51 protein-coding genes and 1 riboswitch (1 of these 52 only partly in view) are annotated in these 57,294 nt (G+C 71.5%); of the genes, 20 read left to right on the plus strand and 31 right to left on the minus strand.

Going from position 1 to position 57,294, the window contains the following annotated elements:
* Positions 1-1,789, minus strand: a 1,789-nt coding sequence (locus tag IE185_RS21450) for a type I polyketide synthase (RefSeq protein ID WP_229843626.1), incomplete at its 3' end; no start/stop codon positions are given.
* A 514-nt stretch (positions 1,790-2,303) separates the two neighbouring features.
* On the opposite strand from IE185_RS21450, the gene IE185_RS21455 reads away from it, so the two are divergent.
* The 5 genes from IE185_RS21455 to IE185_RS21480 all read left to right on the plus strand — a co-directional run bounded on the left by IE185_RS21455 (position 2,304) and on the right by IE185_RS21480 (position 8,906).
* Positions 2,304-3,548, plus strand: coding sequence for a cytochrome P450 (locus IE185_RS21455; protein WP_138898220.1), 1,245 nt, complete (start codon positions 2,304-2,306; stop codon positions 3,546-3,548).
* 46 nt (positions 3,549-3,594) lie between these two features.
* A complete protein-coding gene (gene rfbA / locus IE185_RS21460) occupies positions 3,595-4,482 on the plus strand; it encodes a glucose-1-phosphate thymidylyltransferase RfbA (RefSeq protein WP_138898223.1) in 888 nt (295 codons plus the stop codon).
* Positions 4,483-4,532: 50 nt separating this feature from the next.
* The gene (gene rfbB, locus IE185_RS21465) at positions 4,533-5,531 is read left to right on the plus strand and encodes a dTDP-glucose 4,6-dehydratase (RefSeq protein ID WP_138898221.1); all 999 of its coding nucleotides are present in this window, start codon (positions 4,533-4,535) and stop codon (positions 5,529-5,531) included.
* Positions 5,532-5,684: 153 nt separating this feature from the next.
* Complete coding sequence (locus IE185_RS33870; RefSeq protein WP_308432793.1) at positions 5,685-7,967, plus strand: NDP-hexose 2,3-dehydratase family protein; 2,283 nt, start codon at positions 5,685-5,687, stop codon at positions 7,965-7,967.
* A 93-nt stretch (positions 7,968-8,060) separates the two neighbouring features.
* Positions 8,061-8,906 (plus strand): putative RNA methyltransferase, encoded by an 846-nt coding sequence (locus IE185_RS21480; RefSeq protein WP_138897619.1) that lies wholly within the window; start codon positions 8,061-8,063, stop codon positions 8,904-8,906.
* Between the two features lie 95 nt (positions 8,907-9,001).
* On the opposite strand, the gene IE185_RS21485 is transcribed toward IE185_RS21480, so the two are convergent.
* The 5 genes from IE185_RS21485 to IE185_RS21505 form a co-directional block, all read right to left on the minus strand.
* Positions 9,002-10,270, minus strand: a complete 1,269-nt coding sequence (locus IE185_RS21485) for a glycosyltransferase (RefSeq protein WP_138897618.1) — start codon at positions 10,268-10,270, stop codon at positions 9,002-9,004.
* Between the two features lie 100 nt (positions 10,271-10,370).
* Entirely contained in the window at positions 10,371-11,558 is a 1,188-nt protein-coding gene (locus IE185_RS21490; RefSeq protein WP_138897617.1) for a class I SAM-dependent methyltransferase, read from the minus strand.
* Between the two features lie 78 nt (positions 11,559-11,636).
* Complete coding sequence (locus tag IE185_RS21495) at positions 11,637-12,632, minus strand: NAD-dependent epimerase/dehydratase family protein (RefSeq protein WP_138897616.1); 996 nt, start codon at positions 12,630-12,632, stop codon at positions 11,637-11,639.
* Entirely contained in the window at positions 12,629-12,856 is a 228-nt protein-coding gene (locus tag IE185_RS21500) for a ferredoxin (protein ID WP_138897615.1), read from the minus strand. Before IE185_RS21500 ends, IE185_RS21495 begins: the two co-directional genes overlap by 4 nt.
* A gap of 39 nt (positions 12,857-12,895) precedes the next feature.
* Positions 12,896-14,110 (minus strand): cytochrome P450, encoded by a 1,215-nt coding sequence (locus tag IE185_RS21505; RefSeq protein ID WP_229843627.1) that lies wholly within the window; start codon positions 14,108-14,110, stop codon positions 12,896-12,898.
* A 351-nt stretch (positions 14,111-14,461) separates the two neighbouring features.
* Here IE185_RS21505 and IE185_RS21510 point away from each other — a divergent pair, with 351 nt between their 5' ends.
* From IE185_RS21510 to IE185_RS21530, 5 genes are read left to right on the plus strand one after another with little or no spacing between them, the layout of a single operon-like run.
* Positions 14,462-15,232 (plus strand): TylF/MycF family methyltransferase, encoded by a 771-nt coding sequence (locus IE185_RS21510; RefSeq protein WP_229843628.1) that lies wholly within the window; start codon positions 14,462-14,464, stop codon positions 15,230-15,232.
* Positions 15,225-15,863 (plus strand): dTDP-4-dehydrorhamnose 3,5-epimerase family protein, encoded by a 639-nt coding sequence (locus tag IE185_RS21515; protein ID WP_138896927.1) that lies wholly within the window; start codon positions 15,225-15,227, stop codon positions 15,861-15,863. Before IE185_RS21510 ends, IE185_RS21515 begins: the two co-directional genes overlap by 8 nt.
* Before the next feature lie 55 nt (positions 15,864-15,918).
* Positions 15,919-17,166, plus strand: a complete 1,248-nt coding sequence (locus tag IE185_RS21520; RefSeq protein ID WP_138896926.1) for a cytochrome P450 — start codon at positions 15,919-15,921, stop codon at positions 17,164-17,166.
* An 8-nt stretch (positions 17,167-17,174) separates the two neighbouring features.
* Positions 17,175-18,206, plus strand: coding sequence for an NAD-dependent epimerase/dehydratase family protein (locus tag IE185_RS21525; protein ID WP_138896925.1), 1,032 nt, complete (start codon positions 17,175-17,177; stop codon positions 18,204-18,206).
* 7 nt (positions 18,207-18,213) lie between these two features.
* Positions 18,214-19,335 (plus strand): DegT/DnrJ/EryC1/StrS family aminotransferase, encoded by a 1,122-nt coding sequence (locus tag IE185_RS21530; protein ID WP_138896924.1) that lies wholly within the window; start codon positions 18,214-18,216, stop codon positions 19,333-19,335.
* Positions 19,336-19,655: 320 nt separating this feature from the next.
* Here IE185_RS21530 and IE185_RS21535 read toward each other — a convergent pair whose 3' ends face one another.
* Both IE185_RS21535 and IE185_RS21540 read right to left on the minus strand, forming a co-directional pair.
* Positions 19,656-21,020 carry a class I SAM-dependent RNA methyltransferase gene (locus IE185_RS21535; RefSeq protein WP_138896923.1) on the minus strand — a complete coding sequence of 455 codons (1,365 nt, stop codon included), beginning with the start codon at positions 21,018-21,020 and terminating at the stop codon, positions 19,656-19,658.
* 102 nt (positions 21,021-21,122) lie between these two features.
* Positions 21,123-23,174, minus strand: a complete 2,052-nt coding sequence (locus tag IE185_RS21540) for an APC family permease (RefSeq protein ID WP_138896922.1) — start codon at positions 23,172-23,174, stop codon at positions 21,123-21,125.
* Between the two features lie 323 nt (positions 23,175-23,497).
* Between IE185_RS21540 and IE185_RS21545 the strand changes: the two genes are divergently transcribed.
* Positions 23,498-24,169: a potassium channel family protein gene (locus IE185_RS21545; RefSeq protein WP_138898799.1), complete on the plus strand. Its 672-nt coding sequence runs from the start codon at positions 23,498-23,500 to the stop codon at positions 24,167-24,169.
* Positions 24,166-24,843 carry a potassium channel family protein gene (locus tag IE185_RS21550; RefSeq protein WP_138898798.1) on the plus strand — a complete coding sequence of 226 codons (678 nt, stop codon included), beginning with the start codon at positions 24,166-24,168 and terminating at the stop codon, positions 24,841-24,843. The genes IE185_RS21545 and IE185_RS21550 overlap by 4 nt, the downstream gene beginning before the upstream one ends.
* Positions 24,844-24,923: 80 nt before the next feature.
* On the opposite strand, the gene IE185_RS21555 is transcribed toward IE185_RS21550, so the two are convergent.
* The 7 genes from IE185_RS21555 to IE185_RS21585 form a co-directional block, all read right to left on the minus strand.
* On the minus strand, positions 24,924-25,688 hold the full coding sequence (locus tag IE185_RS21555; protein WP_138898797.1) for a DUF3159 domain-containing protein: 765 nt from the start codon (positions 25,686-25,688) through the stop codon (positions 24,924-24,926).
* A gap of 3 nt (positions 25,689-25,691) precedes the next feature.
* Positions 25,692-26,090, minus strand: coding sequence for an OB-fold nucleic acid binding domain-containing protein (locus IE185_RS21560; protein ID WP_167518946.1), 399 nt, complete (start codon positions 26,088-26,090; stop codon positions 25,692-25,694).
* A 97-nt stretch (positions 26,091-26,187) separates the two neighbouring features.
* A complete protein-coding gene (locus tag IE185_RS21565) occupies positions 26,188-26,871 on the minus strand; it encodes a response regulator (protein ID WP_138898795.1) in 684 nt (227 codons plus the stop codon).
* 49 nt (positions 26,872-26,920) lie between these two features.
* Positions 26,921-29,464, minus strand: coding sequence for a DUF4118 domain-containing protein (locus tag IE185_RS21570; protein WP_189715773.1), 2,544 nt, complete (start codon positions 29,462-29,464; stop codon positions 26,921-26,923).
* Between the two features lie 270 nt (positions 29,465-29,734).
* Positions 29,735-30,505 (minus strand): DUF3710 domain-containing protein, encoded by a 771-nt coding sequence (locus IE185_RS21575; RefSeq protein WP_138895675.1) that lies wholly within the window; start codon positions 30,503-30,505, stop codon positions 29,735-29,737.
* A 1-nt stretch (position 30,506) separates the two neighbouring features.
* Positions 30,507-31,022, minus strand: a complete 516-nt coding sequence (gene dut / locus IE185_RS21580; RefSeq protein WP_138895676.1) for a dUTP diphosphatase — start codon at positions 31,020-31,022, stop codon at positions 30,507-30,509.
* Complete coding sequence (locus tag IE185_RS21585; protein WP_138895677.1) at positions 31,019-31,627, minus strand: PaaI family thioesterase; 609 nt, start codon at positions 31,625-31,627, stop codon at positions 31,019-31,021. The genes dut and IE185_RS21585 overlap by 4 nt, the downstream gene beginning before the upstream one ends.
* 58 nt (positions 31,628-31,685) lie before the next feature.
* Between IE185_RS21585 and IE185_RS21590 the strand changes: the two genes are divergently transcribed.
* Positions 31,686-32,144: a DUF3093 domain-containing protein gene (locus tag IE185_RS21590; protein WP_138895678.1), complete on the plus strand. Its 459-nt coding sequence runs from the start codon at positions 31,686-31,688 to the stop codon at positions 32,142-32,144.
* Here IE185_RS21590 and IE185_RS21595 read toward each other — a convergent pair.
* The 4 genes from IE185_RS21595 to IE185_RS21610 all read right to left on the minus strand — a co-directional run bounded on the left by IE185_RS21595 (position 32,141) and on the right by IE185_RS21610 (position 35,616).
* Positions 32,141-33,022, minus strand: a complete 882-nt coding sequence (locus IE185_RS21595; RefSeq protein ID WP_138895679.1) for a hypothetical protein — start codon at positions 33,020-33,022, stop codon at positions 32,141-32,143. The genes IE185_RS21590 and IE185_RS21595 overlap by 4 nt on opposite strands.
* Positions 33,023-33,034: 12 nt before the next feature.
* On the minus strand, positions 33,035-33,331 hold the full coding sequence (locus IE185_RS21600; RefSeq protein WP_028814145.1) for a DUF4193 domain-containing protein: 297 nt from the start codon (positions 33,329-33,331) through the stop codon (positions 33,035-33,037).
* Between the two features lie 393 nt (positions 33,332-33,724).
* Positions 33,725-34,957 (minus strand): sensor histidine kinase, encoded by a 1,233-nt coding sequence (locus tag IE185_RS21605; protein WP_138895680.1) that lies wholly within the window; start codon positions 34,955-34,957, stop codon positions 33,725-33,727.
* Positions 34,958-34,962: 5 nt separating this feature from the next.
* Entirely contained in the window at positions 34,963-35,616 is a 654-nt protein-coding gene (locus IE185_RS21610) for a response regulator transcription factor (protein ID WP_138895681.1), read from the minus strand.
* A 299-nt stretch (positions 35,617-35,915) separates the two neighbouring features.
* On the opposite strand from IE185_RS21610, the gene IE185_RS21615 reads away from it, so the two are divergent.
* On the plus strand, positions 35,916-36,089 hold the full coding sequence (locus IE185_RS21615; protein ID WP_167518945.1) for a hypothetical protein: 174 nt from the start codon (positions 35,916-35,918) through the stop codon (positions 36,087-36,089).
* A gap of 148 nt (positions 36,090-36,237) precedes the next feature.
* Here IE185_RS21615 and IE185_RS21620 read toward each other — a convergent pair whose 3' ends face one another.
* Positions 36,238-37,038, minus strand: coding sequence for an inositol monophosphatase family protein (locus IE185_RS21620; RefSeq protein WP_138895682.1), 801 nt, complete (start codon positions 37,036-37,038; stop codon positions 36,238-36,240).
* 30 nt (positions 37,039-37,068) lie between these two features.
* Positions 37,069-38,199, minus strand: coding sequence for a ferrochelatase (locus IE185_RS21625; RefSeq protein ID WP_138895683.1), 1,131 nt, complete (start codon positions 38,197-38,199; stop codon positions 37,069-37,071).
* 108 nt (positions 38,200-38,307) lie between these two features.
* Here IE185_RS21625 and IE185_RS21630 point away from each other — a divergent pair, with 108 nt between their 5' ends.
* The gene (locus IE185_RS21630; protein WP_138895684.1) at positions 38,308-39,564 is read left to right on the plus strand and encodes an MFS transporter; all 1,257 of its coding nucleotides are present in this window, start codon (positions 38,308-38,310) and stop codon (positions 39,562-39,564) included.
* Entirely contained in the window at positions 39,515-40,843 is a 1,329-nt protein-coding gene (locus tag IE185_RS21635) for a D-arabinono-1,4-lactone oxidase (protein WP_189715775.1), read from the plus strand. Before IE185_RS21630 ends, IE185_RS21635 begins: the two co-directional genes overlap by 50 nt.
* Positions 40,844-40,860: 17 nt before the next feature.
* Here the strand turns inward: IE185_RS21635 and IE185_RS21640 are convergent, their stop codons facing one another.
* A complete protein-coding gene (locus IE185_RS21640; RefSeq protein WP_189715777.1) occupies positions 40,861-41,763 on the minus strand; it encodes a hypothetical protein in 903 nt (300 codons plus the stop codon).
* A 427-nt stretch (positions 41,764-42,190) separates the two neighbouring features.
* Between IE185_RS21640 and sepH the strand changes: the two genes are divergently transcribed.
* Entirely contained in the window at positions 42,191-43,252 is a 1,062-nt protein-coding gene (gene sepH / locus IE185_RS21645) for a septation protein SepH (protein WP_138897741.1), read from the plus strand.
* Between the two features lie 74 nt (positions 43,253-43,326).
* On the opposite strand, the gene IE185_RS21650 is transcribed toward sepH, so the two are convergent.
* The gene (locus tag IE185_RS21650) at positions 43,327-44,154 is read right to left on the minus strand and encodes a sulfurtransferase (protein WP_138897740.1); all 828 of its coding nucleotides are present in this window, start codon (positions 44,152-44,154) and stop codon (positions 43,327-43,329) included.
* A 283-nt stretch (positions 44,155-44,437) separates the two neighbouring features.
* Between IE185_RS21650 and IE185_RS21655 the strand changes: the two genes are divergently transcribed.
* Positions 44,438-45,208 carry a VOC family protein gene (locus IE185_RS21655; RefSeq protein WP_138897739.1) on the plus strand — a complete coding sequence of 257 codons (771 nt, stop codon included), beginning with the start codon at positions 44,438-44,440 and terminating at the stop codon, positions 45,206-45,208.
* Here the strand turns inward: IE185_RS21655 and IE185_RS21660 are convergent.
* Genes IE185_RS21660 through IE185_RS21675 form a run of 4 tightly spaced genes read right to left on the minus strand, consistent with a single transcriptional unit; the run spans position 45,180 to position 50,789 of the window.
* Positions 45,180-45,872: a thymidine kinase gene (locus IE185_RS21660; protein ID WP_138897738.1), complete on the minus strand. Its 693-nt coding sequence runs from the start codon at positions 45,870-45,872 to the stop codon at positions 45,180-45,182. The two genes, IE185_RS21655 and IE185_RS21660, sit on opposite strands and share 29 nt — an antisense overlap.
* Positions 45,873-45,916: 44 nt before the next feature.
* A complete protein-coding gene (locus IE185_RS21665) occupies positions 45,917-47,104 on the minus strand; it encodes an alkaline phosphatase family protein (protein WP_138897737.1) in 1,188 nt (395 codons plus the stop codon).
* The gene (locus tag IE185_RS21670; protein WP_069930387.1) at positions 47,104-47,691 is read right to left on the minus strand and encodes a DUF5998 family protein; all 588 of its coding nucleotides are present in this window, start codon (positions 47,689-47,691) and stop codon (positions 47,104-47,106) included. The genes IE185_RS21665 and IE185_RS21670 overlap by 1 nt, the downstream gene beginning before the upstream one ends.
* A gap of 41 nt (positions 47,692-47,732) precedes the next feature.
* Entirely contained in the window at positions 47,733-50,789 is a 3,057-nt protein-coding gene (locus tag IE185_RS21675) for a bifunctional acetate--CoA ligase family protein/GNAT family N-acetyltransferase (protein WP_189715779.1), read from the minus strand.
* A gap of 164 nt (positions 50,790-50,953) precedes the next feature.
* Between IE185_RS21675 and IE185_RS21680 the strand changes: the two genes are divergently transcribed.
* Positions 50,954-51,235, plus strand: coding sequence for an HPr family phosphocarrier protein (locus IE185_RS21680; protein ID WP_138896066.1), 282 nt, complete (start codon positions 50,954-50,956; stop codon positions 51,233-51,235).
* 175 nt (positions 51,236-51,410) lie between these two features.
* On the opposite strand, the gene IE185_RS21685 is transcribed toward IE185_RS21680, so the two are convergent.
* The 4 genes from IE185_RS21685 to IE185_RS21700 form a co-directional block, all read right to left on the minus strand.
* Positions 51,411-52,106, minus strand: a complete 696-nt coding sequence (locus IE185_RS21685) for a GntR family transcriptional regulator (protein ID WP_138896063.1) — start codon at positions 52,104-52,106, stop codon at positions 51,411-51,413.
* Positions 52,107-52,283: 177 nt separating this feature from the next.
* Positions 52,284-53,093, minus strand: coding sequence for a M23 family metallopeptidase (locus IE185_RS21690; protein WP_138896062.1), 810 nt, complete (start codon positions 53,091-53,093; stop codon positions 52,284-52,286).
* A gap of 13 nt (positions 53,094-53,106) precedes the next feature.
* Positions 53,107-53,273: riboswitch (cyclic di-AMP (ydaO/yuaA leader) on the minus strand.
* A 218-nt stretch (positions 53,274-53,491) separates the two neighbouring features.
* On the minus strand, positions 53,492-54,859 hold the full coding sequence (locus tag IE185_RS21695; protein ID WP_138896065.1) for a M16 family metallopeptidase: 1,368 nt from the start codon (positions 54,857-54,859) through the stop codon (positions 53,492-53,494).
* Positions 54,860-54,879: 20 nt separating this feature from the next.
* Positions 54,880-56,250, minus strand: a complete 1,371-nt coding sequence (locus tag IE185_RS21700; protein WP_138896061.1) for a M16 family metallopeptidase — start codon at positions 56,248-56,250, stop codon at positions 54,880-54,882.
* Positions 56,251-56,464: 214 nt separating this feature from the next.
* On the opposite strand from IE185_RS21700, the gene IE185_RS21705 reads away from it, so the two are divergent.
* Positions 56,465-57,294, plus strand: the 5' portion of a protein-coding gene (locus tag IE185_RS21705; protein WP_138896060.1) for a DNA gyrase/topoisomerase IV subunit A. It continues 1,624 nt past the right edge of the window; the window shows 830 of its 2,454 coding nt (coding positions 1-830); its start codon is at positions 56,465-56,467; its stop codon lies off the right edge, out of view.

Genomic DNA, 57,294 nt, shown 5'->3' on the forward strand with positions numbered 1-57,294 from the left:
ACTCCTCCATCCGCGCCGCGAACACCGCGGAGGAATCCAACAGTTCAGCACCCATCCCGGCCCACTGCGCCCCCTGCCCGGGAAACACGAACACCTTCCGACCCACGTCCCCCGCAACCCCGGACACCACCGGGGCCGCCAATCCCGCCAGCAGCTCCTCACGCCCGGAAGCCACCACCACCGCACGATGCCCGAAAACAGACCGGTGCACCGAAGACCAGCCCACCTCCCCCACGCCCAGCCCAGCATCGGACCGAACCCGTTCGGCCAGACGCGCCAGACCCGCGTCCACCGCACCCGCCGACACACCCGACACCACCACCGGAACAGGGGCCCTGACGGACTCAGGCATCGGCCCCGACACCGATCCCGACTCCGGCATCGACCCCGACTCCGGCACCGGCGCCTGCTCCAGCACCACATGCGCGTTCGTTCCACCCATGCCGAAGGCCGACACGCCGGCCGCGCGGCGCCTGCCGGGCTCTTCGGCCCAGGGCTCCAGGGCCGTCTGCACGTCCAAGTGCAGCTGATCCAGGGGGATGTCCGGGTGGGGCGTGCGGTAGTTGAGGCTGGGGGGCAGCATTCCCTCCCGTACGCACAGGGCGGCCTTGAGCAGGCCGACGATGCCGGCGGCGCCCTCCAGATGTCCCACGTTCGTCTTGACCGATCCCACCGCGAGCGGGGCGGCACCGGCCTCGGCACGGGCCGCGCCCAGGACGGAGCCCAGGGCTGCGGCTTCCACCGGGTCGCCGGCCCGGGTGCCGGTTCCGTGCAGCTCGACGTACCGGACGCGCTCGGGGCTCGTCCCGCTGCGGGTGTACGCGGCGTGGAGCAGTTCCTCCTGGGCCTGGCGGTGCGGTGAGGTGAGGCTGTCGCCGCCACCGTCGTTGTTGACCGCGCCGCCCTTGATGACGCAGTGGACGCGGTCGCCGTCCGCTAGAGCCCTGTGCAGCGGCTTCAGTACGAGGGCGGCCCCTCCCTCGCCCCTGACGTACCCGTTGGCCCGGGCGTCGAAGGTGTGGCACTGCCCGTCCGGGGAGAGCGCGCCCATCTTCTCCATGGCTGCGGTGCTCCCGTCCGCCATGACGAGGTGCACACCGGCGACGACGGCGAGCGAACTCTCCCCCCGGCGCAGGCCTTCGCAGGCGAGGTGCACGGCCACGAGCGAGGACGACTGGGCGGTGTCCACCGCGATGCTGGGACCGCGCAGGCCAAGAAAGTAGGACAGCCGGTTGGGTGCGAGGGCCCGGTGCAGGCCGGTCGCGGTGTGCGCGCCGGAGTCCGTGCCGGCGCGGCGCACGAGGTCCGCGTAGTCGTCGGACGCGATACCGACGAAGACGCCGGTGTCGGACCCGGCGAGCCGTCCGGGGGCGACGCCCGCGCTCTCCAATGCCTCCCAGCCGAGTTCGAGCAGAAGACGGTGCTGCGGGTCCGTGGCGGCGGCCTGGTGGGGAGACATGTCGAAGAACGCGGCGTCGAAGCCCGCGTGGTCGGCCAGGGCCGCCCGCCGGGTGCCGTCCGGACGGCGGGTGACCTGATTGCGTCCGGCGCGCAGCAGGTCCCAGAACTCGTCCACCGTGCCGGCACCGGGCAGACGGCACGACATCCCGACGACGGCGATGTCGGTGCCACCGCCCGCACCCGCGTCACCCTTGGCCGACCCGGAACCCGCGTCCGCGTCACCCTTGGCCGACCCGAGGGCCGATCCCCTGGGGGCAGAACCCGAGTCGCGCCGGCCCGTTTCGTCGCTGTCGTCGCCGTTGCGCTTTACACCGAATTCCGCGTTCATCAAATCTCCGTAGCCAAAGTCATAGCGAGGGGCGCGATGTGCCGGAGTCCGCTCGAAGGATCGAAGGAGGGGCAGCAGACAAGGAGCGGGGAAAAGAGCGCGAGGCACCGGGCCTGCTGTCGTTGCTGACTGTCAGTTCTGTCAGTCAACCCTCGTCCGGAACGCTGTACGGAATCTGTCGGGCAACTGTGTCAGGTCACCCGCGTCGCCGCGGCGGCCCCGTATCCGGCCGTATCCACCTGCCCGGAAAGCGACCCGGGCACTATGTCAGGTCCCGTCTTGCGGTCACGGAAGGCCGCAGTCTAGCTTTCTCGACATTGCACGGCATCGCCCGGCATTGCAAGGCATTCACGCAGCGCAGGACATTCATGCGACGCAAACATTCACGCGACGCACGGCATTCACGCAGCAAAGCCTCAATTCAGCAATGACCGAACGGCTGGCGACACGACAAAGGGTACTGAACCGGTTTCCGGGACCAGTGGAACGGATACCGCCCCACGAGAGAGTCGAGATGACGACGCAGACCAGGGACACCTCAACCGGTACGGAACCGGAGCCGCCCGTCCATCCGCTGGCCCAGCCGGCGGACGCCGACGCGCGGCAACTACTGGAGTGGTTCGCCCGCGGCCGGTCGGAAGCACCGGTGTTCTGGGACGAGTCCCGGCAGGCGTGGCAGGTCTTCCGCTACGAGGACTACCTCACCGTTTCCACCCACCCCCAGCTGTTTTCGTCGGACTTCTCACCAGTGTTCCCCGTGCCCGAGGAGCTGGCTCTCCTCATGGGCCCCGGTACCTTCGGCGGCATCGACCCGCCCCGGCACGGGCCGCTGCGCAAGCTGGTCTCGCAGGCGTTCACGCCGCGGCGCATCGCCCGGCTGGAGTCGCGTACCTCGGCCATCGGGCGCGAGTTGCTGGCCGGTCTGCGGGACCGGGACCGGGTGGACGTGGTGGCCGACCTCGCGTATCCGCTGCCGGTGATCGTCATCGCGGAACTGCTGGGCATCCCCGCCGAGGACCGGGACCTGTTCCGCGAGTGGGTGGACGTCATCCTCAACAACGAGGGGCTGCAGTACCCCAATCTGCCCGACGACTTCGCGGAGACGATGGGGCCGGCCATCAAGGAGTGGTCGGAGTACCTGTACGCGCACATCGCGAAGAAGCGGGCCGCACCGGCCGACGACCTGATGAGCGGGCTCGTCGAGGCGGAGGCCGACGGGCAGCGGCTGACGGACGAACAGATCGTCAACATCGTGGCGTTGCTGCTCACCGCGGGCCACATTTCGAGCGCCACTCTGCTCGGGAACCTTTTCCTGGTGCTGGACGAGCATCCGGAAGCTCTGAGGGAATTGCGGGCCGACCGTTCGCTGATTCCCGGAGCAATTGAGGAGACACTGCGTTACCGCAGTCCTTTCAACAACATCTTCCGGTTGCTGACGGAGGACACGGATATCCTCGGGCACCCCATGAAAGCCCATCAGATGGTGATTGCCTGGAGTGCCTCGGCCAACCGGGACGCGGACCACTTTCCGGACCCGGACCGGTTCGACATACGCCGGAGCGCCAACAAACACATGGCGTTCGGGCACGGCATCCACCACTGCCTGGGGGCTTTCCTCGCCCGGCAGGAGGCCAAGGTGTTCCTCGACCTCGCCCTGGACGAATTCACCAGTTACCACATCGACCACGACCGGGTGGAGTTCTACGACGCGGATCAGCTCACCGCGCGTCACCTTCCCGTTCGGATAACGCGCTCCTGACCCGGGCGGCTCCTCCATGACGAAGACTCTTGCGGACCGCCGGCCCTTGAAGGGCATCATCCTGGCAGGCGGCAACGGCACGCGCCTGCGCCCCCTGACCGGAGCGCTGTCCAAGCAGTTGCTGCCGGTCTACGACAAGCCCATGATCTACTACCCGCTCTCGGTCCTCATGCTGGCGGGGATCCGGGACATCCAGATCATCACCTCGAAGATGCATCTGGAGATGTTCCGCTCGCTGCTGGGCGACGGCAGCCGCATCGGGATCCGCGTCGACTACGCCGAGCAGGAGGAGCCCCGGGGCATCGCCGAGGCGTTCCTCATCGGTGAGGAGCACATCGGTGACAGTCCGGTGGCGCTCATCCTGGGCGACAACGTCTTCCACGGGCCGGGGTTCTCGTCCGTGCTCGCCGACACGGCGGCGCGGCTGGACGGCTGCGAGCTGTTCGGCTACCCGGTGAAGGACCCCCGGCGCTACGGCGTCGGGGAGATCGACGCCGAGGGCCGGCTGGTCTCCCTGGAGGAGAAGCCGGAGAAGCCCCGCTCTCATCTGGCGGTGACAGGGCTGTACTTCTACGACAACGGCGTGGTGGACATCGCCCGGCGGCTCACCCCGTCCGCGCGGGGCGAGCTGGAGATCACCGACGTCAACAAGGTGTACCTGGCGCAGGGCCGCGCCCGCATGACGGAACTGGGACGCGGCTTCGCCTGGCTGGACATGGGCACGCACAGCTCGCTGCTCCAGGCGGGGCAGTACGTAGAACTCCTGGAGCAGCGGCAGGGCGTGCGGATCTCCTGCATCGAGGAGATCGCCCTGCGGATGGGATACATCAGCCCCCAGCAGTGCCTCGAACTCGGCCGCGAGCTGGAGAGCTCCAGCTACGGCGGGTACCTGCTGAACGTGGCGAAGACCCTCATGTCCGGCCCGGCCGCGTAGCCGTCCCAGGAAATCCGTGACAGAAACCCGTGGCAGAAAGGTCTGTTCCCATGCGCGTGCTGGTCACCGGAGGTGCCGGCTTCATCGGCTCGCACTTCGTCAGACAACTGCTGACCGGTGCGTATCCGGAGCTGGCCGGGGCGCACACGGTGGTGGTCGACAAGCTGACCTACGCCGGCAACCTGGCCAACCTGGAATCAGTCGCGGAGCACCCGTCGCTGGAGTTCGTGCACGCCGACATCAGGGACGCCCAGGCGATGGCCCGGGTCGTGCGCGGGGCGGACGTCGTGGTCCACTTCGCGGCGGAGTCACACGTGGACCGCTCCATCGCCGACGCGTCGGCGTTCGTCGAGACGAACGTCCAGGGGACGCAGGTCCTCCTGCAGACCGCGCTGGAGGCGCGGGTCGGGCGGTTCGTGCACGTGTCCACGGACGAGGTGTACGGCTCGATCGCCGAGGGGTCGTGGCGCGAGGACCAGCCGCTGGCGCCGAACTCCCCCTACGCCGCCTCGAAGGCCGCCTCGGACCTCCTGGCACTGGCCTACCACCGCACGTACGGGCTGCCGGTCGTCGTCACCCGCTGCTCCAACAACTACGGTCCCTACCAACACCCCGAGAAGGTCGTACCGCTCTTCGCCACGAACCTGCTGGACGGCCTGACGGTGCCGCTGTACAGCAACGGCGGCAACCGCCGGGACTGGCTGCACGTGGACGACCACTGCCGCGGGATCAGCCTGGCGGCGGCCCTCGGGCGGCCGGGCGAGGTGTACCACATCGGCGGCGGTACGGAGCTGACCAACCGGGAGCTGACCGAACGGCTGCTCCGGCTGTGCGGCGCCGACGCCTCGTCCGTGCGCCATGTCACCGACCGGCCGGGACACGACCTGCGGTACGCGCTGGACACCCGCAAGATCGCGGACGAGCTGGGCTACGCCCCACGCGCGGACTTCACGACGGGGCTTGCGGACACGGTGCGCTGGTACGAGGAGAACCGCTCCTGGTGGGAGCCGCTGAAGAAGGCCTCGCAGGAAGCCCGGCGCCCCGACTGACCGCACCCGTCGGCCCGGAACACCGCCGGCCCCCGGTTCCCCGACCCGGCCCCGGGCCGCCCCGCCTCCCGCACCGCCCCGCTGCGCTGCGGGCCAGAACCCGACGCGCCGTCCCGAACTGCGGTCCACCGACCGCGAGGAGCTGCATCCGCCGTGAGTACCCGTTCCGTACCGCCCGTACCCGGAGGCCGGTTGCCGGCCGCAGACCAGGACGAGGATCTGTGGCTCCGCCGGTACCGCCCGGTGGCGGATCCGGAACTGCGTCTGGTGTGCTTCCCGCACGCCGGCGGGGCCGCGACCTCCTTCGTCTCCCTGGCCCGTGGCCTGGGCGGGACGGTGGAGGCACTGGCGGTGCAGTACCCGGGCCGCCAGGAACGCCGCCACGAACCGTTCGTCCCGTCCGTACCGGAGTTGGTGGACCAGATCGTCCCGTACCTCCTGCGCCGGGCCGACCGTCCGCTCGCCCTGTTCGGGCACAGCATGGGGGCGACCGTGGCGTACGAGGTCGCGCGCAGGCTCCGCGGCGCGGGCCGGGCGTCCCCCGTCCACCTGCTGGTGTCGGGCCGCCGCGCGCCGACGGTGAACCGGCGGGACGTCGCGCACCTCCTGGACGACGACGATCTGATAGCGGAGATCGCCAAGCTGCAGGGCACCGACGACGCCATCCTCCAGGACGAGGAGCTGCTGCGGCTGGCCCTGCCGGCGATCCGCAACGACTACCGTGCGGCGGGCACCTACCAGTACGTGCCCGGTCCCGCGCTGGACTGTCCCGTCACGGTGCTCACCGGCGCCCAGGACCCCAACGTCCCGCCGGAGGAGGCGAACGCCTGGCGGGACCTGACCACGGGCCCCTTCGCCCTGCACAGCTTCCCCGGCGGCCACTTCTATCTGAACGACCGCACCGACGAGGTGTGCCGCACCATCGGGCGCGCGCTGGCCGGCCCGGCCACCGGGGCGGCACCCGCCCGCGCCACGCCACGCACCTCCCCGGCCCCTCCCGCGCCCGCACCACGCCGTACGAGTGCCGCGCCACTCGGTGACCCGGTGAACACGGCGCGCCGGGTGCTGATCTCCGCGCGGACCCCCGACAGCCCGGTCACGCCGTACGACGGCATCTCCGGCTGGCTGGCCGAGCGCCTCCGGGCCGGGCGCTTCGAGGTGTCCCGCATCCCCTTCGACGCGCTGCGCGGCTGGAGCTTCCAACCCGGTACGGGGAACCTGCGGCACGAGTCGGGTCGCTTCTTCTCCGTGGAGGGGCTGCACGTCCGCACCGACCGGCTGCCCGAACGGGGCTGGACGCAGCCCATCATCGTGCAGCCGGAGGTGGGGCTGCTCGGCATCGTGGCGCGGGAGATCGACGGGGTGCTGCACTTTCTGATGCAGGCCAAGATGGAGCCTGGCAACGTCAACGTCCTTCAGGTGTCGCCGACCGTGCAGGCGACCCGCAGCAACTTCACCGGAGTGCACCGGGGGCGCGACATCCGGTTCCTGGAACTGTTCATGGGGGCGGGGCGGGGGCGGGTCCTGGTGGACTCGGTCCAGTCGGAGCAGGCGGACTGGTTCCTGGCCAAGCGCAACCGGAACATGATCGTCGAGCTGGCGGCCGACGACCGCCTCGACATCGGCGAGGACTTCCGCTGGCTGACCCTGGGGCAGATCCGCAGGCTGCTGACGCGGGACAACGTGGTCAACATGGACGCACGGTCCATCCTGGCCTGCCTGCCCACGGCGGGGGCCGACACGGGCGCCACGTCACCCGTGCTGCGCTCCATCTTCGGTACGCCGGGCGAGGCACGGCACGGTGCCGCCGAGATCCTCTCGTGGTTGAGCGGTGTGCGCGCCCTCCGGGAACTGGTGCAGAACCGGGTGCCGCTCGTCTCGGTGCAGGCGGACGGCTGGTACCGCACGCCGCACGAGATCGCGCACGAGAGCGGGCGGCACTTCCGCGTCATGGCCGCCGAGGTCGGCGCGAGCAGCCGGGAGGTCACCTCCTGGACGCAACCGCTCATCGAGCCGCAGGTGCCGGGGCTGATGGCCCTGCTGGTCAAGCCCGTCGACGGCGTGCTGCACGCGCTCGTACAGGCACGGGTGGACGTCGGGCACCTGAACGTCGCCGAGCTGGCCCCGACGGTCCAGTGCCGGCCGGCGGAGCACACCGGCCCGGAGGGGCCGCCCCGGCCGCCGTACCTGGATCAGGTGCTGTCCGCGCCGGCCGGGCAGCTGCGCCACGACAGCGTCCAGTCCGAGGAGGGCGGGCGCTTCTTCCACGCACAGAACCGCTACGTGATCGTGGAGGTCCCGCCGGACTTTCCCGAAGACGCCCCGGAGGACTTCGCCTGGCTGTCGCTCGCCCAGCTCACCGGCCTGCTGGCGCACGGCAATTACCTCAACATCGAACTGCGCACCCTGGTGGCGTGTGCGCACACGTGGTACTGACCGGCCCGCCCGCCGCACGGGCCGGGGCGGCCTCCCGCGCCGCGTTGCATAAGCTGGGTCCTTGTCAGGACCGGAGCGGCACCAGGGGACACCATGCGAGATGAGGCGGTGCGGCACCTTCGTTGTCCCCACTGTTCCGACACCATGACCAGGGACGGCAGCGCACTGCGCTGCGGCTCGGGGCACAGCTTCGACGTGGCCAGGCAGGGGTACGTGAACCTGCTGCGCGGGGCGGCCAAGTTCCACGCGGACACCGCGGAGATGGTCGCGGCCCGCGACGACTTCCTCGCCGCAGGCCACTACGCGCCGATCGCCGGGTCCCTGGCCGCGCTGGCCCGCGAGACCGCGCCCGAGGACGGGGGCGCCGGCTGCGTCGTCGACATCGGTGGCGGTACGGGCTACTACCACGCGCGCGTGATGTCGGAGTTCGCGGACGCCGAGGGTGTCCTGCTCGACATCTCCAAGTTCGCCACCCGTCGCGCCGCGCGGGCGCACCTTCGTATCAGCGCGGTGGTGGCCGACGCCTGGGACGGCCTGCCGTTCGGCGACCGGGCCGCCTCGGTGGTCCTCAACGTCTTCGCCCCGCGCAACCCGGCCGAACTGCGGCGGATCCTGCGCCCGGAGGGCGTACTCCTGGTGGTCACGCCGCAGTCCGACCACCTGGGCGAGCTGGTGGACGCGCTGGGGCTGCTGCGGGTGGGCGAGCAGAAGGAGGAGCGGCTGGCCGACCGGTTCGCCGCGCACTTCACGGAGGTCGCCAGGGAGCGGGTGCGGTGCACCATGGCGCTGGACCACAAGGCGCTGTCGCAGCTGGTGGGAATGGGTCCGAACGCCTGGCACCAGGAAGGTGACCAGCTGGAGCAGCGCATCGCCCGGCTGCCGGAGCCCTGCGACGTGACGCTGGCGGTCACCCTGACCGCGTACCGGCCGCTGGCCTGATCCGGCTCCCGCGTTCCCGGCGGGCCGGCCCTTGCCGGGAACGGGAGAGGCGGCCGGGGGCTCGGCCCGCGACCGCCTCGACCCTTGGCAGGGGCTCAGCCGGTGGCTGCCGCGACCCCCTTGGCCGTGGCCCACGCTTCGATGGCGTCGCACGCGGTGTCGACCCCACGTTCGGCCGCCACCGCCTCTCCAAGCCGTCGGGCCCGTGCTGCCACGGCCGGGTCGGCCACCGCCTCCCGCACGCTCGCGACGAGTTCCCGGCGGTTCATCCGGCGCATGGGCACCGGCGGGCCGGCCAGTCCCGCCCGGTGCAGCCGGGCCGCCCAGAAGGGGTGGTCCGCGAACACCGGCACGACGACGTGGGGCACACCCGCGCGCAGGACCTCGGCCGTGGTGCCGAACCCGCCGTGGTGGATCACCGCGGCGGTCCTGGGGAACAGCCAGGAGTAGTCCGCACCGTCGAGCCGGAAGACGTCGTCGGGCAGCATCCCGTCCGGGCCGCCGACCACGACGAGGCGGCGGCGGACGCCGCGTGCCGCGGTTATCGCATATTCCAGGGTGGCCTCCTGCCGGTGGACCGGCCAGGTACTGCCGAGTGTGAGGGCCACCGGCGGCGCGCCGTCGGCCAGGAAGGCCTCCAGCCCTGCGGGCGGCTCCCAGCCCGGCTCGTCCCAGAACCAGTATCCGGTGACATGGCAGTCCGCGGGCCAGTCGGCCGGCTTCGGCAGTACGCTCGGGCTGAACGGATAGAGGTGGGGCTGGTCGTGGCCCAGGCGGCGCAGGGGTGATTCAGCGCCGAACGGCGGCAGGCCGCGTCGCGTACGGTACTCGTCGATCTCGGGGCCCCGCCACCTCCAGTCCTCTGTGGCGGCCCGTACGTGGGTGAAGTGATGGTAGAGCGGGGCGAGGGGGCCCATCGCGCGCTGACCGGACTCGATCGCGGGGAACGCGGTGGTCTGCGTGTCGGGCCACCAGCAAGCGGAAAGCCACGGTGTTCGCGAGGTGCCGAACGCCGCCGCGACGGTCAGCGGCGAGTGCACGACGAGGTCCACACCCTCCGCGGCGGTCTCGATGTCGTCGAGCACCTGCTGGTCGTAGCCCTCGGGTGCCTTCGGGAGGGCCTTGATCAGGTTCCTCATCGACGGTTCCCGGCGCAGGGCCTCCACCACCTCCGGCATCGTGAAGAAGCCGTCCGGGTCGCCCGGGGTGGTGCGGTGCTCCAGGTCCGCCCGCTGGACGAGGGGACGCAGGGCCTCGGGCGCGCCGAGCACCACCTGGTGCCCTCGGTCGCGCAGACCGCTGCCCAGGGCGACGAAGGGTTGGACGTCGCCGCGCGAGCCCATGGTGAGCAGTGCTATGCGCATACGGCCCTCCCGGGCGTGCGTCCGGTGCGATGCCCGGGGGCGGTACGGAGGACGTGGGGCGGGACCAGGGACGAGTACGGGTCCGGGGCGGTCCGCGGAGTCATGCGGCGCCCCCGGAGGAGGCCGCCACCAGGGAGTCGAAGTCGCGGGGGATCCAGGGAGGGATGCCCCCCTCGGCGTTGGTGCCCTTCTCGATGAAGGCGAGGTTGTGGTAGACGTGCAGACCCGTCACGTGCCGGTCCGCGTAGCCGACTGTGCGGCCCTGTTCAGGCGGCAGTTCCTCGTGCTGGAGGCTGTCGATGAGGGACTTCACCAGGCCGAGGCTGGTCGCGCCGCTCCGCTCGGGGTCCTCGTTGCCGCCGAAGCCGGGCCAGTAAGCGGTCCACAGGTCCTCGATGACGTACAGACCGCCGCTGCGCACGTGCGGGAACAGGGCGTGGAACGAGGTGCGGACGTGCTCGTTGATGTGGCTGCCGTCGTCGATCACGATGTCGAAGGGGCCGTACTTCGCGGCGATCTCCGCGAGGCAGTCCGGGTCGTTCTGGTTGCCGATGACCGTGGTGATGCGCTGCTCGTCGGCATGCGACTTGTCGACGATGTCGAGGCCGTGGATCAGCCCGCGGTGGAAGTAGTGCTTCCACATGCGCAGGGAGCCGCCGCCCCACTCGGGGTGCTTGTAGCCGCCGATGCCGATCTCCAGAACCCGTACCTCTTCGTTGCGGTAGGGCCGGAAGTGGCGGTCGTAGTGCGGGGTGAACCAATGCAGCGATCCCCACTTGGGGGTGAGGTAGCGGGAGGTCAGGTCGTTGAGGTCGGGCTTGGCGGAGGTGCAGCCGGCCAATACCGTGGCGGTTGCCTGCTGGGCGGCCAGGAAGTAGGGGCCGATCATTTCGGCGGCGTCGGAACCGGCGTAGGGGAACAGCGTGGTCCCGCGGGTGCCGGAGGACTGCTCGCGAGAGGGGCCGAACAGCTCGCGGACCAGGTCGGCCAGGCTGTACTCGATCCGCATGGCCACGAACTCCTCGCCCCGAGGGGCGGAACGGACGGGTGCGCCCTGGACGGCGCGGAGCCAGTGGGACAGTCGCTCGCCTTCCGTACGCACGACGAACTCGACGAGAACCGGTTCGTCGTTCACGGGGGCCGGGCAGCGCGAGCAGATCTCGTCGATGAGCACCCTTGTGACGTCGTCCGCGCGGTGGCGCTCCGTCAATCCACTGAGGGAGGAGGCGTGTCCACCGGCTGCCCGGATGATGTCCTGCACGAGGGAGAGGTCGGTGTTCTCGGCCACGGAGAGCCTTCCAGGTCGTGATTCGGTGAGGGGATCGGTCAAGGGATCGGTGAGGCGATGAGTGACGGAATCAGCGGACTAAAGCGGCGTGCGCGCTTGGTCGCGGTACCAGCGCACGGTGTCCCGCAGCCCCTCGCGCAGCGAGCGGAGCTCGAAGTCGATCACTTCGCACATCCGGGTGAGGTCCAGCTTGCGGACCGCCGCGCCGGCGGGCCTGGCCGGGTCGGTCCTGACGTGGGAGGGCACGTCCAGGGCCGCGGCCACCAGACGGGCCAGTTCCAGGATCGACACCTCCTCCGCGGAACCGACGTTCACGACGTCGTACTTGCCGGTCTCGACCACCCGGAGCGCGCAGCGCACCAGGTCGGCCACGTGGATGAAGGACCGTGTCCCGCTGCCGTCGCCCCAGATCTCGATCTCCTCGCCCGAGGCGGCGCGGGCGATCATGCTGGGGATGACCCGGTTGCGCGGGCCGGCCGCGCCGTCCCGGGGGCCGTAGACGTTGCCCGGCCGGATGCGGAAGACCCGGGTGGCGAATTGCCGCTGGTGGTGGTCGGCGAGGATCTCCCCGAAGATCTTGGACAGTACGTAGCCGTTCTCGGTGTACTGGGGGCTGCGGCGGACGTCCTCGTCCTCGGACGCCGGGGCGGACCGCGGTACGCAGTAGACCTCGGAGGAGCTCAGCAGGAGGACGTTGTCCACCTCGAACTCGCGGGCGCAGTTGAGGAGATGGGCCGTGGTGCGCACGTTGGCGTCGAGGATCTCGGCCGAGTGCTCCCGTTTGTACTGGGCGTTGCCGTCCAGAGCGGCGCAGTGGACTACGGCGTCGATGTGCGGGGCCAGGTAGCGGAAGGCGGCGCGTGTCTCCTGCCCGTCGCCGAGGTCGACGCGGGCGAGCCGGAGCCGGTCCCCGACCCGGGCGGTGAGTTCCTCCCTGATGCCGGGCCGGTCGGTGCGGTGGAGGCCGAGCACGGTGGCGCCCTCGGCGGCGAGCCGTTCGACGAAATGGGAGCCGATGAAGCCCAGCGCGCCGGTGACCATCACGGTCCGTCCGGCCCAGTGCCCGCTCGTCATGACGTCTCCCGCCGGTCGTCCGCAGCGGCCCGGCCCGCGGCCACCAGGACCGCGCCGACCGGGCAGAGGTCGGCGGCCTCGTGGACGGCCGGCCATTGTTCGGCGCCGGGCGCCTGGACGAGGGCCCGGCTCAAGCCGCTGTCGTCCTGGGCGAATACCTCCGGGGCGGAGCGTTCGCACTGGCCCGCGCCGACGCACAGTTCCCTGGCGATACGTACACGCATGTCATGCGTCCTTCGTTCGCTGTGGCTTCCGTGGCTCCGTCACCAGGTGACGGGCAGCTCGTGGAGCCCGAAGATGGCGGAGTCCTCCTTCACCCGGAGCGCGTCGACGTCCGCGGCGAGGCGCAGCCCGGGCAGCCGGCGGAGCACCGCGCTCAGGGTGACCTCCAGTTCGAGGCGGGCCAGGTTCTGGCCGAGGCACTGGTGGGGCCCGTATCCGAAGGCGACGTGTTGCCGGGCCGGGCGGTGGATGTCGAAGGCGTCCGGCGAGGGAAAGACGTCCTCGTCGCGGTTGCCCGAGGCCAGCAGGAAGATCAGCCCGTCACCGGCCCGGATGGTATGGCCGTCGAGCTCGATGTCGGCGGCGGCGGAGCGGCGCAGGCCATCGGCGACGCTGAGGTAGCGCAACAGTTCCTCGACGGCGTTGGGCATCAGGGCGGGGTCCTCGGCGAGTTCCTGCCACGCGTCGGGGTGCTGGAGGAGCGTCAGTACACTGAGCGCGGTCATCGCGGCGCTCGTCTCGTGTCCGGCGGCGAGCAGCAGCACGGCGTTGTCGAGGACGTCCGCGTGCGTCAGCCCGCCGGTGCGCAGGCCCTGGGTGGCGAGCGTGCCGATGACGCCCTCATCGGGTGTGGTGGCCTCGGACTTAGTGGTGATCAGGCGGTCCAGGTAGTCGCGCAGTTCGAGGAGCGCGGTCACCGACTCGTCGTCCCCCATGAGCCTGGTGGCTCGCTCGCTGCGGCTCTGGAAGAAGGCGTGGTCCTCGTAGGGCACTCCGAGCAGATCGCAGATGACCAGGGTGGACATGGGCAGGGCCAGCTCGGCGACCAGGTCCGCGGGACGGTCGAGCGTGCCGAACCGGTCCAGCAGCCCGTCCACGATCCGTTCGACGCCGGGCCGCATCGTGCGAACCCGCCGTACGGTGAACTCGGGGATGAAGACGCGGCGCAGGGTGCCGTGGTCGGGGGCGTCGAGGGTCAGCAGCGAGCGGGTCGCCTCGGCCTCGCCGTCGGCCGGGGAGAGCCGGGGCAGTCTGGCGGGGTTGATCCGGACCCTGGAGTCGGCGAGCAGGGCCCGCGTGTGCTCCTGCTTGGTGATGAGCCAGGTCCGTGAGCCGTCCCAGACGCGGGCGGGGGCTATGGGGGTGGTGGCGCGCAGCTCGGCGTACCGGCCGGGGGGCTGGAAGGGGCAGGTGCGGGCCATCGGCCACGCGACGTCCCCTTGCGACTCGGCGTCGGCAGCACGTGCTGTGGGCAACGGATTCCCCTTAGGTCTTCGGCAACCGGGTACGGCGTGCACAGCCCGCCGCGTCCCGTCAACGAAGCACGGTGCCGTGAAGACCGGCAAGGAAGGTCCGCCGATCTTCGTCAGGTCGGCGCGACGGCGGTCCGGGCAGCGGAAGCGGGCACGGGCGCCGGCCGAACACCAGGGGGACGCCAGGCGGTTCAGCCGGCGCGGGCCATCTCGGCGGGCTTGGTCAGGGCCGACGGCCGACCTGACATACGGCTCCCTGCGGGAGTGGCGTTCCGCCTTCCACTGTCCCTAGCGTCGAAGGCCTCATGGGCACCCATCAGGCACCGGTTGCTCCCGCCTCACTGGAGGATCCTCTTGACAGTCGCCACCGCGGACGGCCGAGATCTGTACCTCGGCCTGCTGAAGAAGGTCGTCACCAACATGATCTACGAGGACCCGACGCACGCCGCGGGCCTCATCGAGGAACCCCGTTTCGACCGGGAGGCCCGCGAGAGCGGTGAGGACTACCCGGTGGTTGCGCACACCATGATCGGCATGAAGCGGTTGGACAACCTGCACCGGTGCGTCGAGGACGTGCTGCGGGACGGTGTGCCAGGTGACATCATCGAGACGGGTGTGTGGCGCGGCGGTGCGTGCATCTTCGCCCGCGGGGTGCTGAAGGCGCACGGCGTGACGGACCGTAGGGTCTGGGTCGCCGACTCCTTCCAGGGGTTCCCCAAGACTGAGGCCGACGACCATCCCATGGACGTCGAGATGGACCTCCACCAGTACAACGAGGCGGTGAGCCTGCCCACCGGCCTGGAGACCGTCCAGGCGAACTTCGCCCGCTACGGCCTGCTGGACGAGCAAGTCCGCTTCCTGCCGGGGTGGTTCAAGGACACCATGCCGACGGCGCCGGTCGAGCGGCTCGCCGTCATGCGCCTGGACGGCGACTCCTACGGCGCCACGATGGATGTCCTGACCCACCTGTACGGAAAACTGTCGCCGGGAGGGTACGTCATCGTCGACGACTACTGCATCCCGGCCTGCCAGCAGGCCGTCCACGACTTCCGTGACCGCATGGGCATCCACGACGAGATCCACCAGGTGGACCGGCAGGGTGCCTACTGGCGCAACGGTGGCTGAGGAGCAGGGCGTTCCGCGCCCGCTCGGCATCGAGGGTGCCTGGGTGGTGGAGCCCGCGGTGCACCCCGACCGGCGCGGCGAGTTCCACGAGTGGTTCCAGAGCGAGAGGTTCCGCCGTGCCACCGGGTACACGATGCCGCTGGTGCAGGCGAACGTCGCGGTGAACCGGCGTGGTGCGCTGCGCGGGATCCACTTCACGCAACTGCCGCCGGGGCAGGCGAAGTACAGCGCGTGCGTCCAGGGGGCAGGGATCGAAGTGGTCGTCGACATCCGGACTGGCTCCCCCACGTTCGGGCGGTGGGAAGCGGTGCCCGTGGACGAGCACAACCGCACCGCCGTGTACGTGGCCGCGGGTCTGGGGAGGGCGTTCTTCGCGTTGACCGACCGCACCACGCTCATCTACCTGTGTTCGAGCGGGTACGCCCCGCAGTTCGACCGCGCGATCAGTCCGCTGGACCCCGGCCTGGCCATCACCTGGCCGGACGGGATCGAACCGGTGCTCTCCGCCCAGGACGCCGACGCGCCGACCCTCACCGAGGCGGAGCGGCTCGGCCATCTCCCCTCCTACGACTCCTACCGGGACCACCACGCGCGGCTGTGCGGTGCGGGCAGCGCACCAGGGCAGGGATGAGGGTGGCGCCCGGGCACGCGCAGGGCATCCGTACCGCCGACGGCAGGAAAGGCTCATGACGTCCGACAGTTCCATCTCCGAGGCGGCCTCCGGGGCCGCTGCCCCGGCCCAGGCCGACGCAGCCGTGCGGCCGTATCCGTTCAGCACCGCCACGGGGCTGGGGCTGGACCCCCTGTACGGGTATCTGCGCGAGCGCGAACCGGTGGCGCGGGTCCTCATGCCGTACGGCGGCGAAGGCTGGATGGTGACCCGGCACGCCGACGCCAAACTGGTGCTCAGCGACCCGCGGTTCAGCATGGCGGCGGGCGCGGGCAGAGACATCCCCCGCCCCACGGAGCAATTGCTGGAGCCGGGCGGGCTGGTCGCGATGGACCCGCCCGAGCACACTCGGCTGCGCCGGCTCGCGGGCGGTGCGTTCACGCACCGGCGGGTGGAGGGCCTGCGTCCCTCGGTCACCGCGCTCGCGCACCGGCTCGTGGACGAGATGGTCGCCGCGGGCCCGACCGCCGACCTGCAGGAGGCGATCGCGCTGCCGGCGTCGATCGGCGTGATCTGCGAGCTGCTCGGGGTGGACTACGAGGACCGGCACATCTTCCAGCAGTTCTCCGACGCCCTGCTGTCGACCGCGCTGCCGCCCGAGGAGGTCAGGCGGGCGGGTGAGGAATTCGTCGCCTATCTGGCGCAGTTGGTCGCGGAGCGGCGCGAGTCGCCGACCGACGACCTGCTGGGGGCGATGGTCCAGGCGCGTGACGACGAGGACCGGCTGTCCGAGAACGAGCTGTACATGCTGGGCGCCGGCCTGCTGGTCGGCGGGTACGAGACGACCGCGACGCAAATCGGGAACTTTGCGTACCTGCTGCTGCGCGACCGCCGGCTCTACGCGTCACTGGTCGAGGACCCGGGGCTGATCCGGGGGGCGGTGGAGGAACTGCTCCGTTTCACGCCGCTGACCACGGTGGACGGTTACGCGCGGATCGCGCTGGAGGACGTCATGGTCGGCGGCACTCTCATCCGCACCGGGGAGGCCGTGTTCACTTCCGTGGCCGCCGCCAATCTGGATCCGGAGGTCTTCCCCGATCCCGAGCGCCTCGACTTCACCCGGGAGCGCAACGCCCACCTGGGCTTCGGTCATGGCATCCACTACTGCATGGGCGCCCCGCTGGCCCGGCTGGAGATCCAGGTGGTGCTGGAGGTCCTCACCCGACGGCTGCCCGGGCTGCGCCTGAGCGTCCCCGCGGCGGACGTGCGGTGGCAGCCGGGCCTGCTGTTGCGGGTGCCGGAGCGGCTGCCCGTCACATGGTGAACGACCCGATGCCGAAGCGTGGGCCCCGTCCCGGAGCACGGGGGCCCGGCGGTACGGCGGAGGCGGGGCGGCGCGGCAGCGTCCTCGTCCTCGGCGGCGCCGGGTACATCGGTCGTCACGTATGCGCGGCGTTCGCCTCACGGAACCGTGACGTGGTGGTGGTGGGCCGTCGCCCGCCCGAGGAGCCCATGCCGTACCGCTGCGTCACCCTGGACCTGGCCGGTGCTGATCCCGCGGCGCTGGCCGCGGCGCTGGACGCGGCGCGTCCGGGCACGATCGTCAACGCCGTCGGGAGCATCTGGGGCCGTACCGACGAGCAGATGTGGTCCGCCACCGCCGTACCCACACTGCGGCTGCTGGAGACGCTGGCGCTGATGACCACGCGGCCGCGGCTGGTGCACCTCGGCTCGGTGCTGGAGTACGGCCCGGTGAGGCCCGGCAGCTCGGTGGGCGCCGACGCCGTACCGCGCCCGGACACGGCGTACGGCAGGAGCAAGCTCGCCGCCAGCGAGGCAGTGCTGCGGGGCACGGCCGGCGGGTGGGTCGACGGCGTGGTGCTGCGGGTGTCCAACGTCTCGGGACCCGGCACACCGCGGATCAGCCTGCTGGGCCAGGTCGCCGAGCGACTGCTGGCGGCCGCCGGACGGAGCACGGAGGCCGTGGTAGAGCTGTCCCGGCTCCGCGCGCACCGGGACTACGTCGATGTCCGGGACGTGGCCGACGCCGTGGTTGCCGCCGCTTACGCACCGGCCGTCCCGGTCGCCGTCGGCATCGGGCGGGGCGAGGCGGTCGCCGTCCGCGATCTGGTCGACCTGTTCATCGAGGCGAGCGGCACCCCGGCGCGGGTGGTGGAGCGCCCGGCCGCCGACCGGGCGTCCGGTCACCGGGACGACTGGCTACGGGTCGACATCGGCGCGGCACGCACCCTGCTGGGCTGGGAGCCGCGCCGTTCGCTGCAGGAGTCGGTCCGCGACTGCTGGAAAGCCCTGGCCCGCGCGCACCGGCTTCCCACCACCCCTTCGAAACCCTCTGGAGGTTGAGCTCTCCGTGAATACCTACGTCTGGGACTACCTGGCGGAATACCAGAATGAACGCGCGGATCTCCTCGACGCAGTCGAGACCGTCTTCGGCTCCGGGCAGTTGGTTCTCGGCCCCAGCGTGGACGGGTTCGAGAAGGAGTTCGCGGACTATCACGGCCTGCGCCACTGCGTCGGCGTCGACAACGGCACCAATGCCGTGAAGCTGGGTCTGCAGGCACTGGGGGTCGGCCCTGGGGACGAGGTCATCACCGTCTCCAACACGGCCGCCCCCACGGTGGTGGCCATCGACGGGGCCGGTGCCACACCCGTCTTCGTCGACGTCCGAGCCGACGACTACCTCATGGACACCGACCAGGTCGCGGAAGCCATCACTCCGCGCACCAAGGCACTCCTGCCGGTGCACCTGTACGGGCAGTGCGTCGACATGGGGCCCTTGCGCGCCCTGGCCGCAGAGCACGGCCTGGTGGTGCTGGAGGACTGCGCCCAGGCGCACGGCGCCCGCCACCACGGCGAACTGGCGGGCACGCTGGGCGACGCCGCCGCCTTCTCGTTCTACCCGACGAAGGTCCTCGGCGCGTACGGCGACGGCGGGGCGGTGGTGACTGACGACGCGGACGTGGACCGTGCGCTGCGCAGTCTGCGCTACTACGGAATGGAGGACGTGTACTACGTCGTGCGGACGCCGGGCCACAACAGCCGGCTCGACGAGGTGCAGGCGGAGATCCTGCGCCGCAAGCTCACCCGCCTCGACCGCTACATCGAGGGCCGGCGCGCGGTCGCCAGGCGGTACGCCGAGGGGCTCGCGGACCTGACGGGGCCCGGCGGGCTGGTGCTGCCGTCCGTCAGGGAGGGCAACGACCACGTGTATTACGTGTACGTCGTCCGCCATCCGCGCCGTGACGAGATCATCGAGGCGCTGAAGTCGTACGGGGTCTTCCTCAACATCAGTTATCCGTGGCCGGTGCACACCATGACGGGCTTCGCACACCTGGGGTACGCCAAGGGCTCGCTGCCGGTCACGGAGCGGCTGGCGGACGAGATCTTCTCGCTGCCGATGTACCCGGCACTCGCCCCTGATGTACAGGACAAGGTGATCGCGGCCGTGCACGAGGTGCTGGGCGCGGCCTGAGGGCTTCGTACCATTGCCGACGCACTTGTTACTGAGCTTGTAAGCGTGGTGTCGTCAGTGGTGGGCGCGTGCGTGACTGTCCTTGGGCGTCTTCGCAGAGAAGAGGCCCTTTTGGTCACAGAACCACGGGCTGAGGGGCGCAAGGTAGAGGACTTCAAGAAGGGGTCTCTCTATGTCGGCGCCGCGACAGACAGCCCCCTACCTGCATCGAGAAGCACCTGATACCCCATCAGAACGAGCGTCAAATGAGCGTCACGAGCGCCGTGATATCGCCCGTAACGCCCACAATGCACATAAATGCGCACTCACAAAACCCCAGGTCAGGAGGACTTTGCGATGGGTTCAAGGATCGCCACGCACTCCACATGGTGCGTCATCGGGAAGAGGTCGAACGCCCGCAGCGTCCGCACCTTGTAGCCGTTGTCCGCGAAGTACGCCAGGTCGCGCGCCAGCGCCGCCGGGTCGCAGGCCACGTACGCGATGCGGCGGGCGCCCAGGGTGGTCAGGTGCTTGACCGTCTGCTTGCCGGCTCCCGCGCGGGGCGGGTCCAGGACGATCAGGTCGACGTCCGTGATGCCGGTGCGCGGCAGGACCTGCTCGACCTTGCCCTGCTCGATGCGGACCCGCTCGAACCCCTGGAGGTTGTGCCGGGCGTCCTCCACCGCTCGCTTGCTCGTCTCGATGCCGAGCACCGCGCCCTGGTCGCCCACCCGGTCCGCGATCGCGCCCGCGAACAGGCCGACCCCGCAGTAGAGGTCGAGAGCCGAGTCGCCCTTGCGGGGCAGCAGGCCCTGCATGACGGCGCGCATCAGGGTGTCCGCGGCCTGCGGATGGACCTGCCAGAAGCCGCCCATGCCGACGCGGTACGTGCGCCCGTCCGCCCGCTCGCGCACGAAGGCGCGGCCGTGCACCCGGTGCACTCCGCCGTCCTTCTCCTCCACGCGCAGGACCGACACCGGCTTGTCGAGCTCCACCAGCGGCAGGCGGCCGCCCGGTCGCGGCGTGAGGACGACCTGGCGGTCGTTCGAGCCGGTGGCCGCGATCGCCTCGACCGACGCCATCTGCGGCCAGTCCTGCTTCTCGATGCCGAGTTCGCTGACGCCCGGTGCGGCGATCATGCAGTGGTCGATGGGCTGTACGTCGTGCGAGCGGTGCTTGCGCAGCCCCGCCCGGCCCTCGGCGTCCACGGCGTACTGCACGCGCGTGCGCCACGCCGGCACCTCGCCCTGCGGGAGCTTGTCGCCGGGCGCCGGCATGACCGTGCCGTCCCAGCCCGCCTCCTCCGGCGTGAGGCCCGCGAGGCGCAGGAGCTGCTCCGCGACGACCTCGCCCTTGAGCCGCCGCTGCGCGCCGGGCTTGGCGTGCTGCCAGTCGCAGCCGCCGCACTTGCCGGGTCCGGCGAACGGGCACGGGGCCTCGACGCGGTCCTTCGACGCCTCGATGACCTCGACCGCGTCCGCGCGCAGGTAGCGGGAGGTCTCGCCGCCGTCCGTCACGCGGGCGCGGACCTTCTCGCCGGGCAGCGTGTGCCGTACGAACAGCACCCGGCCCTCGTCGGTGCGGGCGATGCAGTGGCCGCCGTGGGCGACCGGGCCGACCTCGACCTCGTACTCGGTTCCGACCAGGGAATCGGCCGGCTCGGCCGGCTGCGCCGCTTCCTTCGAGTCCTTGGGTACTGACTGCATGACGGGGTGACTCCAGGGATCAAAGGGGTACGGCCGGACTTCAGCCCACCAGTCTACGTGGGTGTCGTCCGGCCGTTCACCACAGCGAAGTCGGGAGCGAGGTCAGCGCTTGCCGCCGCTGTTCTCCTTCGGGCGGCGGTCCACCGGACCGCGCCGTACGGCGCCGGGCGCGTTCCACTCCTGGCGCTTCTTCGCCCGCTCCTTCGCGAGCTCCGAGGACTGCAGCTGGTACGGCACCGAGGTGACCATCACCCCCGGTGTGAACAGCAGCCGGCCCTTCAGCCGCAGCGCGCTCTGGTTGTGCAGCAGGTGCTCGTACCAGTGGCCGACCACGTACTCCGGGATGTAGACGCTGATCGCGTCCCGCGGGCTCTCCCGCCGCAGCCCCTTCACGTAGTCGATGATCGGCCGCGTGATCTCGCGGTAGGGCGAGTCGAGGATCTTCAACGGCACGTTGATGCCGCGCCGCTCCCACTCCTCCTTGAGCGCCTTCGTCTCGGCCGGGTCGACGCTGATGCTCAGCGCCTCCAGCTTGTCCGAGCGCGTCAGCTTGGCGAAGGCGAGCGCCCGCAGCGTCGGCTTGTGGACCTTGGAGACCAGGACGATGGAGTGCACGCGGGACGGCCGGACGCTGTCGTCCGAGGGGCCCTCGTCGGCGGCGATCTCCTCGGCGACCCGGTCGTAGTGCTTACGGATCGCGCTCATCGTCCCGTAGAAGATCACCATGCCGAGCAGCGCGACCCACGCGCCGTGCGTGAACTTGGTGGCCAGTACGACGACGAGCACCAGGCCCGTGAAGAAGGCGCCGAAGGTGTTGATCGCCCGCGAGCGGACCATGCGGCGGCGGGCGGCCTGGTCCTTCTCGGTGCGCAGGTAGCGGTTCCAGTGCCGGACCATGCCGATCTGGCTGAGCGTGAAGGAGACGAAGACGCCGACGATGTAGAGCTGGATCAGCCGGGTCGAGTCGGCGCCGTACAGCCACACCAGCAGGATGGCCGCGCCGGCGAGCAGGACGATGCCGTTCGAGAAGGCGAGGCGGTCGCCGCGGGTGTGCAGCTGGCGCGGCAGGTAGCGGTCCTGCGCGAGGATCGAGCCGAGCAGCGGGAAGCCGTTGTACGCCGTGTTGGCGGCCAGGAAGAGCACGAGCGCGGTGGCCGCCGCGAGCAGGACGAAGAAGAACGTTCCGTCGCCGAACACGGCGGCCGCGACCTGCGAGATCACCGGGTCCTGCACGTAGTCCTCGCCGACGGCGGTGCCGTTGAGCAGCAGGTCCTTCGCGGGGTTCTCGGCCATCTTGACGTCGGTGGCCATGGCGAGACCGATGATGCCGCAGAACATCGTGACGGCCAGGGCGCCCATCAGGGCGAGCGTCGAGGCGGCGTTCCTGCTCTTGGGCTTGCGGAAGGCAGGTACACCGTTGCTGATCGCCTCGACGCCCGTGAGCGCCGCGCAGCCGGAGGAGAAGGCGCGCAGCAGGAGGAAGACGAGGGCGAAGCCGGCCAGGCCCTGGTGCTCGGGCTTGATCTCGAAGTCCGAGGTCGGCGCGTGCATGGTGTCGCCCATGACGACGGAGCGGTAGGCGCCCCAGGCGATCATGAGGAAGACGCCGGCCACGAAGACGTACGTCGGGATGGCGAAGAGCTTGCCGGACTCCTTCACGCCGCGCAGGTTCATGAGCGTCAGCAGCACGATGATGCCGATCGCGCACAGCACCTTGTGCTCGACGACGAAGGGGATGGCCGAGCCGAGGTTCTCGACGCCCGACGAGATCGACACGGCGACCGTGAGGACGTAGTCGACGAGCAGGGCGCTGGCGACGGTGAGGCCCGCCTTGGGGCCGAGGTTGGTGTTGGCGACCTCGTAGTCACCGCCACCGCTCGGGTAGGCGTGCACGTTCTGGCGGTACGAGGCCACCACGGTGAACATCAGCACCACGACGGCGACCGCGATCCACGGGCTGAAGTGGTACGCCGACACACCCGCGATGGAGAGCACCAGGAGCACTTCGCCCGGTGCGTACGCCACGGAGGAGAGCGGGTCGGAGGCGAAGACGGGAAGTGCGATGCGCTTGGGGAGAAGGGTCTCTCCCAGCTTGTCGCTGCGCAGCGCCCGGCCGATCAGGATCCGTTTGGGCACGTCGGTCAGTTTGGACACGCAGAGGATCGTAAGCGTTCGAAAAGGGCATCGCCCACCCACCACCCCCCACCGTCACCGAATCTCCTGCTGGTGCGTCCGTCTCCCTGCCTTCCCGACACTCCTGGGCGACCCGGATCACTCCGGAGCAACCCGGAATGGACCCCGAGACGTCCTACGTGATCGATGACGCGTTCGGCGTTGCCGCTACGGTGGACGAAGACAGGGGCGAGGCAGCAGTGGGCACGAGTGCCCATGCCTCCCCCGGTGAGCCGGGAAGGACGATGTGAGCAGGGTGTTTGTGCAGGTCAGCGGGGCGACCAGGAGTGCGGGGTAACGGGACGATGCACGTCGTCATCATGGGCTGCGGGCGAGTGGGAGCCGCTCTCGCGCAGAACCTGGAACAACAGGGGCACACGGTCGCCGTGATCGACCGGGACCCCACGGCCTTCCGCCGCCTGGGTTCCGGTTTCGGCGGCCGCAGGGTCACCGGGGTCGGCTTCGACCAGGACACCCTCCGCGAGGCGGGCATCGAGGACGCCGGCGCTTTCGCGGCGGTGAGCAGCGGCGACAACTCCAACATCATCGCGGCCCGGGTGGCCCGCGAGATGTTCGCCATCGAGAACGTCGCGGCCCGCATCTACGACCCGCGCCGCGCCGAGGTCTACCAGCGCCTCGGCATCCCGACCGTGGCCACGGTCCGCTGGACCGCCGACCAGATGCTGCGCCGGCTGCTGCCGTCGGGCGCCGAGCCGCTGTGGCGCGACCCGAGCGGCGTCGTGCAGCTCGCGGAGGTGCACACCTCCCCCGCCTGGATCGGCCACAAGATCAGCCGGCTCCAGGAGGAGACCGGCGTACGCGTCGCGTTCCTCACCCGGCTGGGCGAGGCGGTGCTGCCGACCTCCCAGACCGTGCTCCAGGAAGGCGACCTCGTGCACGTGATGATGCGTACGGACGAGATCGCGAAGGTCGAGGCGGCCTGCTCGCACGGCCCCGAGGAAGGCGGTCACGCATGAGGGTCGCTATTGCCGGAGCCGGCGCGGTGGGGCGTTCCATCGCGGGCGAGCTGCTGGAGAACGGGCACGAGGTCCTGCTCATCGACAAGGCGCCGACCGCCATCTCGGTGGAGCGCGTGCCGCTCGCCGAGTGGCTGCTGGCCGACGCCTGCGAGATCACCTCGCTCGACGAGGCGGCGCTCCAGCGCTGCAACGTGGTGATCGCGGCGACCGGCGACGACAAGGTCAACCTGGTCGTCTCGCTGCTCGCGAAGACCGAGTACGGCGTGCCGCGGGTGGTCGCCCGCGTCAACAATCCCAAGAACGAGTGGCTGTTCACCGAGGCCTGGGGCGTCGACGTCGCGGTCTCCACCCCGCGTCTGATGTCGGCGCTGGTCGAGGAGGCGGTGAGCGTGGGCGATCTCGTACGGCTGCTCCGCTTCAGCCACGGCGACGCCAACCTCGTCGAGCTGACGCTGCCGCCCGAGTCGGCGCTGGCGGGCACGCAGGTCGGGGACGTGGACTGGCCCGAGGACACCTCGCTGGTCACGATCATCCGCGGTACGCGCGTCCTCACGCCGAACCAGGAGGAGACCCTGGAGGCAGGCGACGAGCTGCTGTTCGTGGCCGCGCAGGCGCGCGAGGAGCAGCTGGAGGACCTGCTGTCGGTCCGCAAGGAGGAGGCGGCGGGCTGACGTCCCGGCGTACGCACGAGCGTGTGAGCGGGGCCCGGAACCATGACGGTTCCGGGCCCCGCTCACGTGGGTACGACGAATCAGGCGTCGCGCTGTGCTGCGGCGGCAGCCTTGCGCTCCTTCTCGGCCTTCTCCTGCGCGTCCATCTCGGCGAACACGTCGATGGGCGGCGGAGCCTTCGCGAGGAAGACCCACGTCAGGTAGACGGCGAGCAGGAACGGCGGGATCTTGAGGGCGACCAGCACCCAGCCGAGCTGGGTGGTGTCGGCCCACCAGTACAGCGGGAAGAGGATCGCGCACTTGGCAAGCAGGATCAGGCCCCAGGCCCAGCTGGCCTTGGCGTACGCCTTCTTGCGGCCCGGGTTCCGGGTCCGCCAGGAGAGGTTCTCCTTGAAGATCGGGCCGAGGATCAGGCCGATCAGCGGGACGCCCGCGAGCGTGGTCACGATGTACGCGAAGGCGAGGCCCAGCGTGTAGATCATGCCCGGCAGGTAGAAGTCCTTGGCGTTGCCGGTCATCATCGCGAAGACGACGCCGAAGGCGACGCCGAAGACACCGCTGAAGGCGTGCTTGACCGTGTCCCGGCGGATCAGCCGTACGGCGACGAGCAGCAAGGACACCGCGAGCGCGGCGATGGCCGAGACGTGCAGGTCCTTGTTGATCGTGAAGATCGTCACGAACAGCAGGCCGGGGAGCACGGTCTCCACCATGCCCCGCAGGCCGCCGAAGGCCTCGAACAGCGCGGCCTCCGTCACGGCCTTCGCGTCCTGTGCCTCAGCGGCTCGGGCGCCGTCGGGGCCCGCGCTGTCGTGATCTGTCGCGGTCGGCTTGTCGAGAGACGTCACCGGCTACTCCTGTCCGAGCGGTCGGAGCTCGTATTTGGGATTGAACAGCACCCGGCGGCCGTGGCTCATGGAGATCCGGCCCGAGGCGATGAGCCTGCGGCCCGGTTCTATGCCCACGATGGAACGGCGGCCCAGCCACACGACGTCCAGCGGCGCGGTGCCGTCGAACAGCTCCGCCTCGAGGGCGGGCACACCGGCACGCGGACGCAGGGTGACCGTCCGCAAGGTACCAGTCACCTTCACCACCTGGCGGTCGTCGCAGTCGCAGATGCGGGAGCACCCCGCGGCCTGCGAGTCCTCCTGCAGCTCCGCGGAGTGCAGGTCCTCCTGCGAGGTGGACAGCCGGTCGAGCATCCGGCGGAACCGGCCCGCTGGCTTCTCCGAACGTGGTACGGCACTCATACACGAAGCGTACCGGGCACCGGCCCCGCCCGGATCACCTCGCGGCACCGCGGAATCCGGTCACCCGGAAGCGGTCACGGCGCCCGGCCGGAGCGGCCTACCGCTCGAAGCGGTAGCCCATGCCGGGTTCGGTGACGAAGTGCCTGGGGTGCGAGGGGTCCGCCTCCAGCTTGCGGCGCAGCTGGGCCATGTAGACCCGCAGGTAGTTCGTCTCGGTGCCGTACGAGGGCCCCCAGACCTCCTGGAGGAGCTGCTTCTGGCTGACCAGGCGGCCGGTGTTCCGTACGAGCACTTCCAGGAGGTGCCATTCGGTGGGTGTCAGCCGTACGTCCCTGCCGTCGCGGTGGACCTTCTTCGCGGCCAGGTCGACGGTGAAGTCGCCCGCGTCGACGAGCACGTCGTCCTCGGCGCCTGCGGCCGGCTCGGCCCTGCGGACCGCTGCCCGGAGCCTGGCGAGCAGCTCGTCCATGCCGAAGGGCTTGGTGACGTAGTCGTCGGCCCCGGCGTCCAGCGCCTCGACCTTCTCGTCGGAGGTGTGGCGGGCGGAGAGCACCAGGATCGGCACGCGGGTCCAGCCGCGCAGGCCCTTGATCACCTCCACGCCGTCCATGTCGGGCAGACCGAGGTCGAGGACGACCACGTCGGGGTGGCGTGCGGCGGCGAGCCGGAGCGCGGTGGCGCCGTCGGACGCGGCGTCCACCTCGTACTTGCGCGCCTTCAGGTTGATCACGAGGGCGCGTACGATCTGCGGCTCGTCGTCGACCACGAGCACCCGGGTCATGGAGTGCCTGCCTTTCTGCGGGAGGTGGGGAACAGCCGGCGGGGCCGGCTCACGAGGTGATCCGGGCGGGGAGGTCCTGTCGTACGGGCGGGTGTCCCGGGGCCGCCCTGAGGGTCAGGACCATGGTCATGCCGCCCCCCGGCGTGTCCTCGGCGGTGAGAGTGCCGCCCATGGCCTCGGCGAAGCCGCGGGCGACGGCGAGGCCCAGGCCCACGCCGGCGCCGCGCGGGGCGTCGCCGTAGCGCTGGAACGGCTCGAAGATCCGGTCCTTCTCGTCGTCGGGGACCCCGGTCCCGCGGTCCGCGACGCGCAGCTCGACGCGCGCGCCGAGGGCGCTCGCGGCGACGGAGACGGGGGTGCCGTCGGGGCTGTACTTGACGGCGTTCTCGACGATGTTGGCGACGGCGCGCTCCAGGAGTCCCCGGTCGACGGCCACCATCGGCAGGGTCTCCGGGATGTCGAGGCCGACGCTCCCGTCGGGTACGCCGACGAGCGCCATGGGGACGACCTCGTCGAGGTCCGTCTCGCGGATCAGCGGGGTGACGGTGCCGGTCTGGAGCCGGGACATGTCGAGGAGGTTGCCGACGAGGTGGTCGAGGCGGTCCGCGCCGTCCTCGATGGCGGCGAGCAGCTCGGCCTCGTCGGCGTCCGACCAGGCCACGTCGTCGGAGCGCAGGGAGGAGACGGCGGCCTTGATGGCGGCCAGCGGTGTACGCAGGTCGTGGCTGACGGCGGCGAGCAGGGCGGTGCGGATGCGGTTGCCCTCGGCCAGCTTGCGCGCCCCCTCCGCCTCGCCGACCAGCCGCTGCCGGTCCAGTACGACGGCGGCCTGCGCGGCGAACGCGCCGAGCACCCGGCGGTCCTCGGCGGGCAGGACACGGCCGGCCAGGGCCAGTGCCATGTGGTCGCCGACGGGCATGTCCACGTCGGCGTCCTCGGGGCGGGTCAGCGGCCGGGGGCCGACGCTGCCGGCGCAGGTCCACGGGTCGACGTCACTCTTCCGTTCGAGCAGCGCGACGGATTCCATCGCGAAGGTCTCCCGGACCCGTTCCAGCAGGGCGTCCAGGGCCGTCTCGCCGCGCAGGACACTGCCGGCGAGGAACGAGAGGATCTCGGACTCGGCGCGCAGACGCGCGGCCTGGTGGGTGCGGCGGGCGGCCAGGTCCACCACGGAGGCGACCGACACGGCCACCGCGAAGAAGATCACGATGGCGACGAGGTTCTCCGGATCGGCGACCGTCAGGGTGTGGGTGGGCGGAGTGAAGTAGTAGTTCAGCAGGAGCGAGCCCACGGCGGCCGAGGCCAGCGCCGGAAGCAGCCCGCCGACCAGGGCGGCGAGCACGGTCAGGAAGAGGAAGAGCAGGACGTCGTTGGCGAGCCCCGGGCCGTTCTCCAAGCTGGTGAGCAGCAGCGAGAGCAGGACCGGCGCGGCGACGCCGACCAGCCAGCCGGAGACGATCCGGGCTCGCCCGAGGCGGGCGCCGCGGGCGACCGGCAGGCCGCGGCCCCTGGCGACGTGGTCGTGCGTGACGATGTGGACGTCCAGGTCCGGCCCGGAGTCGCGGGCGACGGTGGCGCCGACGCCCGGCCCGAAGACGTACTGCCAGGCCTTGCGGCGGCTGGAGCCGAGCACGATCTGGGTGGCGTTGACCCCCCGCGCGAACTCCAGCAGCGCGGACGGCACGTCGTCGCCTATGACGTGGTGGAAGGTGCCGCCGAGGTCCTCGACGAGGGTGCGCTGTACGGCGAGTTCCTTGGGCGAGGCCGAGGTGAGGCCGTCGCTGCGGGCGATGTAGACGGCGAGGATCTCACTGCCCGAGCCCTTGGCCGCCATGCGCGAGGCGCGTCGGATGAGCGTTCGGCCCTCGGGTCCGCCGGTGAGGCCGACGACGATGCGCTCGCGCGCCTGCCAGGTGGAGCGGATGTTGTGCTCGCCCCGGTACTGCTGGAGGTACTCGTCGACCCGGTCGGCGACCCACAGGAGCGCCAGCTCGCGCAGGGCGGTGAGGTTGCCGGGGCGGAAGTAGTGGGACAGTGCGGCGTCGAGTTTGTCCGGCTTGTATATGTTGCCGTGGGCCATGCGGCGGCGCAGCGCCTGGGGCGACATGTCGACCAGCTCGATCTGGTCGGCGCGCCGCACGACCTCGTCCGGCACGGTCTCCCGCTGCCGTACGCCGGTGATCGACTCGACGACGTCCCCCAGGGACTCCAGGTGCTGGATGTTGACGGTCGATATGACGTCGACGCCGGCCTGGAGGAGCTCTTCGACGTCCTGCCAGCGCTTCGCGTTGCGCGAGCCGGGGACGTTGGTGTGGGCGAGCTCGTCGACGAGGGCCACGGCGGGGCGGCGTTCGAGGACCGCGTCGACGTCCATCTCGGTGAACGCGGCGCCGCGGTAGGTGATCTCGCGGCGCCGGATCTGCTCCAGACCGCGCAGCATCACTTCGGTGCGCGGCCGGTCGTGGTGCTCGACGAAGGCGACGACGCAGTCGGTGCCGCGCTCCACACGGCGGTGGGCCTCGGAGAGCATCGCGTACGTCTTGCCCACACCCGGCGCCGCACCCAGGTATATGCGTAGCTTGCCGCGTCCCATGGCCCCATTGTCTTCCAGGCGAATGCTGCGGCCCGACGGGGCAGCTCTGGTGAAGCTACAGCCCCGATTCCCGGCAAAACGGACGGGTGGCGCGTCGAGGGGCCGTATTGACGCGACTCTGACGCCCCTCGGCGCTCAGCGGTGCTCGACGAGCCTCCCGACCGGCAACGCCCGGCCCTGCCGCCGAGTCCCCGGCCCCCGGCCACGCACGCCGGTGGGCCGCACCCCCCGGCCCCGGGGAGTGCGGCCCACCGGCCGCGTCGTCGCGTGTCAGCGCACTTCCGTGATCTCCGGACCGCGCTGGAGCTGTCCCATGCCGCCGGAGAAGCGCGAGCCCTCCTGCTCCTCCTGCTGAACGCCCTCGGGCACCATCTGCGCGTCGTCCGGCAGCTTGAGGACGATCGGGTCGCGCGGCGCCATCGGGCCCTCGCCCCGTACGACCACGGTGTCCTTGAAGACGTGCTCCAGCACGCCCGCGGCCTGCGGCTGCACCGCGCCCTGACCGGAGATCACTCCGCGCAGGAACCAGCGCGGCCCGTCGACGCCGACGAAGCGCACCATCTGCACGCCGCCCGTGCCGTCCGGCAGCTGTACGGGAACCTGCGCGCGCAGCTCCCAGCCGAGCGGGCCCTCGATCTCGTCGATGACGCCGCCCTGCTGGGTGATGCCCGACGCGATCTCCTCGCGGACCTCGCCCCAGATGCCTTCCTTCTTCGGAGCCGCGAAGGCCTGGAGCTGTACGGCGCTGTCACGCAGCACGACCGTCGCCGCGACGATCGCGTCGCCCGCGACCTCGACCCGCAGTTCCATGCCCTCGACCCCGGGCACGAACATGCCGCCCAGGTCGACCCGGCCCTCGCCGGGCTCCATCACCTCGGACACGTCCCACGGACCGTCCGGGCGGGGTGCCGGCGGCAGGTTCACCCTGCGTACCGACCCGTCGCCGTCCGCGGCCGCGTCAGGCTCGACATCGTCGACGACCTGCTCGGCCTCGCCCGCCACATCCGCGGCGGATTCGCTCTTCTTGCGACGTCCGAACACGTCACTGTCCTTCCCGGTCGGATACGACCGATGCGTATCGATTCCCACCCGCCCGGCCGTCCACAGCGGCATGCCCGCCGGTGGAACCGAAGCCCCCCTCGGCCCGCGCCGAGCCGGGAAGCTCCGCGACCTCGTGGAAGCGCACCTTCTCGACCTGCTGGACGACCAGTTGGGCAATCCGGTCGAAGCGCTCGAACCGCACGCTCTCGCGCGGGTCGAGATTGACCACGATCACCTTGATTTCCCCACGGTACCCGGCATCCACCGTCCCCGGGGCATTCACGAGGGCGACTCCACAGCGGGCGGCGAGACCGGATCGCGGGTGCACGAAGGCCGCGTACCCGTCGGGCAGCGCGACAGACACCCCGGTGGGAAGCACCGCACGCTCGCCGGGGGCCAGTTCGGCGGCCTCGGTGGTGACGAGGTCCGCCCCGGCGTCACCCGGATGTCCGTACGAAGGAAGGGGTACGTCGGGGTCGACCCGGCGGATCAGCACGTCTACGGGGGTACGGGTCACGGGTTCACCTCGAAGGCGCGGGCGCGCCTGGCCTGATCGGGGTCGGCCATCGCCGCCCGGATCTCCTCCGGGCGTCCGTTGTCGATGAAGTGGTCGACCTTGACTTCGATGAAGAGGGCGTCGGCGCGGACGGCCACGGGCCCCTCGGGGCCTCCGATGCGTCCGGTCGCCGTGGAGTAGATCTTGCGGCCGTGCACCGCGGTCACCTCGGCGTCGAGGTGCAGCACGGTGTCCACCGGTACGGGACGCACGAAATCGGTCTCCAGCCGGCCGGTCACCGCGATCACCCGCAGCAGCCAGTTCAGGGAACCGAGCGTCTCGTCGAGCGCCGTGGCCAGTACGCCGCCGTGCGCGAGGCCGGGAGCGCCCTGGTGGGCGGGCCTGACGGTGAATTCGGCCGAGACGCGCACGCCTTCGCCGGCGCGGGCCTGGAGGTGCAGCCCGTGGGGCTGTTCCCCGCCGCAGCCGAAGCAGTGCGCGTAGTGCGCTCCGAGCAGCTCTCCCGGCGGCGGTGCGTCGGGGTGCCGGACCGGGGCTATGGCGTCGGCCGGGGGCTTGAGGGCCGCGGACCCGGGGGCCGTCTCCCGGGAGTTCTCATTGCTCACAGGCGCAGACCTTACCCGCGCGGGTCCTCGCAGGTCGCGCCGTGCCAAGCTTGGTTTCATGCAGCCTTCCGCCCCGCAGTACACAGAACGTCTGACCGCACCGCGCTCCTGGTGGGTCATCGCCGGACTCATCGGTGTCGCGGGCGGGCTGATGCTGCTGCCCCTGGGCCTCCTGCCGATGCTGGGCGGGATCGTCGGCGCCGGAGCGCTCGCCGCGGCGGGCGTCAGTACGTACGGTTCGCAGCGCATCCGGGTGGTCGGGGACGCGCTGATCGCCGGTGACGCCCGCATCCCGGTCTCCGCGCTGGGCGAGGCCGAGGTACTGGACGCCGAGCAGGCCCGCGCCTGGCGGTCGCACAAGGCCGACACCCGCGCCCACATGCTGCTGCGCAGCTACATCCCGGGGGCGCTGCGGGTCGAGGTCACCGATCCGGCCGACCCGACGCCGTACCTGTACCTCTCGACGCGTGATCCCGAGGGCCTGGCCGCGGCTCTCGCGGCCGTACGGGCGGGCTAGCTCCCCGGCTCCTCGCGGCCGCGCTCCAGCCCGGCCCGGAAGTCCTCGGGCAGCACGGGCTCGTCGGGCTTCGCCAGGGGCGGCAGCTCGGGCAGCGCGTCCCAGGGGATCTGCGTGCTGCGCAGGTCCCGGCGGATGCGTTCGGCGAGCCTTCGGGTGTCGCGGCGGTTCATCACGGCGCCGACGGCGGCGCCGACCATGAACGGCATGAGGTTCGGCAGGTCGCGGACCATGCGTTTCATGATCTGCTGCCGGAGCTGGCGCTTCATCTGCGTGCCGAGCGCCGTGTTGTACGTGGCCGGTTTGGTCACGTCGATCCCCCGCTCCTGGGTCCAGGAGGTGAGGTAGGCGGTGCTGCGCTGGGCCAGCCCGCCGGGGGGCCGTCTTCCGTAGACCTCGTGGAGTTCGGCGATGAGCTTCAGCTCGATCGCGGCCACGCCGGTGATCTCCGCGGCCAGTTCCGCGGGCATCGCGGGGGGTACGGGCAGCATGGCCGCAGCGCCGATGCCCGCCCCCACGGTGGAGGTGCCATGGGCCGCACCGGCCACCAGCTTGTCCGCGAGCTGCTCCGGGCCGAGGCCCGGGAACTGCTTGCGCAGGGTCGGCAGGTCACGCACGGGGAGGCGCGGCGCCAGCTCGACGACCCGGTCGGCGAGATGGCCGATACCGGCCATCGCGCTCTGGCCGCCCTTCCGTACGCCCTGCCTGACAGCCGCCAGGCGCCGGGCCCCCGCGGTGGGCCCTTCCGCCGTTTCGAGCGAGGCCGGCAGGCCCCGCTCGTCGTCACGTGCGCCGACGGCCGCGCTCACGTCTTGCGGCGCCTCCGGCGAATCCTTGCGCCGGAAGCGCTTCTTCCGGGACGGTGTCGCGCCTGCCACGGCCGGCCCGTCCTAGTCGCAGTCGCGGCAGATCGGCTGACCGTTCTTCTCCCTGGCCAGCTGGCTGCGGTGGTGCACCAGGAAGCAGCTCATGCAGGTGAACTCGTCGGCCTGCTTGGGCAGGACACGTACGGCGAGCTCTTCGTTGGACAGGTCGGCGCCGGGCAGTTCAAGCCCTTCCGCCGCCTCGAATTCGTCCACGTCAACGGCCGATGCCGTCTTGTCGCTCCGACGTGCCTTGAGCTCTTCAAGGCTGTCCGAATCGACGTCGTCATCGGTCTTGCGTGGGGTGTCGTAATCCGTTGCCACTGTCGCTCTCCCCCTCTGGGTAGTTGCGGTGTCTCAGCGCACGTAACGCGTGAGAGGCCGGACTTGTGCCCGACCTGAGGCGGAGATTTTGCCTCACATCAAGGTCTGTTACTCAATCGACACCCAACCGATCTCCTGAGGGGTGATCGGTTTTGATGGCGATCGGGACCGTACACGGTCCGAATGTCGCACCTCACGAGCGCCACCTCGTGTACTTCCCGTTATCTCACCCCCAGGAAACCCGGACTTTTCCCGGTTTTCCGGGGAAGTTCGCGATCACGGAGCGTAGATGGCGGGAATTCGGAACCTGTGATCGATCACACACCGACCGACCCTGGCAAGGTCCCGAAAATTCCGCTTAAAGCGAACAGCCGCGTGGCTGCGCGAAACGTCTCAGACCGGAAGCGTGACGCGCATCACAAGGCCGCCGCCCTCGCGGGGCTCCGCGATGATACGGCCTCCGTGAGCCCTCGCGACGCTGCGAGCGATGGAGAGGCCGAGACCGACGCCCTTGTCGCTGCCGGTGCGCTCGGTCCGCAGGCGCCTGAACGGCTCGAAGAGGTTGTCGACCTCGTACGCGGGAACCACGGGACCCGTGTTCGAGACGACCAGGAGGGCCTGGCCGTGGCCGACCTCGGTGGTGACCTCGACCCAGCCGCCCTCCGGCACGTTGTAGCGCACGGCATTCTGCACCAGGTTGAGCGCGATCCGCTCCAGCAGTACGCCGTTGCCCTGCACGACGGCGGGCGCCCGCTCGCCCCGTATCTCCACACCCTTCGCCGCCGCCTCGCCGTGCGCCTGGTCGATGGCGCGCGAGGCGACCTCGGCCAGGTCCACGGGCTTGCGCTCGGTGATCTGGTTCTCGCTGCTGGCGAGGAGCAGCAGACCCTCCACGAGCTGCTCGCTGCGCTCGTTGGTGGCCAGCAGGGTCTTGCCCAGCTGCTGGAGCTCCGGGGGCGCCGCGGGGTCCGACAGGTGCACCTCCAGGAGCGTCCTGTTGATCGCCAGCGGCGTGCGCAGCTCGTGCGACGCGTTGCCCACGAACCGCTGCTGGGCGGTGAACGCCCGTTCCAGCCGGTCGAGCATCTCGTCGAAGGTGTCGGCGAGCTCCTTCAGCTCGTCGTCCGGCCCGTCCAGCTCGATCCGCCGGGTCAGGTCGGTGCCGGCCACCCGGCGGGCCGTACGCGTGATCCTGCCGAGCGGCGACAGGACGCGTCCGGCCATCGCGTAACCGAAGGCGAAGGCGATGACGCTGAGGCCGAGCAGGGCAAGCAGCGAGCGGCTGAGCAGCTCGTCGAGCGCCTGCTGCCGCTGGTGGTTGACGCAGGCGTTCACGGCCGCGTTGAACTGGTCGGGCGTCGCGTTGCCGGGCAGATCGCACACCGTGCTCTTGACCTCGCCGCTCACGATCTTGAACGGCAGGTCGCTGCCGACCGCCAGAGCCTGGGCGGCGAGCAGGTAGATGATCGAGAGCAGCAGGATGCCCGCGATCAGGAACATCCCGCCGTACAGCAGGGTGAGCCGTATCCGGATGGTCGGGCGGAGCCAGGGGAACGAGGGTTCCTGCTCCCTCGGGTCCCAGGTGGGTTTCGGCGGCGCGAGAGGGGGCGCCGGGGTCGCGGCCACGCGCGTCAGATCCGGTAGCCGGAACCGGGCACGGTGACGATCACCGGCGGCTCCCCGAGCTTGCGGCGCAGCGTCATGACGGTGACGCGGACGACGTTGGTGAACGGGTCGGTGTTCTCGTCCCAGGCCTTCTCCAGCAGCTGCTCGGCCGACACGACGGCGCCCTCGCTGCGCATCAGCACCTCAAGCACCGCGAACTCCTTCGGCGCCAGCTGGATCTCCTGGCCGTCGCGGAAGACCTCGCGGCGGTTCGGGTCGAGCTTGATGCCGGCGCGCTCCAGGACGGGCGGCAGCGCGACGGTCGTACGGCGCCCGAGGGCCCGTACCCGCGCGGTCAGCTCGCTGAAGGCGAAGGGCTTCGGCAGGTAGTCGTCGGCGCCGATCTCCAGGCCCTCCACGCGGTCGCTGACGTCACCGGAGGCGGTGAGCATCAGGACGCGGGTGGGCATGCCCAGCTCGACGATCTTCCGGCAGACGTCGTCTCCGTGAACCAGCGGGAGGTCCCGGTCCAGCACGACGACGTCGTAGTCGTTCACCCCGATGCGTTCCAGGGCGGCCGCTCCGTCGTACACGACGTCGACGGCCATGGCCTCCCGGCGCAGTCCGGTGGCCACCGCATCGGCGAGCAGCTGCTCGTCCTCGACGACGAGTACGCGCACGTCGTAATTCCTTCCGCTGACTGCCCATGCGGGCAGGTGTGTCCAGTCGCTGTGTGCTGCCATCCTGCCCCTTTCGGCCATAAACCGGCGGTAAGGCGGTAGGGCCGGAAAGAGCAGAAGGACAGCCGTGAGGGGGATTTCCATGATTCCCGGGCGAGTTGAGGTTTTCCTGAGGCGGGCTGTGGGGAGGACGACTGCACACCCCGCGATCACGCCCTGTATTCGGCACGCCACGTGATCGACCACCCCACCCCCGGCACACCCCCGTGCCACCGACCCATGACGAGGGGGCGCAACCCATGGACGCTTTCACCGCAGGCCTGCTGCAGCGCATAAAGGCCACGGAATCCGACCTCACGATGGCTCGCGAAACGGGCGACGACTTCCTGGCGGAGGTGGAGCAGGCGGAGCTGGAGGACCTGCACCGTCTCGCCGCGGAGCACGGCGTGCAGGTGACCGCCGCGAGCGTGTGACCTGCCCCGTCGACCGTACGGAGCACGTAGAGCACCCTGAGCACGCACGAGGGCCCCGATGCCGTGGAAGGCGCCGGGGCCCTTGTCGTGCCGCCGGCGGGTCCCACCGGCCGTCCTGGCCGGCCAGTGAGCCCGTCGGCCCGACGGCCTAGTCGTGCCAGGCGCCGAACTCCTCCAGGAGGGCCTGGAGCGGGTCGAAGACCCCGGGTGACGCCGCGATCGTCAGTTCGCCCGACAGCCGCTCACCGGGCCGCCCGCCGGTCACCGCGCCCGCTTCCCGGGCGATCAGGCCGCCCGCGGCGTAGTCCCACGGGCTGAGCCCCCGCTCGTAGTACCCGTCCAGCCGCCCGGCGGCCACGTCGCACAGGTCGATCGCCGCCGACCCGCCGCGCCGGATGTCCCGCAGCCTCGGGATCAGCCGCTGCGCCACGTCCGCCTGGTGGCCGCGCACCGCCGCGACGTAGTTGAAGCCGGTGGAGACCAGCGCCTGGTCGAGCGGCGGCGCGGGCCGCACCCGCAGCGCCGTACCGCCGCAGTACGCGCCGCCGCCCCGCACCGCCTGGTACGTCTCCCCGCGCATCGGCGCCGCGACGACCCCCACCAGGGTCTCGCCGTCCCGCTCGGCCGCGACGGACACCGCCCAAGTGGGCAGCCCGTAGAGGTAGTTCACCGTGCCGTCGAGCGGGTCGATCACCCACCGGACGCCGGTCGTGCCCGTGCTGCTGGCGCCCTCCTCGCCCAGGACCCCGTCGTCGGGGCGGTGTTCGGCGAGGAAGCCGGTGATCAGCTGCTCGGCGGCGATGTCCATCTCGGTGACCACGTCGATGGGGCTGGACTTGGTGGCGGCCACGCCGAGATCGGCCGGCCGCCCGTCCCGCAGCAGCGCTCCGGCCCGCCGCGCCGCCTCCAGGGCGACTTCGAGCAGCTCGGTCGAGAGGGGATCGGTCACGGGCTCTCCCTGGATCAGGCGTACGGAGGATCAGGCGTACGGGCTGTCGGCGCCCGCCGCCGCGGGCTTGGGGGACCGGGCCGGGCAGCACCCGACCGGGCACAGGTCGTGGCTCGGGCCCAGCGCCCCCAGCGCGCACCGCTCCACGACGAACCCGCGCTCGGTGGCGGCCCGCTCCAGCAGCAGCCCGCGCACGGCGGCGGCGAAGCGCGGGTCGGCGCCGACGGTCGCTGACCTCCGCACCGGCAGACCGAGTTCGGCGGCCCTGGCGGTGGCCTCGGTGTCCAGGTCGTACAGGACCTCCATGTGGTCCGACACGAAGCCGATCGGAACCATCACCACGGCCGGCACGCCCGCCGCGTGCCGCTCCTCCAGGTGGTCGCAGATGTCCGGTTCCAGCCAGGGGGTGTGCGGGGCTCCGCTGCGCGACTGGTAGACGAGCTGCCAGGGGTGCGCGACGCCGGTCTCCTCCCGTACCGCCTCGGCGATCAGCCGGGCGACGTCCAGGTGCTCGGCGACGTACGCGCCGCCGTCGCCGTGCTCCCCCGCCGGCCCGGACGTGTCCGCCGACGCCGTGGGGATCGAGTGCGTCGTGAAGGCGAGGTGCGCCCCCGCCCGTACGCTCTCGTCCAGCTCGGCCAGGGACTTGAGGACCCCGTCGACCATCGGGCGTACGAAACCCGGGTGGTTGAAGTAGTGCCGCAGTTTGTCGACGCGCGGCGGCGCGGTCCCCTCGGCCTCCAGGGTCGCGAGCGCCTCGGCGAGGTTCTCGCGGTACTGGCGGCAGCCGGAGTACGAGGCGTACGCGCTCGTGGCGAGCACGGCGACGCGGCGGCGGCCGTCCGCGGCCATCTCGCGCAGGGTGTCGACCAGGTAGGGCGCCCAGTTGCGGTTGCCCCAGTAGACCGGCAGGCCGTCCAGACCGTGCTCCGCGAAGTCCTCGCGCAGGGCGTCGAGGAGCGCGCGGTTCTGCTCGTTGATCGGGCTGACTCCGCCGAAGAGGAAGTAGTGCTGCCCCACCTCCTTGAGCCGCTCCTTGGGGATGCCGCGGCCACGGGTGACGTTCTCCAGGAACGGGACCACGTCGTCCGGGCCTTCGGGGCCGCCGAAGGAGAGAAGCAGCAGGGCGTCGTAAGGGGCTGGATCGCGCTGATCGGGCATGGGAACGATCCTGCCACCCGTGCGCGGCGCCGGTGAAACCGCCGTGCGGCAAGCCGCGCGGCGACCGTAAGATGCAAGCTCCACCTATACGCCTTACCGGAGCGCACCTTGCCCAGTCCGTACCGCGCGATCTTCGCCACCCCCGGCACCAAGGCGTTCTCCGTCGCCGGATTCTTCGGCCGGATACCGATCTCCATGATGGGCATCGGCATCGTCACCATGATCTCCGAGCTCACCGGCCGGTACGGGCTCGCGGGCGCGCTCTCCGCCACCCTCGCGACGGCGGCCGCCGTGATGGGCCCCCAGATATCGCGATACGTCGACCGGTACGGGCAGCGCCGTGTCCTGCGCCCCGCCACCCTGGTCGCGGTCGGGGCGGTCGCGGGGCTGCTGATCTGTGCCCAGCAGGGCGCCCCCGAGTGGACGCTGTTCGTGTTCGCGGCGGGCGCCGGCTGCGTACCGAGCGTCGGCTCGATGGTCAGGGCGCGCTGGGCCGAGATCTACCGGGGCTCACCGCGCGAGCTGCACACGGCGTACTCCTGGGAGTCGATCGCCGACGAGGTCTGCTTCATCTTCGGCCCGATCATCTCCATCGGGCTCTCGACCGCCTGGTTCCCGGAGGCGGGCCCGCTGCTCGCGGCCGTCTTCCTGGTCGTCGGGGTCTTCTGGCTGACCGCCCAGCGCGCCACCGAGCCCGTTCCGCACCCGCGCGACGAGCACACCGGCGGCTCCGCGCTGCGCTCCCCCGGCCTCCAGGTACTGGTGGCCACCTTCGTCGCCGTCGGCGCGATCTTCGGGTCGATCGACGTGGTGACGGTGGCGTTCGCGGAGGAGCAGGGCCACAAGGCGGCGGCCAGTCTTGTCCTCGCCGTGTACGCGCTCGGGTCCTGCCTCGCGGGAGCGGTCTTCGGACTGCTGCATCTCAAGGGCCAGGCTTCCACCAGGTGGCTGGTGGGCGTCTGCGCGATGGCCGTGAGTATGATCCCCCTCCTACTGGCCGGGAACCTGCCGTTGCTGGCCGTGGCGCTCTTTGTCGCGGGCCTGTCCATCGCACCGACGATGGTGACCACCATGGCCCTGATCGAGCAGCACGTACCGCGCACCAAACTGACCGAGGGCATGACCTGGACAGGGACCGGGCTCGCCGTCGGAGTCGCTCTCGGTTCCTCGGCCGCAGGCTGGGTGGTCGACGCGGCGGGGGCGGACGCGGGGTACGCGGTGCCCGTCGCGTCGGGAGTTCTCGCGGCCCTGGTGGCGTTCCTGGGGTATCGCCGGCTTCGCACGCCGGCACCGACGCGGGGAGGGCACGGGACTGATGGCCGGCACATCGAGGACGGCGTCCAGGACAGCGAGCACGTGGCGTAACTGGGCGGGGAACATCACCGCCCGGCCGGTCCGGGAGGTGACCCCCGCTTCGGCCGAGGAGCTCGCCGACGCCGTGCGCGCGGCGGCGGCGGACGGGCTGAAGGTGAAGCCGGTCGGCACGGGCCACTCCTTCACGGCGGCCGCCGTGACCGACGGCGTGCTGATCCGCCCCGACCTGCTGACCGGCATCCGCGCGATCGACCGCGAGGCCGGGACCGTGACCGTGGAGGCCGGTACTCCGCTCAAGCGCCTGAACGTGGCGCTCGCCAGGGAGGGCCTGTCGCTCACCAACATGGGCGACATCATGGAGCAGACGGTGGCCGGCGCGACCAGCACCGGCACGCACGGCACGGGCCGCGACTCGGCCGCGACGGCCGCGCAGATCCGCGCGATGGAACTGGTACTGGCGGACGGGTCGCTGCTCAGCTGTTCCGAGAAGGAGAACGCGGAGGTCTTCGCGGCGGCCAGGGTGGGGCTCGGTGCGCTGGGCGTCGTCACGGCGATCACCTTCGCCGTCGAGCCGGTCTTCCTGCTGACGGCGCGCGAGGAGCCGATGCCGTTCGACCGGGTCACGGCCGACTTCGAGGAGCTGTACGCCGAGAACGAGCACTTCGAGTTCTACTGGTTCCCCCACACGGGCAACTGCAACACCAAGCGCAACAACCGCAGCGCGGGCCCCGCCGCCCCGCCCGGCCGGGTCAGCGCCTGGGTCGAGGACGAGCTGCTCTCGAACGGCGTCTTCCAGGTGGCCTGTTCGGTGGGCCGCGCGTTTCCCGCGGCGGTCCCCGCGATCGCCCAGGTCTCCAGCCGGGCGCTGTCGGCCCGTACGTACACGGACATCCCTTACAAGGTCTTCACAAGCCCGCGCCGGGTGCGCTTCATGGAGATGGAGTACGCCGTTCCGCGCGAGGCGGCGGTGGCGGCGCTGCGCGAGGTGAAGGCGCTGATCGAACGCTCGCCGCTGCGGGTCGGCTTCCCGGTGGAGGTCCGCACGGCGCCGGCGGACGACATCGCGCTCTCCACGGCGTCGGGGAGGGACACGGCGTACATCGCGGTGCACCTGTACCGGGGGACGCCGTACCAGGCGTACTTCACGGCCGTGGAGCGGATCATGACCGCGCACGGCGGGCGTCCCCACTGGGGCAAGGTGCACACGCGCGACGCGGAGTACCTGGCCGGGGTGTACCCGCGCTTCGCCGAGTTCACGGCGCTGCGCGACCGCCTGGACCCCGAGCGCCGCTTCGCCAACGACTACCTGCGCCGCGTCCTGGGCGAGTAGGTCCCGCCGCCCGCCTCCTACGGCGCGGGGGTGGTGTCCGGGGCGGTGGTGGCCGGCGGTGCGTCGTCGGGACCGCCCGTTTCCGGCGCCTGTCCGGAATCGCCCGCGGCGGCGCCGCCGCCGGCGGACGGCGTCGGGGTGGGGGCGGGAGTCGCCGGCCCGGTCGTCCCGCCGGTCGTCTCCGCGTCGTCCGGCGTCTTCGGCGGCGTCCGGCCCGGGGCGGGCGTGGTGCCGGCTTCCCCGGCGCCCCTCCCGGGGCCGGGGCTCCGGCCGTCGGGCGTCGTCGTCCCGGCGCCGGGCGACGACGAGCCGCTGTCCGGGGTCCGCGGGTCCGGCGCCCGCGAGGGCGGGGTCTTCTCCCGGTGCTGGTCGCCGCCGCGCAGGACGTTGCCGACCGTGCTGCCCCTGCCGCCGCTGAGGTCGCCGCCCGAGAGCAGCTCGTACGCCGTGATGCCTGCCATCGCCACGACGAAGACGACGAGGGCCGCGAGAAGGGACCGCTTCCAGCCCCGGACGCGGGTCCCGTGCGTGGTGGCCTCGTTGAACCGCCCGTCCGGCAGGTCCGCCGGCAGCGCGACGGTACGCAGCACCCTGGTCCGCGGCACGTCCTCGGCGGCCGTTACCCGCGCCGGCCCCTGACGGGCCTTCGGCTTCGCGTGGACCGTGACCTCGCGGATCTGCTCCCCGGTGCGCCGGAACAGGTGCTGGAAGATCGTGCCGCCACTGGTCGCGACGACGCTGACGACTCCCGCGCCGATGATCGTCCCGTACACACCGAGCTGGGACGCCAGCACCGCCGCCACGACCGCGGCCACCGCGCTGCCCGCCACCTGAGCCACGCTCAGGTCGAGTCGCGGATTCCTCGGCTCCTCCCTGTCGGCGTCGGGCTTCCCGTCCGTACTCAGCCTCTGAATACCCATCTCACCCATCTGGCCCATCTGTTCCACCCCGCAACAGGTAGGGACATTTGGGCGAAGTGGATAGTTCCGTTTCCGGCGATTCTGTGAAGCAGGCCACTTGAGAGGGGCTGTGGAGGCAAGGGAGCGAGTCCAACTCCCGTACCCCACGAGAACTTCGGTGGCGCGCCGGTCCACCCCCATGGCCCGAATGGAGTACTGTGGCGAGCCCTGGGTCCGGCCTCCATCGCGGGCGCCCGCTGCTCACAGTGACGAAGGGGTCACTATGAGTGGCGAAACGGTAACCGTGCCATAACGGCGATCCCGGGCTGATGCCCGACACGCCGGGCAACGGGGCAAGGTTGTGGCAGGCTGCACCCGGGCAGGCCACACTCGACTAGCGGAAGCAGCGACGCACGTGACGTCGGCAGGCACCACCCGGGAGGTTCCCATGCCCGAACTGCGTGTCGTGGCCGTCTCCAATGACGGCACACGACTGGTGCTGAAGGCTGCTGACAGCACGGAGTACACGCTTCCGATCGATGAGCGGCTGCGTGCCGCGGTGCGCAACGACCGCGCCCGTCTCGGCCAGATCGAGATCGAGGTGGAGAGCCACCTCCGCCCTCGGGACATCCAGGCGCGTATACGGGCCGGTGCCTCCGCGGAGGAGGTCGCCCAGCACGCCGGCATCCCTGTCGACCGTGTACGCCGCTTCGAAGGACCCGTGCTCGCCGAGCGCGCCTTCATGGCCGAGCGCGCGAGGAAGACCCCCGTACGCCGCCCCGGTGAGAACACCGGGACCGGGCCGCAGCTCGGTGAGGCGGTGCAGGAGCGACTGCTGCTGCGCGGCGCCGACAAGGAAACGGTCCTGTGGGACTCGTGGCGGCGCGACGACGGCACGTGGGAAGTGCTGCTGGTCTACCGCGTCGCGGGCGAGCCCCACTCCGCGAGCTGGACGTACGACCCGCCCCGGCGGCTCGTACAGGCGGTGGACGACGAGGCGCGCGCGCTGATCGGCGAGACGGACGACACGGCCGCCGCGCCCGAGCCGAGCTTCCCGTTCGTGCCGCGGATCGCCCGGCTGCCCAGGGACCGGCCGTTGGACCGATCGCTCGACCGACAGCTGGAGCGGCCCGCCGCGCCCTCGTCCGACGTGGACGAAGCCGGCGGAGGCGAACGGGACTCGCTGACCAGCCTGCTGGAGGCGGTGCCGAGCTTCCGCGGCGACATGGTGGTGCCCGAGCGGCCGGCCCCGGCGTCCGAACCGCCGCCGACCGAACCCGAGTCGGCCGAGGAGCCGGAGGCCGAGGAGCCCGCCGCGTCCGCCGCTTCCGGAGCCGGTGCGGCGTACGCCGATGTGCTCATGCCGCGGGCCGTCGCCGGTCACCGCGACCGGCTCACCGGTACGACGGACCGCCAGGCGGAGGCCGACGGGGTGCGTCCCGGGCGGCGGGCCGCCGTACCGAGCTGGGACGAGATCGTGTTCGGTACGCGTCGCAAGAAGCAGGACTAGACGCTTTGAGCGGAAGGGCCCGTACGTCCGGCGTACGGGCCCTTCCGCATGCGGAGTTACCCTGCCCGCGCGAATCAGCCGGGTTCGGCTCCGGTGGCCACCGGACGGGAGCCGTCGGCGGACCACTGCGACCACGACCCCACGTACAGCGCCGCCGGGATGCCCGCGACCTCCAGGGCCAGCACCTGCTGCGCGGCGGACACGCCCGAACCGCAGTAGACGCCGACCGGTCGGTCCCCGCCGGCGCCGAGGGACGTGAAGCGGGCGGCCAGTTCGGACGCCGGGAGCAGGCGGCCGTCGGCGCCGACGTTCTCCATGGTCGGGGCGGAGACCGCGCCCGGGATGTGGCCGGCGACGCGGTCGATCGGCTCCACCTCACCCCGGTACCGCTCGCCCGCCCGGGCGTCGAGCAGCAGTCCGGTGCGGGCCAGTTCGGCGGCCTGGTCGGCGTCGAGGAGCGGTACGGCACCGGGGACTGGCCGGAAATCGCCGGTCGCCGGGGCCGGGATCCCGGTCTCGACCGGGCCGGCCCACACCGCGAGGCCGCCGTCCAGGACCCGTACGTCGGGGTGGCCCGTCCAGCGCAGCATCCACCAGGCCCGCGCCGCCGCCCAGCCCTGCCCGCCGTCGTACACGACGACGGGGGTGTCGTGGCGGACGCCCGCGCGGCGCATGACCGCGCCGAACTCCTCGACGTCGGGGAGCGGGTGACGGCCGCCGGGACCGGGCGGATCGGCAAGTTCCGCTTCGAGGTCGACGAAGACGGCTCCGGGAAGGTGGCCCGCCTCGTACGCGGCACGGCCGTGCGGACCGCCCATCTGGTAGCGGACGTCCAGGAGAACCGGCGGCCGGTCGGCGGACAACTCGCCGACGAGTTCGGCTGCGGTGATGATGGCATTCATACCTGCCATCCTTGCGCAGCCTTCCCTGCGACCGGCACCGTGCGGCCATCGGGCCGGCACGGGATGAGAAATGCCAAATCGGGCATTCTCCTGCGGGAACCCTCAGAAAGCGGCGCGGCCGGGACGCGCGGCACGACAGGTGGTGCAAGCATCTGCACGGGCGCGCCCCGTCACGGCCCGATGTCACACGGCTTCACGGCTCGACGGCTCGACGGCTTCGCGGCTTCACGACGGAGCGCCCGTTCCCGCACGACCACCACGATGGTCCGAGGAGAGAGTGACGATGACCGAGGCAGCGACCCGGCGGCGGACGCCCGGTGCGCCCTGCTGGGTGAGTCTGATGGTGCACGGCCTGACCACTACCCAGGAGTTCTACGCGGCCCTGTTCGGCTGGGAGTTCCAGCCGGGGCCGCAGCAGCTCGGCCCGTACGTACGGGCGATGCTCGACGGCAAGGAGATCGCGGGCATCGGACAACTGCCGCCCGACCGGCACCTGCCCATCGCCTGGACGCCGTACCTCGCGACCGACGACGCCGATCTCACGGCCGAGTCGATCCGCAGCCACGGCGGCACCGTTGGTGTCGGGCCGCTGGACGCGGGCGCCGCCGGCCGGATGGCGATCGCCTCCGACCCGGCGGGCGCGGTCTTCGGCGTCTGGCAGGCCGCGGCCCATCTCGGCACGGCGGTCGCCGGCAGCCACGGCACCCCGGTCTGGAACGAGCTGATGACGCGCGAGGCGTCCACAGTCGGCAAGTTCTACGCCGCCGTCTTCGGCTACGAGGTGGAGCCGGCCGACCCGGACCGGCTGACACTGCGTCTCGACGGCCGCCCGGTGGCGTCGGTGCGGGGCGTGGGCCAGGACCTGCCACGGGATCGCGGCGCGCACTGGATGACGTACTTCGAGGTCGCGGACACCGACGAGTCGGCCCGCCTGCTGATCGAGCTGGGCGGGCATGTGCTGCGGCCGCCCCACGCGACGGCCACCGGGCGCGCGGCGGCCGTCTCGGACCCCGAGGGCGCGGTGTTCACGATCGTGACGACGCCGGGCGGCTGACCTGGTCGGTGAGGGAGGACGGGTCGACGGGCAGCACGTCGGGCGACAGGGCCCCGGCGTGCGCGGCGGCGGCCGTCATCCGGCGCCGGTGGTGGCGGCGGCACAGCACCTCGTAACCGATCTCGCCCGGTGGCTGGTTGACGTCGCCGACGACGACCTGGGCGCCTTCGACGACCATCTCGCCCCCTATGGTGCGGGCGTTGTGCGTGGCCCGCGCGCCGCACCAGCACAGCGCCTCGACCTGGAGCACCTCGACCCGGTCGGCGAGTTCGACCAGGCGCTGCGAGCCGGGGAAGAGCTTGGAGCGGAAGTCGGTGGTGATACCGAAGGCGAAGACGTCGAGCTCCAGGTCGTCGACGACGCGGGCGAGCTGGTCGATCTGCTCGCCGGCGAGGAACTGCGCCTCGTCGACGATCACGTAGTCGGCGCGGTTGCCCTGGGAGAGATGGGCGACGAGGTACGCGTAGAAGTCGAAGCCGTCGGCCGCCTCGACGGCGTCGGTGACCAGGCCGAGGCGGGAGGAGAGCTTGCCCTCGCCCGCCCGGTCGTCGCGCGTGAAGATCATGCCCTGGAGGCCGCGGGTCGACCGGTTGTGCTCGATCTGAAGAGCGAGGGTGCTCTTTCCGCAGTCCATCGTTCCGGAGAAGAACACCAGCTCGGGCATGAGGGGTTGAGGACCTTTCGGGTCTGTACGGGCGGAGGCGGGAGTTACGGGCGGACTTCGAGGAGCGGGACGAGCTGCTCGGTGGCGGTCATGGAACCGTGCATGCCCACCATCGCGGACTCGTGCGGCTCGCGGCGCGACGCGGTGACCACGACGTCGTCACGGGCCGCGGCGACGACGTCACCGATGCGCCCCCGCACCCGCTCGTCGACGTCCGGGCCGAACCAGCCGGCCGCGATCGCCTCGTCCCGGCTCGCCACCCAGAACTGCTCCCCCAGCACCTCGCGCCATACGGTGAGCACGTCGCTCTCGGCGCCCGGGACGGCGTACACGTGACGGGCCCGGCCCTCGCCGCCCAGCAGGGCGACACCGGCGCCCAGCTCCCAGTCCTCGTCGAAGTCGATGCGCGACTCCTCGTCGAAAGGGATGTCGATCATGCCGTGGTCGGCGGTGACGTAGAGGGCCGAGCGGGGCGGGAGCTGCTCGGCGAGGCGCTGGGCGAGCCGGTCGACGTACATCAGCTGGCCGCGCCAGGCGTCGGAGTCGATGCCGAAGCGGTGGCCCTTGCCGTCGACCTCGCTGTAGTACGTGTAGACGAGCGAGCGGTCCCCGGCGGCCAGTTCGGCGGCGGCCAGGTCCATCCGGTCCTCGCCGGTGAGCTTGCCGCGGAAGGTGCCGCCGCTCAGGGCGATCTTGGTCAGCGGGGTGTGCTGGAAGTCGGGCGAGGACACCTGCGCGGTGCGCACGCCCGCGGCGTCCGCGAGCTGGAAGACGGTGGGGTACGGCTGCCAGACGTGCGGGTCGGTCCACGGCTTCCAGCGCAGCTGGTTCATCAGCGCGCCGGTCTCCGGGTCGCGGACGGTGTAGCCGGGCAGGCCGTGCGCGCCGGGCGGCAGGCCGGTGCCGACGGAGGCGAGCGAGGTCGCGGTGGTGGCGGGGAAGCCCGCCGTGAGCGGGCGGCCGGTGCCGCCGCGCGAGCTGCCGAGGAGGGAGTGGAGGTACGGGGCCTCCTCAGGATGCGCCTTGATCTGCTCCCAGCCGAGGCCGTCGATCAGGAACACGCAGTTCCGGTCGGCGGGGGTCAGCTCGGGGATCGCGGCCGTCATGCCGGGTACGTCCATGCCTGCCGCCAGAGTCGGCAGGAGGTCGGCGAGCGAGCCGGTGCCGTACTCGGGGACGGGCGCGGTGTCCAGGGCGAGCGGGACCGGGTCGGACCAGGCGGGCTGCGCCATCAGCGGTCGGCCGCGGCGGTCGCTTCGGAGAGCGCCTGGGCGAAGGCGAGCGTCTGGCGCACGGTGTCCGGACCGTCGCCGGCCTCGCTGACGCGCAGGCTCAGGTCGTCGGCGGTGGTGTTGCCGGTGTACCCGTGGTCCGCCTCGCAGTTGGGGTCGCCGCAGGCGGCGGGCTCCAGGTCGATGCGGGACACGGCGCCCCAGCCGATGGTCAGGACGACCTCGCGGGGCAGGGTGCCCGGAACGTACTTCTCCGGATTGGCCACGACGCGGCTGACCACGACGGAGGAGATCCGGTCGAGCTTGACCGACTCGGTGGAGGTGGTGGCGTACGGCGCCGGGGAGGTGGTGTCGGCGGCCTGCTCGTCGGTGTGGCTGACGATGAAGCGGTTGCCGGTCAGGACGAGGACCGTGACGTGCCGGCGGACCTCGTTGGAGTCGAACGTCGTCTCCTGGTGCACGAGGTAGGAGGCGACCGGTTCGCCGCCTACAGCGGCCTCCACCGCTTCGGCCACGAGGGCCGGGTAGTAGCCGCTGCGCTCGATAGCCGCGCGCAGCCCCTGGGTCGTCGTACCGGTCTTCGCCATGTCCTCCATCCTACGGGGCGCTGGGGGCCGTCATGCCGGGGTCAGTAGCTCGGCAGGCGGCGGGGGCCGAGGTCGTCGCGGGCCGGCGGGGGCGCGAGGCGTACGGTCGCGCCGAGGACGGACAGGCCCTGCGGGGCGACGACCACGGGTTCCAGGGCGATCCCGACCACTTCCGGATGGTCGTCGACGAGCCGGGACACCCGCAGCAGGAGCTGTTCGAGCGCGGCGGTGTCGACCGGGTCCGAGCCGCGCCAGCCGAAGAGGAGCGGTGCGGTCCGGATCGATCTGATGAGCTCGGCGGCGTCCCGGTCGGTGGCCGGGACCAGCCGGTGGGCGACGTCCCCGAGCAGTTCGGAGGCCGCTCCGGCCAGCCCGAAGGAGAGCACGGCCCCGGCGGCGGCGTCGATGGACGCCCTGACCACGGTGTCGACGCCGCGGGGGGCCATGGCCTGGACGACGAGCTGGAGCTCCTCGGGCTTGCCCAGGGCCTCGGTCAACTCGCGGTAGGACCGCCGCAGTTCCTGCTCGTCGGCCAGGTCGAGGCGTACGGCGCCGAGGTCGGGGCGGTGGCGCAGGTGCGGGGCGGTGGTCTTGAGCGCGACGGGGTAACCGAGCCGGGCGGCCGCGGCTACGGCGGCGTCGGGCCCGGGTGCGGGCAGGGTCGGCCGTACGTCGATCCCGTACCGCCCGAGGAGTTCGCGGGCGGCGTCGTCGGTGAGGGGGACGGCCCGGGGGGTGGCGGCGGGGGCGTCCTGCCCGAGCAGCGCGCCGATCTGGGCGGCGGCCCCGGCCTCGTCGATGTCGTCGTACTGGGGCACCCGCCCGGGATCGGCGGCCTGGCGCCGCCACTGCGCGTACTTGACCGCCTCGGCGAGCGCGCGGACGGCCCGCTCGGCGGCGGGGTAGGCGGGGATGCGCCGCCGGTCGACGTCCCCGGTGGGCGGGGCGGCGGCGTGTTCCGCACCCGGCGCGTTCCCGGCTGTCACCTCCGCGGCTGCGCCGGGTGCGGGGGCCTCCTCGCGCGCGGCCGCGTCCGGGTTCGGCCCGTCCGGCTTCTGAGGACCGGGGGCCGCGGCGCCGCCGCGCGGCGGCGCCGCGGAGTGTCCCTGCGGAAAGGGGCGGGCAGGGGAAGAGCTGCGCGCAGCGGCTCCCGCGCCCGGTGGCGGAACCGGGCCGGCCCCCGCTGCCGGGGCCTGCGGCCGGCGTGCCGTGCTCGTCGCGGCGGCGAGGGCGTCGGCCAGGGCGCCCATCTCCACATGGACGACCGCCACCGGCTTCGCCGGTCCCGTCGCCGCCCCCTCCCGCAGCGCCGCCGCCAGCACCTCGCCGTCGCCGGACTCCGTCGCACCGTTCTCGCCGACCCACGGAATGGCCGTGACCACGACCGCGTCGCACGCGTCGTCCGCCAGCGCCCCGGCCAGCGCCGCGCGGAAGTCCTCCGGCGTCGCGGCCGTGGTGAGGTCGAGCGGGGGAAGCGGACGAAGGCCCTCCGCCAGGCAGGCGTCGTACGTCAGGAGGCCGAGGGACTCCGAGTTGCCGAGGATCCCGACCCGCGGCCCCGCCGGCAGGGGCTGGCCCGCCAGCAGCAACCCCGCGTCGACGAGCTCGGTGACGGTGTCGACGCGGATCACCCCCGCCTGGCGCAGCAGCGCGGACACCGTGGCGTCCGGGATGCGCGTGGCCGGCACCGCGTGCCCCGGCGGCGTGCTCCCGCTGTGGCGCGCGCCCTTCACCACGACGACCGGCTTCTCCGCCGCCGTGCGCCGGGCGAGGCGCGTGAACTTGCGCGGGTTGCCGATCGACTCCAGGTAGAGGAGGACGACGTCGGTGTCGGGGTCGTCGTACCAGTACTGGAGGAAGTCGTTGCCGGAGACGTCCGCGCGGTTTCCGGACGAGATGAAGGACGAGAGGCCCGCGCCCCGGCGGTAGAGCCCCGACAGCAGCGCGATGCCGATCGCGCCGGACTGGGTGAAAAGACCGATGCGGCCGCGCGCGGGCGGTTCCGGCGCGAGGGAGGCGTTGAGGCGTACCGCATCCGAGGTGTTGATGATCCCGAAGGCGTTCGGGCCGATGATGCGCATGCCGTACGAACGGGCCTGCCGCACCAGTTCGCGCTGGCGCGCCCGCCCCTCGGCGCCGCTCTCGGCGTACCCGGCGGACAGGACGACCAGGCCCTGGACGCCGCTCTCGCCGCAGTCCGCGACGACCTCCGGCACCCGTTCGGCCGGTACGGCCACCACCGCGAGGTCGACGGCCTCGCCGATCCCGGCGACCGAGCGGTGCGCGGGCACGCCGTCCAGCTCGGTGAGGTCCTCGGGGAAGGCCCGGTTCACGGCGTACGCGCGCCCGGTGAATCCGGCGGCGAGCAGGTTGCGCAGGACCGTACGCCCCACCCCGCCCGGCGCGCGCCCCGCCCCCACGACCGCGACCGAGCCGGGGCCGAGCAGGCGCTGGACGGAGCGGGACTCCGCGCGGTGTTCGCGGGCGCGCTGCACGGCGACGGAGCGGTCGGTCGGCTCCAGGTCGAATTCGAGGTGGACGACGCCGTCCTCGAAGCTGCGCTTCTGGGTGTAGCCCGCGTCTGTGAACACCTTGATCATCTTGGTGTTGGCGGGCAGCACCTCCGCCACGAAGCGCCGGATGCCGCGCTCGCGCGCGACCGCGCCGATGTGTTCGAGCAGGGCGGAGGCGACGCCGCGCCCCTGGTGGGCGTCCTGGACGAGGAAGGCGACCTCGGCGAGGTCGGCGTCGGAGCCGGACGAGGGGCGGCCCTGGGCGTTGATCCGGTCGTACCGGACGGTGGCGATGAACTCACCGCCGACCGTGGCGGCCAGACCCACCCGGTCCACGTAGTCGTGGTGGGTGAAGCGGTGCACGTCCTTGGCGGAGAGGCGGGGGTACGGCGCGAAGAAGCGGTAGTACTTCGACTCGTCCGACACCTGCTCGTAGAAGCTGACCAGGCGCTGCGCGTCGTCGGCGGTGATGGGGCGGATCCGCGCCGTGCCTCCGTCACGGAGCACCACGTCGGCTTCCCAGTGGGCCGGGTACGTGTGGTGCACGTCGTGGTCCTGCGAGGGCCGCTGCGGCGAGGGCTGCATGACGAAAGCCTACGGGTCGCGGGCCCGCCCGGGGCAAGGCAGGCTGAGGCCGCGGCGCGGGGCCGGCCCGGGCTGGGGCACAGCCGCCGCGTACGACGTGAGAGACTGGTCTAGACAACCGATAGGCTGGTCTGGACAACCGTTAGAACATGAAGGGCAACACCATGGTTGAGCGCCGTGTCACCGTCGGCTGGGCCGAAGGCCTGCACGCCCGGCCCGCCTCCATCTTCGTTCGCGCAGCGACCGCCTCGGGCGTCCCCGTGACGATCGCCAAGGCCGACGGCAACCCGGTCAACGCCGCCTCCATGCTCGCGGTGCTCGGCCTGGGCGCGCAGGGCGGCGAGGAGATCGTGCTGGCCTCCGAGGCCGACGACTCCGACGCCGCCCTCGACCGCCTGGCGAAGCTGGTCTCCGAGGGTCTGGACGAGCTTCCCGAGACCGTCTGACCACTCGGACGGGCGCATTCTCGCGAAGGAGCCGCGGCCCCGGAATTCCGGGGCCGCGGCTCCTTTTCTTTGTCCGCGGCCCCCGCAGACTTTCCTTTGCGCTGCCGTACTCCGCCGCATTCGGACAGCAGAAATACACCCCCGCGATTCACTCTCTTTGTATACGGCGCGGCTGTTAAAGACGGCCGCTCAGGGTGTTTACGGCATGTTGCGAAGTCCTCACGCCGTCCGGCCCGGACTCCGGACCGGTACGCCGCAACCGGTGCGCCGCCACCGCGCGTTCGGCGTGCAGGGCCGTCAGCGCGCGGGCGCGTTCCGCGTCGCCGCGGGCCACGGCGTCGACGATCGCGCCGTGTTCGGCCCAGGACTCGGCGGGACGGGCGGGCCGCTCCACGGCGTACATCCAGGCGATCTTGTGCCGGAGCTGGGTGAGCAGCGCCGTCAGGCCCGGGCTGCCCGACGCCTGGGCGAGCGTCTCGTGGAACCAGGTCCCCAGCGAGCGCAGATCCTCGCCCTCGCCCCGGCGCGCCCGCTCCTGGCCGAGCCTGACCAGGCCGCGAAGGACCTTGAGGTGGGCCTCCGTACGCCGCTGAGCGGCCCGGGCCGCGCCCAGGGGTTCGAGGAGCGTCCGTACCTCCAGGAGGTCGGCGGCCTCCAGCGCGGTGGGCTCGGCCACGCAGGCGCCCGCGTGCCGGCGGGTGGTGACGAATCCCTCGGACTCCAGCGTGCGCAGCGCCTCGCGCACCGGGACGCGCGAGACCCCGTAGCGCCGCGCGAGGAGCTCTTCCGTGAGCCTGCCGCCGCGCGGGAACACACCCGAAACGATGTCGTCACGGATTGCCGTGCATACCGATTGCGCGGGAATGCGCATGACCGAACCTCCGCCTTGATCCCCGCGAAACGCGGTCGACCGACGCCTTTTCGGTGACTCTATTGCAGCATTCCTCGATTTCCGACGGAAGCCGGAATCCATGGACGGCTTTTGGACATGCGCAAGGCCCCGGCGGGAAGCCGGGGCCTTGCGCACGAACCGAGCGGAACCGGCCGGTCAGACGTTCACACCGTGGGCGCGGAGATACGCGACCGGGTCCATGTCGGAGCCGTACTCGGGGGACGTACGGGCCTCGAAGTGCAGGTGCGGGCCGGTCGAGTTGCCGGTCGAGCCCGAGACGCCGATCTGCTGGCCGGAGGTCACGGCCTGGCCGACGGAGACGCCGATGGACGAGAGGTGGCCGTACTGCGTGTACGTGCCGTCGTTCATCCGGATGACGATGTTGTTGCCGTACGCCCCGCCCCAGCCGGCCTCGACGACGGTGCCCGCGCCGACGGAGACCACGGAACTGCCGGAGGCTGCGCGGAAGTCGACGCCGGAGTGGCTGCCGGAGGACCAGAGATTGCCGCCGGTCTTGTAACCGGTGGTCACGACGGAGCCGGCGACCGGGAGGGTGTAGCTGTTCAGGCGCTTGCGCTCCGCCGCACGGGCGGCGCGCTCCTTGGCCGCGCGCTCTTCGCGCTCCTTCTTGGCCCGCGCTTCGGCCTCGGCCTTGGCCTGCGCCTTGCGCTTGGCCTCGGCCTTCCGCTCGGCCTCGGCCTTGCGTGCGGCCTCCGCCTTGGCGGCGGCGCGCTTCTGCTGGTCGGCCTGGGCCGCGATCTCGTCCGCGAGGGAGTCGCCGATGACGATGGCCTCGGTCAGACCGGTGTCCTGGACGGCGTGGGCCGCGTCGGCGGCGAGGGCCGGAGAGGCCAGGCCTCCGATGACGCCGGTGGTCGCGAGGGCGGCGACGCCGGCCATGCTCGCGCTCTTGCGCGTCAGGCGGCTCGGGCGACGGTGCTTCCCGGTGGCACGGGTGAACGCCATGGAGTGGCTGATCCTTTCCTTCCTTCTCGCCTACCGGGTTAGCTGACGGGTTCGGAGCAGGAAGGTCTCCTACGGACCCCTCCGTGCTCGCGCGCGGAGGACATCCGATTCACCCCAGGGACTGAGTGGGTCCCCGGCTCCCCAGGCTCGCGCCTGACGGGGACTCGGCGATGGCTGCCCGGTGCCGCGGATGCGGCTCACTGCTGACGGACAGCCGGACAGACGCTAAACGGGACATCTTTTAATCACCAAACAGGCACGGCGTTTTGTAACGCACCCCACAGACCAGACAGGCAACCTCCGCAACAAAACGGACATACGAGAAGGACCCCGGCAGCCTCTCGGCTGCCGGGGTCCTGTTGTCTCCCCATTCGTGGGGAGTCGCGCAAGCGGCTCGGTCAGCCGCTCACCACCTTGACCTCTCCGATGCCCAGCGCCCTGACGGGTTCCTCGATCTGCGACGCGTCACCGACGAGGACCGTGACCAGGCGGTCCTCCGGGAATGCGCTGACGACCGCGGCGGTGGCCTCCACGGTGCCCGTCTCGGCGAGACGGGCGTACAGCTGGGCCTGGAAGTCGTCCGGCAGGTGCTGCTCGACCTGGTCGGCGAGCGTGCCGGCGACTGCCGCCGCCGTCTCGTACTTGAGCGGCGCGACGCCCACCAGGTTCTGTACGGCGACATCACGCTCGGCGTCGGTGAGGCCCTCGGCCGCGAGCGTGCGCAGGACCTTCCAGAGGTCTTCGAGCGCCGGGCCGGTGGACTCCGTGTCCACCGAGCCGCTGATCGCCAGCATGGAGGCGCCCGTCCCGTCGGGAGCGGAGCGCAGCACCTGCCCGAAGGCGCGTACGCCGTACGTGTAGCCCTTCTCCTCGCGCAGGACGCGGTCCAGGCGGGACGTGAGCGTGCCGCCCAGGCAGTACGTGCCGAGGACCTGCGCCGACCAGACGCGGTCGTGCCGGTCGGGGCCGATCCGGCCGATGAGCAGCTGCGTCTGGACCGCTCCGGGGCGGTCGACGATGACCACACGGCCGGTGTCGTCGGCGACGACCGGCGGGACGGGGCGGGGCTCGGCGCTGTCGCCCTTCCACGCGCCCAGGGTGTCGGCCAGGACGGCGTCCAGGTCGGTGCCCTCCAGGTCGCCGACGACCACGGCGGTGGCGGTCGCGGGGCGCACGTGCGCCGCGTAGAAGCCCTTCACGGCGGCGGCGTCGATGCGCCCCACCGTCTCCTCGGTGCCCTGGCGCGGACGGGACATGCGCGAGGTGGCGGGGAAGAGCTCCTTGGAGAGCTGTTTGGCGGCACGGCGGGACGGGTTGGCCGTCTCGTGCGGGATCTCGTCGAGCCGGTTGGCGACCAGGCGCTCGATCTCGCCGTCCGCGAAGGCGGGTGCCCGCAGCGCGTCGGCGAGCAGGCCGAGCGCCTTGTGCAGCCGGGAGACGGGGACCTCGAGGGAGACCCGGACGCCCGGATGGTCGGCGAACGCGTCGAGCGTGGCGCCGCAGCGCTCCAGCTCGGCGGCGAACTCCTCGGCGGAGTGCTTGTCGGTGCCCTCCGACAGGGCCCGCGCCATGATCGTCGAGACGCCGTCGAGGCCCTCCGGCTCGGCCTCCAGGGGGGCGGCGAGGAAGACCTCGACGGCCACGACCTGCTGTCCGGGGCGGTGGCAGCGCAGTACGGTCAGACCGTTGGGCAGGCTGCCGCGCTCGGGGGCGGGGAAGGCCCACGGCGTGGGCGTGCCGGCCTGCGGCTGCGGGTGGAACTCCATGCTCACGGCTGCGGTGTCGCTCACTTGTCCGTCCCTTCCTGCGTCGCGTTCTCACCGGCGGCGGTGGTGTCGTCGGCCGCGTCGGCCGCGTGGGTCGGCTCGTACACCAGGACAGCGCGGTTGTCCGGGCGCAGGCGGGCCGCGGCCGCGGCCCGGACCTCCTCCGCCGTGATGTCCAGGACGCGCTGGACGGCCGTCAGGGCGAGCTGCGGGTCGCCGAACAGGACGGCGTACCGGCACAGTTCGTCGGCGCGGCCCGCGACCGTGCCCAGCCGGTCGAGCCACTCGCGCTCCAACTGGGCCTGCGCGCGCTCCATCTCCTCGGGCGTGGGGCCCTCGGCGGCGAAACGGGCCAGCTCCTCGTCGACGGCGCGCTCGATGTCGGGCACGTCGACGCCGGCCGACGTCTTGACGTCCAGCCAGCCGAGGGAGGGCGCGCCGGACAGGCGCAGCAGCCCGAAGCCGGCGGCGACGGCCGTACGGTCGCGGCGGACCAGGCGGTTGTGCAGCCGGGAGGACTCGCCGCCGCCGAGGACGGTGAGCGCCAGGTCGGCGGCGTCGGCCTCGCGGGTGCCGTCGTGCGGCAGCCGGTAGGCGGCCATCAGGGCGCGCGCCGGGACCTCTTCGCGGATCTCCTCGCGCAGCTCCTCGCCGATGATGTCGGGCAGCGAGCCGTCGCGCGGCGGCTGCTTGCCGTCGTGGGAGGGGATGGAGCCGAAGTACTTCTCGATCCAGGCGAGCGTCTGCTCCGGGTCGATGTCGCCGACGACCGAGATCACCGCGTTGTTGGGCGCGTAGTACGTACGGAAGAACGCCCGCGCGTCCTCGAGGGTCGCCGCGTCCAGGTCGGCCATCGAGCCGATCGGCGTGTGGTGGTACGGGTGGCCCTCGGGGTACGAGAGCGCGGTCAGCCGCTCGAAGGCGGTGCCGTACGGGACATTGTCGTACCGCTGCCGGCGCTCGTTCTTGACGACGTCGCGCTGGTTCTCCATCGACTCCTCGTCGAGCGCGGAGAGCAGGGAGCCCATCCGGTCGGCCTCGAGCCACAGGGCCAGCTCCAGCTGGTGGGCCGGCATGGTCTCGAAGTAGTTGGTGCGCTCGAAGCTGGTCGTGCCGTTGAGCGAGCCGCCCGCACCCTGCACCAGCTCGAAGTGGCCGTTGCCCTTGACCTGCGCCGATCCCTGGAACATCAGGTGCTCGAAAAGGTGAGCAAGGCCGGTACGGCCCTTGACCTCGTGGCGCGAACCGACGTCGTACCAGAGGCAGACCGCGGCGACCGGGGTCAGGTGGTCCTCGGAGAGCACCACGCGCAGGCCGTTGGCCAGCCGGTGCTCAGTCGCTGTCAGGCCGCCGGAACCGGCCTGCGCTGTGGCCGTGTGACCCATGGGCATGTACGTCCCTTCGATCGCGATATGGAGAAGTCCTGCCACTGTATGCAAGCTCACGGACACCTGGCGAAGTTCCCGGCCGGTGTACGCCCTCAGGGAACGCCCGAGTAGGCGCTACGGACGGGTCGAGGTCGGCGTTGTCAGTGCGCCGGTCCACAATGGTCGGCATCACACGCAAGAACTCGCCCTACAGAACCGCGAAGGAGCCGCAGCCGCGATGGCCCGCCGCAGCACGAAGACCCCGCCGCCGGACGATGCGTTCGAGGAGAAGATCCTCGATGTCGACGTCGTCGACGAGATGCAGGGCTCCTTCCTCGAGTACGCGTACTCGGTGATCTACTCGCGAGCGCTGCCCGACGCCCGCGACGGCATGAAGCCGGTGCACCGCCGCATCGTCTACCAGATGAACGAGATGGGGCTGCGGCCCGACCGCGGCTATGTGAAGTGCGCCCGCGTCGTCGGCGAGGTGATGGGCAAGCTGCACCCCCACGGCGACGCGTCGATCTACGACGCGCTCGTGCGCATGGCGCAGCCCTTCTCGATGCGCCTGCCGCTCGTCGACGGGCACGGCAACTTCGGCTCGCTGGGCAACGACGACCCGCCGGCCGCCATGCGGTACACGGAATGCCGGATGGCCGACGCCACGTCGCTGATGACCGAGTCGATCGACGAGGACACGGTCGACTTCAACCCGAACTACGACGGTCAGGAGCGCGAGCCCGTCGCGCTGCCCGCGGCGTACCCGAACCTGCTGGTCAACGGCGCGTCCGGGATCGCCGTCGGCATGGCGACGAACATGCCGCCGCACAACCTGGGCGAGGTCGTCGCCGCCGCCCGGCACTTGATCAGGCACCCGGGGGCCGATCTCGAGACGCTGATGCGTTTCGTCCCCGGGCCCGACCTGCCGACCGGCGGCCGGATCGTCGGCCTCGGCGGGATCAAGGACGCGTACGAGAACGGCCGCGGCACCTTCAAGATCCGCTCGACGGCCACCGTGGAGAACGTGACGGCGCGCCGCAAGGGCCTGGTCGTCACCGAACTGCCCTT

Origin of the sequence: Streptomyces chryseus (genome assembly GCF_014650755.1) — a bacterium.
GTDB classification, from domain to species: Bacteria; Actinomycetota; Actinomycetes; order Streptomycetales; family Streptomycetaceae; genus Streptomyces; species Streptomyces chryseus.

What these genes read in the sequence shown, in the direction of transcription:
- IE185_RS21655 (WP_138897739.1), top strand. Translation starts at nt 44,438, where the DNA reads ATGACCGAGGCAGCGACCCGGCGGCGGACGCCCGGTGCGCCCTGCTGG.
- IE185_RS21480 (WP_138897619.1), top strand. Translation starts at nt 8,061, where the DNA reads ATGCGAGATGAGGCGGTGCGGCACCTTCGTTGTCCCCACTGTTCCGAC.
- IE185_RS21560 (WP_167518946.1), bottom strand. Translation starts at nt 26,090, where the DNA reads ATGAGTGCCGTACCACGTTCGGAGAAGCCAGCGGGCCGGTTCCGCCGG.
- IE185_RS21455 (WP_138898220.1), top strand. Translation starts at nt 2,304, where the DNA reads ATGACGACGCAGACCAGGGACACCTCAACCGGTACGGAACCGGAGCCG.
- IE185_RS21660 (WP_138897738.1), bottom strand. Translation starts at nt 45,872, where the DNA reads ATGCCCGAGCTGGTGTTCTTCTCCGGAACGATGGACTGCGGAAAGAGC.
- IE185_RS21520 (WP_138896926.1), top strand. Translation starts at nt 15,919, where the DNA reads ATGACGTCCGACAGTTCCATCTCCGAGGCGGCCTCCGGGGCCGCTGCC.
- IE185_RS21590 (WP_138895678.1), top strand. Translation starts at nt 31,686, where the DNA reads ATGCAGCCTTCCGCCCCGCAGTACACAGAACGTCTGACCGCACCGCGC.
- IE185_RS21615 (WP_167518945.1), top strand. Translation starts at nt 35,916, where the DNA reads ATGGACGCTTTCACCGCAGGCCTGCTGCAGCGCATAAAGGCCACGGAA.
- IE185_RS21635 (WP_189715775.1), top strand. Translation starts at nt 39,515, where the DNA reads ATGGCCGGCACATCGAGGACGGCGTCCAGGACAGCGAGCACGTGGCGT.
- IE185_RS21670 (WP_069930387.1), bottom strand. Translation starts at nt 47,691, where the DNA reads ATGGCGAAGACCGGTACGACGACCCAGGGGCTGCGCGCGGCTATCGAG.
- IE185_RS21700 (WP_138896061.1), bottom strand. Translation starts at nt 56,250, where the DNA reads ATGCCCATGGGTCACACGGCCACAGCGCAGGCCGGTTCCGGCGGCCTG.
- IE185_RS21535 (WP_138896923.1), bottom strand. Translation starts at nt 21,020, where the DNA reads ATGCAGTCAGTACCCAAGGACTCGAAGGAAGCGGCGCAGCCGGCCGAG.
- IE185_RS21690 (WP_138896062.1), bottom strand. Translation starts at nt 53,093, where the DNA reads ATGGCGTTCACCCGTGCCACCGGGAAGCACCGTCGCCCGAGCCGCCTG.
- IE185_RS21565 (WP_138898795.1), bottom strand. Translation starts at nt 26,871, where the DNA reads ATGACCCGGGTGCTCGTGGTCGACGACGAGCCGCAGATCGTACGCGCC.
- IE185_RS21665 (WP_138897737.1), bottom strand. Translation starts at nt 47,104, where the DNA reads ATGGCGCAGCCCGCCTGGTCCGACCCGGTCCCGCTCGCCCTGGACACC.
- IE185_RS21640 (WP_189715777.1), bottom strand. Translation starts at nt 41,763, where the DNA reads ATGGGTATTCAGAGGCTGAGTACGGACGGGAAGCCCGACGCCGACAGG.
- IE185_RS21485 (WP_138897618.1), bottom strand. Translation starts at nt 10,270, where the DNA reads ATGCGCATAGCACTGCTCACCATGGGCTCGCGCGGCGACGTCCAACCC.
- IE185_RS21685 (WP_138896063.1), bottom strand. Translation starts at nt 52,106, where the DNA reads ATGCGCATTCCCGCGCAATCGGTATGCACGGCAATCCGTGACGACATC.
- IE185_RS21680 (WP_138896066.1), top strand. Translation starts at nt 50,954, where the DNA reads ATGGTTGAGCGCCGTGTCACCGTCGGCTGGGCCGAAGGCCTGCACGCC.
- IE185_RS21625 (WP_138895683.1), bottom strand. Translation starts at nt 38,199, where the DNA reads ATGCCCGATCAGCGCGATCCAGCCCCTTACGACGCCCTGCTGCTTCTC.
- IE185_RS21495 (WP_138897616.1), bottom strand. Translation starts at nt 12,632, where the DNA reads ATGACGAGCGGGCACTGGGCCGGACGGACCGTGATGGTCACCGGCGCG.
- IE185_RS21675 (WP_189715779.1), bottom strand. Translation starts at nt 50,789, where the DNA reads ATGCAGCCCTCGCCGCAGCGGCCCTCGCAGGACCACGACGTGCACCAC.
- IE185_RS21500 (WP_138897615.1), bottom strand. Translation starts at nt 12,856, where the DNA reads ATGCGTGTACGTATCGCCAGGGAACTGTGCGTCGGCGCGGGCCAGTGC.
- IE185_RS21545 (WP_138898799.1), top strand. Translation starts at nt 23,498, where the DNA reads ATGCACGTCGTCATCATGGGCTGCGGGCGAGTGGGAGCCGCTCTCGCG.
- IE185_RS21550 (WP_138898798.1), top strand. Translation starts at nt 24,166, where the DNA reads ATGAGGGTCGCTATTGCCGGAGCCGGCGCGGTGGGGCGTTCCATCGCG.
- IE185_RS21695 (WP_138896065.1), bottom strand. Translation starts at nt 54,859, where the DNA reads ATGGAGTTCCACCCGCAGCCGCAGGCCGGCACGCCCACGCCGTGGGCC.
- rfbB (WP_138898221.1), top strand. Translation starts at nt 4,533, where the DNA reads ATGCGCGTGCTGGTCACCGGAGGTGCCGGCTTCATCGGCTCGCACTTC.
- IE185_RS21570 (WP_189715773.1), bottom strand. Translation starts at nt 29,464, where the DNA reads ATGGGACGCGGCAAGCTACGCATATACCTGGGTGCGGCGCCGGGTGTG.
- IE185_RS21650 (WP_138897740.1), bottom strand. Translation starts at nt 44,154, where the DNA reads ATGAATGCCATCATCACCGCAGCCGAACTCGTCGGCGAGTTGTCCGCC.
- sepH (WP_138897741.1), top strand. Translation starts at nt 42,191, where the DNA reads ATGCCCGAACTGCGTGTCGTGGCCGTCTCCAATGACGGCACACGACTG.
- IE185_RS21525 (WP_138896925.1), top strand. Translation starts at nt 17,175, where the DNA reads ATGCCGAAGCGTGGGCCCCGTCCCGGAGCACGGGGGCCCGGCGGTACG.